The sequence below is a fragment of the Streptococcus cameli genome (assembly GCF_053207365.1).
In genome coordinates this window covers 1-44937 of the sequence record NZ_JBRUIM010000008.1, presented here as the reverse complement: position 1 = coordinate 44937, position 44937 = coordinate 1, and the positions used below count along the sequence as shown (strand labels likewise).

At 41.4% G+C, this 44937-nt stretch carries 53 protein-coding genes, 8 tRNA genes and 1 pseudogene; all 62 read right to left on the bottom strand.

Annotated features, from left to right (window positions below):
- Positions 1 to 324: 324 nt before the first annotated feature.
- The 62 genes and pseudogenes from rplQ to ACVR1I_RS10510 all read right to left on the bottom strand — a co-directional run bounded on the left by rplQ (position 325) and on the right by ACVR1I_RS10510 (position 44886).
- The gene (rplQ, locus tag ACVR1I_RS10815) at positions 325 to 711 is read right to left on the bottom strand and encodes a 50S ribosomal protein L17 (RefSeq protein ID WP_447444015.1); all 387 of its coding nucleotides are present in this window, start codon (positions 709 to 711) and stop codon (positions 325 to 327) included.
- Positions 712 to 725: 14 nt separating this feature from the next.
- Positions 726 to 1664 (bottom strand): DNA-directed RNA polymerase subunit alpha, encoded by a 939-nt coding sequence (locus ACVR1I_RS10810; RefSeq protein WP_447444014.1) that lies wholly within the window; start codon positions 1662 to 1664, stop codon positions 726 to 728.
- A gap of 44 nt (positions 1665 to 1708) precedes the next feature.
- On the bottom strand, positions 1709 to 2092 hold the full coding sequence (gene rpsK / locus ACVR1I_RS10805) for a 30S ribosomal protein S11 (protein WP_018166218.1): 384 nt from the start codon (positions 2090 to 2092) through the stop codon (positions 1709 to 1711).
- Between the two features lie 17 nt (positions 2093 to 2109).
- Entirely contained in the window at positions 2110 to 2475 is a 366-nt protein-coding gene (gene rpsM / locus ACVR1I_RS10800) for a 30S ribosomal protein S13 (RefSeq protein ID WP_018377722.1), read from the bottom strand.
- Between the two features lie 19 nt (positions 2476 to 2494).
- Positions 2495 to 2611 carry a 50S ribosomal protein L36 gene (gene rpmJ / locus ACVR1I_RS10795; RefSeq protein WP_000868345.1) on the bottom strand — a complete coding sequence of 39 codons (117 nt, stop codon included), beginning with the start codon at positions 2609 to 2611 and terminating at the stop codon, positions 2495 to 2497.
- A 24-nt stretch (positions 2612 to 2635) separates the two neighbouring features.
- On the bottom strand, positions 2636 to 2854 hold the full coding sequence (infA, locus tag ACVR1I_RS10790) for a translation initiation factor IF-1 (RefSeq protein WP_002936627.1): 219 nt from the start codon (positions 2852 to 2854) through the stop codon (positions 2636 to 2638).
- A gap of 120 nt (positions 2855 to 2974) precedes the next feature.
- A complete protein-coding gene (locus ACVR1I_RS10785) occupies positions 2975 to 3616 on the bottom strand; it encodes an adenylate kinase (protein WP_447444013.1) in 642 nt (213 codons plus the stop codon).
- Positions 3617 to 3740: 124 nt separating this feature from the next.
- A complete protein-coding gene (gene secY / locus ACVR1I_RS10780) occupies positions 3741 to 5051 on the bottom strand; it encodes a preprotein translocase subunit SecY (protein WP_447444012.1) in 1311 nt (436 codons plus the stop codon).
- 13 nt (positions 5052 to 5064) lie between these two features.
- The gene (gene rplO / locus ACVR1I_RS10775) at positions 5065 to 5505 is read right to left on the bottom strand and encodes a 50S ribosomal protein L15 (RefSeq protein ID WP_447444011.1); all 441 of its coding nucleotides are present in this window, start codon (positions 5503 to 5505) and stop codon (positions 5065 to 5067) included.
- A gap of 182 nt (positions 5506 to 5687) precedes the next feature.
- Positions 5688 to 5870 carry a 50S ribosomal protein L30 gene (gene rpmD, locus ACVR1I_RS10770; RefSeq protein ID WP_447444010.1) on the bottom strand — a complete coding sequence of 61 codons (183 nt, stop codon included), beginning with the start codon at positions 5868 to 5870 and terminating at the stop codon, positions 5688 to 5690.
- Between the two features lie 13 nt (positions 5871 to 5883).
- The gene (gene rpsE, locus ACVR1I_RS10765) at positions 5884 to 6378 is read right to left on the bottom strand and encodes a 30S ribosomal protein S5 (RefSeq protein ID WP_447444009.1); all 495 of its coding nucleotides are present in this window, start codon (positions 6376 to 6378) and stop codon (positions 5884 to 5886) included.
- Positions 6379 to 6395: 17 nt separating this feature from the next.
- Positions 6396 to 6752, bottom strand: a complete 357-nt coding sequence (gene rplR, locus ACVR1I_RS10760) for a 50S ribosomal protein L18 (RefSeq protein WP_447444017.1) — start codon at positions 6750 to 6752, stop codon at positions 6396 to 6398.
- A gap of 92 nt (positions 6753 to 6844) precedes the next feature.
- Positions 6845 to 7381 carry a 50S ribosomal protein L6 gene (rplF, locus tag ACVR1I_RS10755; protein ID WP_447444008.1) on the bottom strand — a complete coding sequence of 179 codons (537 nt, stop codon included), beginning with the start codon at positions 7379 to 7381 and terminating at the stop codon, positions 6845 to 6847.
- A 188-nt stretch (positions 7382 to 7569) separates the two neighbouring features.
- Complete coding sequence (gene rpsH / locus ACVR1I_RS10750) at positions 7570 to 7968, bottom strand: 30S ribosomal protein S8 (RefSeq protein WP_447444007.1); 399 nt, start codon at positions 7966 to 7968, stop codon at positions 7570 to 7572.
- A gap of 202 nt (positions 7969 to 8170) precedes the next feature.
- Positions 8171 to 8440, bottom strand: a complete 270-nt coding sequence (gene rpsN, locus ACVR1I_RS10745; protein ID WP_447444006.1) for a 30S ribosomal protein S14 — start codon at positions 8438 to 8440, stop codon at positions 8171 to 8173.
- A gap of 15 nt (positions 8441 to 8455) precedes the next feature.
- Positions 8456 to 8998, bottom strand: a complete 543-nt coding sequence (gene rplE / locus ACVR1I_RS10740) for a 50S ribosomal protein L5 (protein WP_447444005.1) — start codon at positions 8996 to 8998, stop codon at positions 8456 to 8458.
- Between the two features lie 23 nt (positions 8999 to 9021).
- Complete coding sequence (rplX, locus tag ACVR1I_RS10735) at positions 9022 to 9327, bottom strand: 50S ribosomal protein L24 (RefSeq protein WP_447444004.1); 306 nt, start codon at positions 9325 to 9327, stop codon at positions 9022 to 9024.
- Between the two features lie 72 nt (positions 9328 to 9399).
- A complete protein-coding gene (gene rplN, locus ACVR1I_RS10730; protein ID WP_018166206.1) occupies positions 9400 to 9768 on the bottom strand; it encodes a 50S ribosomal protein L14 in 369 nt (122 codons plus the stop codon).
- Between the two features lie 24 nt (positions 9769 to 9792).
- A complete protein-coding gene (gene rpsQ / locus ACVR1I_RS10725) occupies positions 9793 to 10053 on the bottom strand; it encodes a 30S ribosomal protein S17 (protein WP_380425323.1) in 261 nt (86 codons plus the stop codon).
- A 23-nt stretch (positions 10054 to 10076) separates the two neighbouring features.
- The gene (gene rpmC / locus ACVR1I_RS10720) at positions 10077 to 10283 is read right to left on the bottom strand and encodes a 50S ribosomal protein L29 (RefSeq protein WP_075099717.1); all 207 of its coding nucleotides are present in this window, start codon (positions 10281 to 10283) and stop codon (positions 10077 to 10079) included.
- 9 nt (positions 10284 to 10292) lie between these two features.
- The gene (gene rplP / locus ACVR1I_RS10715) at positions 10293 to 10706 is read right to left on the bottom strand and encodes a 50S ribosomal protein L16 (RefSeq protein ID WP_049617483.1); all 414 of its coding nucleotides are present in this window, start codon (positions 10704 to 10706) and stop codon (positions 10293 to 10295) included.
- A 3-nt stretch (positions 10707 to 10709) separates the two neighbouring features.
- The gene (gene rpsC, locus ACVR1I_RS10710) at positions 10710 to 11363 is read right to left on the bottom strand and encodes a 30S ribosomal protein S3 (RefSeq protein WP_447444003.1); all 654 of its coding nucleotides are present in this window, start codon (positions 11361 to 11363) and stop codon (positions 10710 to 10712) included.
- Positions 11364 to 11374: 11 nt separating this feature from the next.
- Positions 11375 to 11719 (bottom strand): 50S ribosomal protein L22, encoded by a 345-nt coding sequence (gene rplV / locus ACVR1I_RS10705; protein WP_447444002.1) that lies wholly within the window; start codon positions 11717 to 11719, stop codon positions 11375 to 11377.
- A gap of 15 nt (positions 11720 to 11734) precedes the next feature.
- Positions 11735 to 12016, bottom strand: coding sequence for a 30S ribosomal protein S19 (rpsS, locus tag ACVR1I_RS10700; protein ID WP_000533766.1), 282 nt, complete (start codon positions 12014 to 12016; stop codon positions 11735 to 11737).
- Between the two features lie 119 nt (positions 12017 to 12135).
- Positions 12136 to 12969 carry a 50S ribosomal protein L2 gene (gene rplB / locus ACVR1I_RS10695; protein ID WP_447444001.1) on the bottom strand — a complete coding sequence of 278 codons (834 nt, stop codon included), beginning with the start codon at positions 12967 to 12969 and terminating at the stop codon, positions 12136 to 12138.
- 17 nt (positions 12970 to 12986) lie between these two features.
- Positions 12987 to 13283, bottom strand: coding sequence for a 50S ribosomal protein L23 (locus tag ACVR1I_RS10690; RefSeq protein WP_447444000.1), 297 nt, complete (start codon positions 13281 to 13283; stop codon positions 12987 to 12989).
- The gene (gene rplD, locus ACVR1I_RS10685) at positions 13283 to 13906 is read right to left on the bottom strand and encodes a 50S ribosomal protein L4 (protein WP_447443999.1); all 624 of its coding nucleotides are present in this window, start codon (positions 13904 to 13906) and stop codon (positions 13283 to 13285) included. Before rplD ends, ACVR1I_RS10690 begins: the two co-directional genes overlap by 1 nt.
- Before the next feature lie 24 nt (positions 13907 to 13930).
- Positions 13931 to 14557, bottom strand: coding sequence for a 50S ribosomal protein L3 (gene rplC, locus ACVR1I_RS10680; protein WP_447443998.1), 627 nt, complete (start codon positions 14555 to 14557; stop codon positions 13931 to 13933).
- A gap of 72 nt (positions 14558 to 14629) precedes the next feature.
- Positions 14630 to 14938, bottom strand: a complete 309-nt coding sequence (gene rpsJ / locus ACVR1I_RS10675; RefSeq protein ID WP_447443997.1) for a 30S ribosomal protein S10 — start codon at positions 14936 to 14938, stop codon at positions 14630 to 14632.
- Positions 14939 to 15163: 225 nt separating this feature from the next.
- On the bottom strand, positions 15164 to 15718 hold the full coding sequence (locus ACVR1I_RS10670) for a nucleotidyltransferase family protein (protein ID WP_447444016.1): 555 nt from the start codon (positions 15716 to 15718) through the stop codon (positions 15164 to 15166).
- A gap of 78 nt (positions 15719 to 15796) precedes the next feature.
- Entirely contained in the window at positions 15797 to 16417 is a 621-nt protein-coding gene (locus ACVR1I_RS10665) for an HAD-IA family hydrolase (protein ID WP_447443996.1), read from the bottom strand.
- An 8-nt stretch (positions 16418 to 16425) separates the two neighbouring features.
- Positions 16426 to 17424, bottom strand: coding sequence for a Holliday junction branch migration DNA helicase RuvB (gene ruvB / locus ACVR1I_RS10660; protein WP_447443995.1), 999 nt, complete (start codon positions 17422 to 17424; stop codon positions 16426 to 16428).
- 252 nt (positions 17425 to 17676) lie between these two features.
- The gene (locus ACVR1I_RS10655) at positions 17677 to 18585 is read right to left on the bottom strand and encodes a helix-turn-helix domain-containing protein (protein ID WP_447443994.1); all 909 of its coding nucleotides are present in this window, start codon (positions 18583 to 18585) and stop codon (positions 17677 to 17679) included.
- Positions 18586 to 18719: 134 nt separating this feature from the next.
- Entirely contained in the window at positions 18720 to 20015 is a 1296-nt protein-coding gene (purB, locus tag ACVR1I_RS10650) for an adenylosuccinate lyase (RefSeq protein WP_447443993.1), read from the bottom strand.
- Positions 20016 to 20152: 137 nt separating this feature from the next.
- Positions 20153 to 21826, bottom strand: a complete 1674-nt coding sequence (locus ACVR1I_RS10645; RefSeq protein WP_447443992.1) for a DUF2971 domain-containing protein — start codon at positions 21824 to 21826, stop codon at positions 20153 to 20155.
- 194 nt (positions 21827 to 22020) lie between these two features.
- A complete protein-coding gene (locus ACVR1I_RS10640) occupies positions 22021 to 22968 on the bottom strand; it encodes a HEPN/Toprim-associated domain-containing protein (RefSeq protein WP_447443991.1) in 948 nt (315 codons plus the stop codon).
- A 21-nt stretch (positions 22969 to 22989) separates the two neighbouring features.
- Positions 22990 to 24155 (bottom strand): annotated as a pseudogene (locus ACVR1I_RS10635) (hypothetical protein).
- A gap of 66 nt (positions 24156 to 24221) precedes the next feature.
- Positions 24222 to 25304 carry a 5-(carboxyamino)imidazole ribonucleotide synthase gene (purK, locus tag ACVR1I_RS10630; RefSeq protein WP_447443990.1) on the bottom strand — a complete coding sequence of 361 codons (1083 nt, stop codon included), beginning with the start codon at positions 25302 to 25304 and terminating at the stop codon, positions 24222 to 24224.
- The gene (gene purE / locus ACVR1I_RS10625) at positions 25291 to 25779 is read right to left on the bottom strand and encodes a 5-(carboxyamino)imidazole ribonucleotide mutase (protein WP_447443989.1); all 489 of its coding nucleotides are present in this window, start codon (positions 25777 to 25779) and stop codon (positions 25291 to 25293) included. Before purE ends, purK begins: the two co-directional genes overlap by 14 nt.
- Positions 25780 to 25975: 196 nt before the next feature.
- Positions 25976 to 27238, bottom strand: coding sequence for a phosphoribosylamine--glycine ligase (gene purD, locus ACVR1I_RS10620; protein ID WP_447443988.1), 1263 nt, complete (start codon positions 27236 to 27238; stop codon positions 25976 to 25978).
- Between the two features lie 236 nt (positions 27239 to 27474).
- The gene (purH, locus tag ACVR1I_RS10615; protein ID WP_447443987.1) at positions 27475 to 29022 is read right to left on the bottom strand and encodes a bifunctional phosphoribosylaminoimidazolecarboxamide formyltransferase/IMP cyclohydrolase; all 1548 of its coding nucleotides are present in this window, start codon (positions 29020 to 29022) and stop codon (positions 27475 to 27477) included.
- 213 nt (positions 29023 to 29235) lie between these two features.
- A complete protein-coding gene (gene purN / locus ACVR1I_RS10610) occupies positions 29236 to 29784 on the bottom strand; it encodes a phosphoribosylglycinamide formyltransferase (RefSeq protein ID WP_447443986.1) in 549 nt (182 codons plus the stop codon).
- Positions 29781 to 30806 (bottom strand): phosphoribosylformylglycinamidine cyclo-ligase, encoded by a 1026-nt coding sequence (gene purM, locus ACVR1I_RS10605; protein WP_447443985.1) that lies wholly within the window; start codon positions 30804 to 30806, stop codon positions 29781 to 29783. Before purM ends, purN begins: the two co-directional genes overlap by 4 nt.
- A 41-nt stretch (positions 30807 to 30847) precedes the next feature.
- Positions 30848 to 32299 (bottom strand): amidophosphoribosyltransferase, encoded by a 1452-nt coding sequence (gene purF / locus ACVR1I_RS10600; RefSeq protein WP_307121317.1) that lies wholly within the window; start codon positions 32297 to 32299, stop codon positions 30848 to 30850.
- An 80-nt stretch (positions 32300 to 32379) separates the two neighbouring features.
- The gene (locus ACVR1I_RS10595; RefSeq protein ID WP_447443984.1) at positions 32380 to 36099 is read right to left on the bottom strand and encodes a phosphoribosylformylglycinamidine synthase; all 3720 of its coding nucleotides are present in this window, start codon (positions 36097 to 36099) and stop codon (positions 32380 to 32382) included.
- Between the two features lie 64 nt (positions 36100 to 36163).
- Complete coding sequence (purC, locus tag ACVR1I_RS10590; protein WP_447443983.1) at positions 36164 to 36883, bottom strand: phosphoribosylaminoimidazolesuccinocarboxamide synthase; 720 nt, start codon at positions 36881 to 36883, stop codon at positions 36164 to 36166.
- A 106-nt stretch (positions 36884 to 36989) separates the two neighbouring features.
- Complete coding sequence (locus ACVR1I_RS10585; RefSeq protein ID WP_447443982.1) at positions 36990 to 37229, bottom strand: acyl carrier protein; 240 nt, start codon at positions 37227 to 37229, stop codon at positions 36990 to 36992.
- Positions 37219 to 38229, bottom strand: a complete 1011-nt coding sequence (gene plsX, locus ACVR1I_RS10580; protein ID WP_447443981.1) for a phosphate acyltransferase PlsX — start codon at positions 38227 to 38229, stop codon at positions 37219 to 37221. Before plsX ends, ACVR1I_RS10585 begins: the two co-directional genes overlap by 11 nt.
- A 131-nt stretch (positions 38230 to 38360) precedes the next feature.
- A complete protein-coding gene (gene recO, locus ACVR1I_RS10575; protein ID WP_447443980.1) occupies positions 38361 to 39119 on the bottom strand; it encodes a DNA repair protein RecO in 759 nt (252 codons plus the stop codon).
- On the bottom strand, positions 39107 to 40279 hold the full coding sequence (locus ACVR1I_RS10570; RefSeq protein WP_447443979.1) for a pyridoxal phosphate-dependent aminotransferase: 1173 nt from the start codon (positions 40277 to 40279) through the stop codon (positions 39107 to 39109). The genes recO and ACVR1I_RS10570 overlap by 13 nt, the downstream gene beginning before the upstream one ends.
- Before the next feature lie 95 nt (positions 40280 to 40374).
- Positions 40375 to 41337, bottom strand: a complete 963-nt coding sequence (locus ACVR1I_RS10565; RefSeq protein ID WP_447443978.1) for a ribose-phosphate diphosphokinase — start codon at positions 41335 to 41337, stop codon at positions 40375 to 40377.
- Between the two features lie 110 nt (positions 41338 to 41447).
- A complete protein-coding gene (gene pcsB, locus ACVR1I_RS10560) occupies positions 41448 to 42674 on the bottom strand; it encodes a peptidoglycan hydrolase PcsB (protein WP_447443977.1) in 1227 nt (408 codons plus the stop codon).
- A gap of 88 nt (positions 42675 to 42762) precedes the next feature.
- Positions 42763 to 43278 carry a rod shape-determining protein MreD gene (gene mreD / locus ACVR1I_RS10555; protein ID WP_447443976.1) on the bottom strand — a complete coding sequence of 172 codons (516 nt, stop codon included), beginning with the start codon at positions 43276 to 43278 and terminating at the stop codon, positions 42763 to 42765.
- Positions 43278 to 44114 carry a rod shape-determining protein MreC gene (gene mreC / locus ACVR1I_RS10550; protein WP_447443975.1) on the bottom strand — a complete coding sequence of 279 codons (837 nt, stop codon included), beginning with the start codon at positions 44112 to 44114 and terminating at the stop codon, positions 43278 to 43280. Before mreC ends, mreD begins: the two co-directional genes overlap by 1 nt.
- Positions 44115 to 44178: 64 nt before the next feature.
- A tRNA-Ser gene (locus ACVR1I_RS10545) sits at positions 44179 to 44266 on the bottom strand.
- Positions 44267 to 44278: 12 nt separating this feature from the next.
- Positions 44279 to 44352: transfer RNA gene (locus tag ACVR1I_RS10540), tRNA-Ile, on the bottom strand.
- A gap of 25 nt (positions 44353 to 44377) precedes the next feature.
- Positions 44378 to 44450 (bottom strand) — tRNA-Phe (locus ACVR1I_RS10535).
- Between the two features lie 8 nt (positions 44451 to 44458).
- Positions 44459 to 44532, bottom strand: a tRNA-Met gene (locus ACVR1I_RS10530).
- A gap of 13 nt (positions 44533 to 44545) precedes the next feature.
- Positions 44546 to 44635: transfer RNA gene (locus ACVR1I_RS10525), tRNA-Ser, on the bottom strand.
- A 5-nt stretch (positions 44636 to 44640) separates the two neighbouring features.
- A tRNA-Ile gene (locus ACVR1I_RS10520) sits at positions 44641 to 44714 on the bottom strand.
- A gap of 19 nt (positions 44715 to 44733) precedes the next feature.
- Positions 44734 to 44807, bottom strand: a tRNA-Met gene (locus ACVR1I_RS10515).
- Between the two features lie 5 nt (positions 44808 to 44812).
- Positions 44813 to 44886: transfer RNA gene (locus ACVR1I_RS10510), tRNA-Pro, on the bottom strand.
- Positions 44887 to 44937: the final 51 nt, after the last annotated feature.

Genomic DNA, 44937 nt, shown 5'->3' with positions numbered 1-44937 from the left:
TCGACGTGTCTTGTGAACAATGCCAACTACCTTACCATAAACATCTAAAAATTCCATCCCTATACTCCTTTCTTGAATAAATAAAGTATAGTACCTTTAAAAAATTTCTTACAGGACATTTTTGACAGGAAAGAGGAAAGTCGAGTAATTAAAAACGCCTGCTTATGAAGTAATCTCACTAAATGTGAGGTCGCTTCATAAACAAGCGTTGCGTTTTTCAATATGATGAGTGTTACCGCCGAAAATGAATCGGCGGTAGACCAGAGCTAGACTAAGTTGCATTTTTTGCAACCATCATCGTAACACTCAACAAAATTGATGATCTTATACAAGTTCAATGATTGCCATTGGGGCAGCATCACCACGACGTGGTTCTGTTTTCAAGATACGAGTGTATCCACCGTTGCGCTCAGCATAACGAGGTGCAATTTCAGCGAATAATTTTTGAAGAGCAGTAGTTGATGTATATTTATCAGTTGCTTCATCATAGTTTTCTGATGCAATTTCGTTACGAACGTAGGCAGCTGCTTGACGACGAGCATGTAAGTCACCACGTTTACCAAGAGTAATCATTTTTTCAACTGTTTTGCGGATTTCTTTAGCACGAGCTTCAGTTGTTACGATTGATTCGTTGATCAAAAGGTCAGTAGTCAAATCACGTAACATTGCTTTACGTTGTGAGCTAGTGCGTCCTAGTTTACGGTAAGCCATTAGTTCCTCCTCTATTATTTATCTTTTTTTAATCCTAATCCAAGATCAGCCAATTTAACTTTGACTTCTTCCAAACTCTTACGACCAAGATTTCGTACTTTCATCATTTCTGGTTCAGTTTTTTCCGTCAAATCAAAGACTGTATTAATTCCTGCACGTTTCAAGCAGTTGTATGAACGAACAGATAAATCTAACTCTTCAATTGTACGATCTAGCATGCGGTCATCCGATGCTGTTTCAGCCTCTTTCATGACTTCTGCTGTTTTAGCAACATCCGTTAAGTCTGTAAACAAACCAAGGTGTTCCATTAAAATACGTGCAGACAATCCAAGAGCATCTTCTGGAATGATTGTACCATTTGTTTTGATTTCAAGTGTTAATTTGTCAAAACCATCATTGCTACCAACGCGAGCTGGTTCAACTTGATAATTGACTTTTGTAACTGGTGTGTAGATTGAATCTACTGCCAGAGTTCCCACCGGAGCCTCATCTTTTTTATTTCCTTCAGCCGGGACATATCCACGACCAGTATGAACGGTCATTGTCGCCTTAAGGCTTGCACCTTCGCTTATCGTAAAAAGATAGTGGTCAGGGTTTACGATTTCAATGTCACTATCTGTTAGAATGTCACCAGCAGTAATTTCTGCAGGTCCTGTAACATCAAGTTCAATTGTCTTTTCGTCTTCGACATAAGATTTTACAGCAATGCCTTTGATGTTCAAAATAATTTGCATCACATCTTCACGAACACCTGGAACTGTGTCGAATTCGTGGAGTACACCATCAATTTTAATTGATGTTACTGCAGCACCTGGAAGTGACGCAAGAAGTACACGACGAAGTGAGTTACCAAGAGTTGTACCGTATCCACGCTCTAGTGGTTCGATTACAAATCTGCCGTAATCTTTATTTTCATCAATTTTTGTTATAGTTGGTTTTTCAAACTCAATCATTTCTTACTCCCTCTTAAACGAAAAGCTGTGTATCGTTTGTATGATTATACACGGCGACGTTTTGGAGGACGAGCACCATTGTGTGGTACAGGAGTCACATCACGAATTGCAGTAACTTCAAGACCAGCGGCAGCAAGAGCACGAATAGCTGACTCACGACCTGAACCTGGGCCTTTTACTGTAACTTCAACTGTTTTAAGACCGTGTTCTTGTGCAGATTTAGCAGCAGCTTCTGAAGCCATTTGAGCAGCGAATGGTGTAGATTTACGAGAACCTTTAAAACCAAGAGCACCAGCAGATGACCAAGCAAGAGCGTTACCATGCACATCAGTAATCATAACAATAGTGTTATTAAATGTAGCGTGAATATGTGCAATACCAGATTCGATATTCTTTTTCACACGACGTTTACGTGTTGGTTTAGCCAATTTTTCTACCTCCTATTTTATTTTTTCTTACCAGCAATCGCAACAGCTTTACCTTTACGAGTGCGAGCGTTGTTTTTAGTATTTTGTCCACGGACAGGAAGTCCACGACGGTGACGAATTCCACGGTATGAACCGATTTCCATCAAGCGTTTAATATTCAAGTTTACTTCACGACGAAGGTCACCTTCAACTTTAATCGCATCAACTTCACGACGGATTGCATCTTCTTGATCAGATGTCAAATCTTTTACGCGAACATCTTCTGAAACACCTGCAGCTGCAAGAATTTTCTTAGAAGTCGCAAGACCGATACCGTATACGTAAGTCAATGAAATTACCACGCGCTTGTCATTTGGAATATCAACTCCAGCAATACGAGCCATTTTTTCTCCTTTCTATCTTTTAGCCTTGACGTTGTTTGTGTTTCGGATTTGTTGGACAAATCACCATAACACGACCGTTACGGCGAATAACTTTGCAGTATTCGCAAATAGGTTTGACCGATGGTCTTACTTTCATGTTTAATCCCTCCAAGTATTTCGACTATTTAAAGCGGTATGTGATACGCCCACGCGTCAAATCGTATGGACTAAGTTCAACCGTTACTCGGTCTCCGACAAGAATACGGATGTAGTTCTTACGGATTTTACCTGAAACAGTTGCCAAGACTTGGTGTCCATTTTCCAATTCAACTGTAAACATAGCATTTGGCATCGTATCAACTACTTTGCCTTCAATTTCAATCACATCTTCCTTTGCCATGCAAAAGTTTCTCCCTCTAAATTTCGATTTAATGCCCTCTGAAGACAGAGGTAACAATTATAAGTCAGACTAAGCTATTTTACCATTTTCACTTTAAAAAAGCAAGCCTAATCCCTTGTTTTATAAGATATTTGACAAAACTTGGTCAATATCTGAAAAAACAATTTCAATTTCTTGGTCGCCTTCAATATCATGGACCAATCCTTTTGCACGGTAGTGAGCAATAATTGGATCTCCTTGAGCAATGTTTACCTCTAAACGACGTTTAACCGATTCAGGCTTATCATCTTCACGTTGATAAAAATCATTTTCATTGTAACCTGCCGCGGGAGGATTAAAGACTTTATGGAAGGTTTCGCCTGTTTCTTTGTGGATGATACGACCACTTAAACGCTCTAACAGTTTTGATGGATCGATTTGAATATTAATGACACCTTCTAGTTGAATGCCTAAATCTTCTAAAGTTTCATCTAAAGCTGCCGCTTGTTCAATGGTACGTGGATAGCCATCTAATAAGAAACCTTTTTCTTTGATGTCCTCTTGCGCCAAGCGTTCTTTTACAATACCGTTTGTCACTTCATCAGGAACCAAATCACCTTTATCGATATAAGATTTAGCTAAAACTCCCATTTCTGTTTTATTGGCCATTGCCGCCCGAAACATATCTCCTGTCGAAATATGTGCGATACCATATTTTTCTACAATTTTTGCAGCTTGCGTTCCTTTACCAGCACCTGGTAGTCCCATTATCAACAGATTCATATTTTCTCCTTTACAGATGTTGACATTATAAAATATATAAAACTTCTTTTGCTTTTGTATAAATTTTCTGTTTTAACCAACTTATTAAAAACAAAATAGAAGGTTGACATAGTCAACCTGTATTCTATTCTGTTACTTCCATAAAACCAATATATTTACGTTTTAAAAGATATCCTTCTAATTGTTTGATTCCTTCAATGCTTGTCATAATCACAATAATGAGACTTGTCCCAAGAAATCCAATATTAGAAGATAAGCCAAGTGTGTTTTGCGCTACGATTGGTAGCAAAGCTACAAATCCAAGGAAAAGTGCACCAACAGTCGCCAATCGCATCAATAGTTTAGAGAAAAATTTCTCAGTACCATTTCCTGGGCGCACGCCGTGAATATAGGCACCACTCTTTTGAAGATTTTCAGCTGTTTTCTCAGGATTTACTTGAACAAAAGTGTAAAAGAATGTAAATACAACAATTAGCAAAGCATACACAACCATACCTTTTATCGTTGTGTAGTCAAAATATTCCTGCAAGGTGCTTAACCAAGTGTAGCTCTGATTTTGACTAGCTAAAAATTGAACAATAGATGTTGGTATTGCAGCGATAGAGCCTGCAAAAATAACTGGAATAACTCCTGCTGGATTCAATTTCAGTGGCAAATAAGAACTAGATGGTGCTCCCTGGGCACGTTTTGTATATTGGATAGGGATTTTGTATTCTGCTTGTTGAACATAAGTTGTAAAAAATACAATCGCCAAAACAGCTACTATCAAAGCAGAAACAAAGAAAATAGACTCTGTTAATCGACTTGCATCAATGTTTACAAAACGATCTTCATAAATTTCTGAAATAGTCGTTGGTAAGGAAGAAATGATTCCTGCAAAGATAATCATCGATGTTCCATTTCCATATCCCTTATCTGTGATTTGCTCACCGAGCCAGTTGACAATCATCGAACCAGTCGTTAAAATACCACCGATAATCAAATAAGTTTTCCAATTTAATTCCATCGTCGTCAATTGAGCACCCGACAGCGCATTTAAACTTGCGGTAATACCAATTGATTGAACAAATGCAAGTACCAAGGAGATATAGCGAGTCGCCTGATTTAATTTTCGACGACCAACTTCACCTTGTTTACCCCATTCTACAAAGGTAGATAAAATATCCATTTGCAATAATTGCACAATGATGGAAGCTGTAATATAAGGACTTACCCCCAATGCAAAGATCGAGAAGTTTCTAAGCGCATTTCCCGAAACCAAACTCATCATATTCAAAAAAGGAAGGTTTGAAATCGAATCTAAACTCTTAGCATTAATCCCTGGGACTGTAATATGTGTGCCAATTCGAAATACAAGAAGAATAAAAATTGTAAATAGAATTTTCTTACGAACATTCTTTACTCTTAGCGCATCTCTTAGTAATCTAAAAAACATAGGCAGTCACCTCTTAGATGACTTCTACTGAACCACCTTTTGAAGTGATTGCTTCTTCAGCTGATTTAGAGAATTTTGCTGCTTTCACAGTCAATTTCTTAGTCAATTCGCCATTACCAAGGATTTTAACACCTGATTTTTCAGCTTTGACAATACCAGCTTCGATCAATACAACTGGTGTTACTTCTGCACCATCTTCAAAGACGTTCAATTGATCAAGGTTCACAATTGCATATTCTTTCGCGTTGATGTTGGTAAATCCACGTTTTGGAAGACGACGGAACAATGGAGTTTGTCCACCTTCAAAACCAAGACGAACACCGCCGCCACTACGAGCTTTTTGTCCTTTTTGACCACGACCAGAAGTCTTACCGTTACCTGATGATGTACCACGACCTACACGGTTGCGTACTTTACGTGAACCTGTAGCAGGTTGTAATTCATGAAGTTTCATTATTTCTTTTCTCCTTAATGTAAATGCTAGCGCTTCTTAAAAAGTAAGGACTTATTCAAGAAACTCGCTTAAATGATTGACTTTAAGTCGCATGGTTTTCCACGCGACTCAAGTCTTTTTATTCATAAGTAAGATCGATTTTAATCAATCTCATTTATTCATCAACTTATTCAAAAATGTTTTTAGTTGATTTCTTCCACAGTTACCAAGTGCGATACAGCATTGACCATACCACGGATAGCTGCGTTATCTTCTTTAACGACTGAACTGTTCAATTTGCCAAGACCAAGCGCCACAACAGTTTTGCGTTGTGATGGAATACGGCCGATTGGAGACTTCGTCAAAGTAATTTTAATTTGAGCCATGAGTTCCCCTTTCTTATGCCAAATCTGAAACTGAGATGCCACGGAGTGCAGCAACTTCTTCAGCACGTTTTAACTGTTTCAAACCTTCAACAGTCGCACGAACGATGTTGATTGGAGTGTTTGATCCAAGTGATTTTGAAGTCACGTCAGCGATACCTGCCAATTCAATAACGGCACGAGTAGCACCACCGGCAGCAACCCCAGAACCTTCTGCAGCTGGTTTCAACAATACACGTGCTCCACCAAATTCAGAACGAACTTCGTGAGGAATTGTTGTACCAACCATAGGTACTTCGATCAAGTTTTTCTTAGCAGCATCCACTGCTTTACGGATTGCTTCTGGTACTTCTTGAGCTTTACCAGTACCGAAACCAACACGTCCGTTACGGTCACCAACAACCACAAGAGCTGCAAAACGAAGACGACGTCCACCTTTAACAACTTTTGTAACACGGTTGATGGCTACTACGCGTTCTTCAAATTCAACTGCGTTATCTTTAAATGCCATTTTTAAGTGTCCCCCTATTAGAATTTCAATCCGTTTTCACGAGCTGCGTCAGCCAAAGCTTTCACACGTCCGTGATAGAGATATCCACCGCGGTCAAAGACAACTTCAGTAATACCTTTAGCAACTGCACGTTCTGCAACGAGTTTACCAACAACAACGGCTTGTTCTGTTTTAGTTCCTTTTGAAACTTCTTTATCAAGAGTAGAAGCGCTTGCGAGCGTTACACCCGCTACGTCATCAATCACTTGAGCGTAGATGCCTGTATTAGAACGGAAAATGTTCAAACGTGGGCGAGCAGCAGTTCCAGAGATTTTACCGCGAACACGACGGTGGCGTTTTTGGCGGATTTTATTTTTATCTGGTTTTGAAATCACAATTTTCACCTCTTTTTTATTGATTCTGCCTATAAGAGACAGACTTTTGGGAAATAAGATTGAATGTGGAAAAAAACCACACCAACAATCGATTATTTACCAGTTTTACCTTCTTTAAGACGAACGTATTCACCAACATAGCGAATACCTTTGCCTTTGTATGGCTCTGGAGAGCGAAGGCTACGGATGTAAGCAGCTGTTTGACCAACAACTTCTTTATTGATACCAGACACATGAATAAGTGTTGGCGATGGAACTTCAAATGTAATTCCTTCTGGTGCAACCACTTCATCTGGATGTGATTTACCAACAGCAAGTGTCAATTTGTTTCCTGCTAATTGAGCACGGTAACCGACACCTTTCATTTCAAGTTCTTTTTTGAAGCCTTCAGAAACACCAACAACCATGTTGTTGAGGTTAGCACGGCTTGTACCGTGGATAGTCTTCATTTCTTTTGAGTCATTTGGACGATGAAGTGTAACTTCTGTTCCTTCAACACGAATTTCAATGTTAGTGTTGAATTCACGAGTCAATTCACCTTTAGGTCCTTTTACAGTAACAACACCATTGTTTTGAGAAATCTCAACACCTGCTGGCAAGTTGATTACTTTGTTACCAATACGTGACATATTATTTTTCTCCTGTTAAATTGTCAGGCCGTTAATCGACCAGTTTTCACGGGGCGATACTATTCAAATCAGCTAATTTGAACACGAGCTACGGCCTATGTGAAAAAGATAATTCTACTTAGAATGCAAGGATTCTTCGTTAGAATTTCTATTTTCACTTTGTCCGTTACTCCCTTTGTATCATGGTTTTACCAAACGTATGCTAACACCTCACCACCAACGTTCTTTTGACGAGCTTCTTTATCTGTCACAAGACCTTCTGATGTAGAGATGATGGCAATTCCAAGTCCATTAAGAACTTTAGGAATATCGTCGCGTTTTGAGTAAACACGAAGACCTGGTTTTGAGATACGTTTCAAGTTTGTGATAACGCGTTCTCCGTTTTGTCCATATTTCAAGAACACACGAATAACACCTTGTTTGTCATCTTCGATAAACTCAACGTTTTTTACAAAACCTTCGTTTTTAAGAATTGTAGCAATTCCTTTTTTGATGTTTGATGCAGGAACTTCAAGCACTTCGTGTTTTGCTTGGTTAGCATTACGAATGCGGGTTAAAAAGTCTGCAATTGGGTCAGTCATAACCATTTTGTTTTTCTCCTCTTACTGGCAGTATGCTGTGCACTTACCAGTTAATGAGCTCTTTCGAGCTGTTTCGATACAGATGTATCATGTTGTTTGAGCACGGACTAAAATCCTTGTGAAAATGATAGACTTTCTTGAAGTTTTCAAACTTCTACGTCAGTCCCCTATTTTATCACGGTTTTTCAACGTCCTTTGCATCATTATTTTACCAAGAAGCTTTTGTAACACCTGGGATTTGACCTTTGTGCGCCAACTCACGGAACGTGATACGGCTCAAGCCAAATTTGCCCATATATGCGTGTGGACGACCTGTCACACGGCAACGATTGTGAAGGCGAGTTGGAGATGCATTACGAGGTAATTTAGCTAAACCTTCATAATCACCAGCAGCTTTCAACGCAGCGCGTTTTTCAGCATAGCGATCAACAATCTTTTGACGTTTTGCTTCACGAGCAACCATAGATTTCTTTGCCATTATTTTTACCTCCTATTATTTTGCAAAAGGCATTCCAAGCCCAGCCAACAACGCACGTGATTCTTCATCAGTGTTTGCTGTTGTTACGATAACAATGTCAAGACCGCGAGTCTTATCAACATCATCAAAGTTAATTTCAGGGAAAATCAATTGCTCTTTCACACCAAGTGTGTAGTTACCACGTCCATCAAATGATTTTGTTGGAACACCGTGGAAGTCACGTACACGTGGAAGTGATACAGAAACCAATTTATCCAAGAATTCATACATACGTTCGCCACGCAAGGTTACTTTTGCACCGATAGCAACCCCTTCACGAAGACGGAAGCCGGCGATTGATTTCTTAGCTTTAGTGATAAGTGGTTTTTGTCCTGAGATCAGAGCCAATTCTTCGGCAGCTTTCTCAAGGTTTTTAGCGTTAGAAACAGCGTCACCAACACCCATGTTCAAAACGATCTTATCAACTTTTGGCACAGCCATAACTGATGAATAATTAAATTGCTCAGTCAAAGCAGGAACTACTTCATTAAGATATTTTTCTTTTAAACGATTTGCCATTATACTTCTCCTTTCCTTCGTGATTAATCAAGCACTTCGCCTGATTTTTTGTTGTAACGAACTTTTTTGCCGTCTACAAATTTGTAACCAACACGTCCTGCAACACCATTTTTGTCCAATACTTGTACGTTAGACACATGGATTGGTGCTTCTTTTTCAACGATCGCACCTTGAGGGTTTTCGTTATTTGGTTTTTGGTGTTTTTTCATCATGTTAACACCTTCAACAACAACTTTGTTGATTTTTGGAAGTGCTGTAAGAACAACAGCTTCAACGCCTTTGTTTTTACCAGCGATTACGCGAACTTTGTCGCCTTTTTTTACAAACATGGTTTTCTCCTATATATTTCTTACGCCCTGAGGGCACCCTAGGTTAGACCTAGGGGACTTAGTTTGTGATAATTAAAGTACTTCTGGTGCCAATGAAACGATTTTCATGAAACCGCCATCACGCAATTCACGTGCCACTGGGCCAAAGATACGAGTTCCGCGAGGGTTTTTGTCTTCACGGATGATAACTGCTGCATTTTCGTCAAACTTGATGTATGAACCATCTGCACGACGAGCACCTGTCTTAGTACGAACGATAACAGCTTTTACAACGTCACCTTTTTTAACCGCACCACCAGGAGTAGCTTGTTTTACTGATGCAACGATAACGTCACCAATGTTTGCAAATTTGCGTCCTGAACCACCCAAAACTTTGATGGTCAAGATTTCACGTGCGCCACTGTTGTCAGCAACTTTCAAACGAGTTTCTGTTTGAATCATATGAGTTTTCTCCTTTCAGTTTGATTAAATGATAACTGCTTCTTCCACAACTTCTACAAGACGGAAACGTTTTGTAGCTGAAAGTGGGCGAGTTTCCATGATACGAACGATATCGCCTTCTTTGGCTGTATTGTTTTCATCATGTGCTTTGTATTTTTTAGAGTAGTTAATACGTTTACCATAGACTGGGTGGTTACGTTTAGTTTCAACTACAACAGTGATGGTTTTGTCCATTTTGTCAGATACGACGCGTCCAACAAGAACTTTACGATTATTGCGTTCCATTGAAATTCTCCTTCCCTAGTCTATTATTTAACTTCTGATTGCACAGTTTTGATACGTGCAATTTGCTTTTTAACTTCGTTCAAACGAGCAGTTTGCTCAAGCTGACCTGCAGCTGCTTGGAAACGGAGATCGAAGAGTTCTTTCTTCAATTCGTTTTCGCGCTTTGCAAGTTCTTCTTGAGAAAGGCCACGAAGTTCTTTAACAAATTCTTTTACTTCATTAAGTTTCATGTCTTCTCCTTATTCTGCTTCACGTTTTACGAATTTAACTTTAACTGGTAATTTGTGGCCAGCAAGACGGAATGCTTCGCGAGCGATTTCTTCAGAAACACCTGCTACTTCAAACATCACTTTGCCACGTTTAACTGGAGCAACCCAACCTTCAGGTGCACCTTTACCAGAACCCATACGTACCCCGATAGCTTTTGCAGTATATGATTTGTGTGGGAAGATTTTGATCCAAACTTTACCACCACGTTTCATATAACGCGTCATCGCAATACGAGCAGCCTCGATTTGACGGTTTGTAATCCATGAGCTTGTTGTAGCTTGAAGGCCGTATTCACCAAATGCTACTTCTTTACCACCTTTTGCTTCACCGCGCATTTTTCCACGGAATTCACGACGGTGTTTAACACGTTTAGGTACTAACATTGGTTATTTACCTCCCTTTGTGTTTTTACGAGCTGGGAGAACTTCACCACGGTAGATCCAAACTTTAACGCCTAGTTTACCGTAAGTTGTAAGAGCTTCTTCCCAAGCATAGTCGATATCAGCACGAAGTGTGTGGAGTGGCACTGTTCCTTCAGAGTAACCTTCGCTACGGGCGATATCCGCACCGTTCAAACGACCAGAAACTTGTGTTTTGATACCTTTTGCACCAGCGCGCATAGCACGTTGGATAGCTTGTTTTTGTGCACGACGGAAAGCAACACGTTGCTCCAATTGACGAGCAATGCTTTCACCAACAAGATGCGCATCCAAGTCTGGAGACTTGATTTCGATGATGTTGATGTGAACTTGTTTGCCTGTCAATTTGTTTAATTGTGCACGAAGTGCGTCAACGTTGCTACCAGACTTACCAATAACCATACCTGGTTTTGCAGTGTGGATAGAAACGATAACTTTATTTACTGCACGTTCAATTTCAATCGTTGAAACTGACGCATCAGCCAACTCTTTGTTGATAAAGTTGCGGATTGAAAGATCTTCATGAAGGTAATCCGCGTATTCTTTTTCAGCATACCATTTAGCATCCCAGTCACGGATGATGCCGACACGCATACCAATTGGATGTACTTTTTGTCCCACGTTTTTACCTCCTATTTTTCTTCCACAACTACTGTGATGTGAGCTGTGCGTTTGTTGATTGGTGAAGCTGAACCTTTCGCACGTGGACGGAAACGTTTAAGAGTTGGTCCTTCGTTTGCGAAACATTCACTAACCACCAAGTTAGCTTTTTCTAAACCAAAGTTGTTTTCAGCATTTGCTACCGCTGAGTTCAATACGCCCTCAATGATACCTGCTGCTTTGTTTGGTGTGAATTTTAAAATTGCAATTGCGTCTGCTACGCTTTTACCACGGATGTTGTCCAAGATAAGACGTGATTTACGAGGTGAAACACGTACTGTGCGAGCAGTTGCTTTAGCTGAAGTAATTTCTGCCATTGTGTTCTCCTCCTATTATTTTCTACGAGTTTTCTTGTCGTCCGCAGCATGACCTTTGTAAGTACGAGTTGGTGCAAATTCACCAAGTTTGTGACCCACCATGTCTTCTTGGATGTAAACAGGTACATGTTTACGTCCGTCATATACTGCAATTGTATAACCGATGAAACTTGGGAAAATCGTTGAACGACGTGACCAAGTTTTAATTACTTTTTTCTTTTCGTCATTTGCTTGAGCTTCAACTTTTTTCATCAAATGCTCATCGACGAAAGGTCCTTTTTTAAGACTACGTCCCATTTTGTAGTTTTCTCCTTTAAATGTTGTACCACAACGGCTTGTCGGCTAAAAGCCGACTACCGAGCTGGCGGAAGTGTTTGGTGAGATTTACTCTCCCAATATTAGCTAGTAACTAAAAATTATTTTTGGTTACGACGACGAACGATTAGTTTGTCAGATTTCGCTTTTTTGTTACGAGTTTTAAGGCCAAGCGCAGGTTTACCCCATGGAGTAGATGGCGCTTTACGTCCAACTGGTGCTTTACCTTCACCACCACCGTGTGGGTGATCGTTAGGGTTCATTACAGAACCACGAACTGTTGGGCGGATACCTTTCCAACGGTTACGTCCTGCTTTACCAATGTTAACAAGTGATTGTTGCTCGTTACCAACGCTACCAACAGTAGCACGGCAAGTACCAAGAATCATACGAACTTCGCCAGATTGAAGACGAACAAGTACGTATTTACCTTCTTGACCCAATACTTGAGCAGAAGCACCTGCAGCGCGAACCAACTCACCACCGCGACCTGGTTTCAACTCGATATTGTGAATCACTGTACCAACTGGGATGTTTGCAAGCGGCAATGCGTTACCAACTTTAATATCCGCATCTGGACCAGAAACGATGCGTTGACCAACCTCAAGACCTTTTGGTGCAAGAATGTAAGCTTTCACACCGTCTGTATAATGTACAAGAGCGATGTTAGCTGTACGGTTTGGATCGTACTCAACTGTTTTAACAACCGCTTCAACACCATCTTTGTTCCGTTTGAAGTCAATCAAACGGTAATGACGTTTGTGTCCACCACCGTGGTGACGAACTGTGATACGACCGTTGTTGTTACGACCAGCAGTTTTCTTCAACGAAACAAGCAATGATTTCTCAGGTGTGCTTGTAGTGATTTCAGCGAAATCCAAAGAAGTCATGTTACGACGGCCATTTGTCGTTGGTTTATAAACTTTAATACCCACGTTATTTCCTCCTTAGATTATTCAGCTTCAGCTGCGAACAACTCGATTGCTTTTGAATCAGCTGTAAGAGTGATGATAGCTTTCTTAACTTTGTTTGTGCGACCTACATAACGACCAACGCGTTTTGTTTTAGGTTTTACATTGATTGTGTTAACATTTGCAACTTTAACACCTTCAAACGCAGCTTCAACAGCTTGTTTGATCAATAATTTGTGTGCACGAGTGTCCACTTCAAATACATATTTACCTGATTCAAGTAGGCCCATTGAGCTTTCTGTGATGACAGGTTTTTTGATAACATCATACAAATTCATTATGCAAGAACCTCCTCGATTTTAGAGATAGCTGCTTGAGTCACAAGAAGTTTGTCACTGTTTGCGATGTCAAGAACACTTGCAGTTGTTGCAGTTGCAACTTTCACGTTTGGAAGGTTGCGAGCTGAAAGAGCTGCGAATTCGTTGCCTTCTTCAAGAATAACAAGGACTTTTGAATCAATGCTCAATGCAGCAAGAACTTTAGCAAATTCAGCTGTTTTTGGAGCTGCAAATTCAAGAGAGTCAACAGCTACAAATTTGTTTTCAGCAACTTTTCCTGAGTAAACAGATTTAAGTGCCAAGCGACGAACTTTTTGTGGAAGTTTGTACGCGTATGAACGTGGAGTTGGTCCGAAGACTACACCACCACCACGCCATTGTGGTGAACGGATAGAACCTTGACGAGCACGTCCAGTTCCTTTTTGGCGCCATGGTTTACGACCACCACCACGAACTGCTGAGCGGTTTTTCACTGCATGAGTTCCTTGACGGAGGCTTGCGCGTTGGCTGATGATAACATCAAATACAACTGCTTCGTTTGGTTCGATACCAAAAACCGCATCGTTCAATGTTACTTCACCAGTTTGTTTACCAGTTTGGTCAAATAATGTTACGTTTGCCATTTCGACTGATTTCCCCTTTCCTTATTATTTACCAGCTTTAACAGCTGACTTGATGGTGATAAGAGATTTCTTAGCACCTGGCACGTTACCTTTAATAAGGATAACGTTCTTTTCTGGAACAACTTGTACAACTTCAAGGTTTTGAATTGTTACACGGTCACCACCCATACGTCCTGCAAGGTTTTTACCTTTAAATACGCGGTTAGGTGCAACAGGTCCCATTGAACCTGGACGACGGTGGTAACGAGAACCGTGAGCCATAGGACCACGAGATTGTCCGTGACGTTTGATAACACCTTGGAAACCTTTACCTTTTGAAGTACCAGTTACATCCACAACATCTCCAGCTGCAAATGTGTCAACAGTAATTTCTGCTCCAACTTCTAAGCCTTCAATGTTTTTAAATTCACGAATGAAGCGCTTAGGAGCAGTGTTAGCTTTCGCTACATGGCCTTTGGCAGGTTTGTTACTCAATACTTCGCGTTTATCATCAAAACCAACTTGAACTGCAGCGTAGCCATCAGTTTCAACGGTTTTCACTTGAAGGACAACGTTTGGAGTTGCTTCAATGACAGTTACAGGGATAAATTCACCAGAATCAGTGAAGATTTGAGTCATTCCCACTTTTTTCCCTAAGATTCCTTTTGTCATGAGAAAATTATTTCCTTTTCTTATTTTTTTAAAAAGTTTTTAACGAGCGTTTTTCATGCTCAGGTAATCAAATTAAAGTTTGATTTCTACGTTTACACCACTTGGGAGATCCAATTTCATCAAAGCGTCAACAGTTTTTTGAGTTGGGTTGATGATATCAATCAAACGTTTGTGTGTACGCATCTCAAATTGTTCGCGAGAGTCTTTGTATTTGTGAGTCGCACGAATAATTGTGTAAAGGTTACGTTCAGTTGGAAGCGGAACTGGTCCAGCAACTTCAGCACCTGTACGAGTCGCAGTTTCTACGATTTTTGCAGCAGCTGTATCAAGTGTACGGTGTTCGTACGCTTTCAAGCGGATGCGGATTTTTTTGTTTGCCATCTTTTTCTCCTTTTCGTCTATTTAAGATAATAGGCTAGCTCTTCAGGAAAACCAACACGTGTTGCGTGGCAATGCAACCGAGCGTGTCGCAACCTCCTGCGTCAAAGCTACAGCCGTAATTTTTACGGCACCAAAACAGTATAACAGATAATCCGCCCCAATGCAAGGAATATTGCTCTTTTTTTATTAAAAAATCTCTGCACTGACTGCAGAGATCTTCTTTGGTTACTTTATTCTTAATTGTGGCCACTTGCTAAACCAATCTTTCTTTGCAAGCCGCTCTTTGTAAACAGCCATTCGTTGGGGATCCTCTCGAAAATGTGGGGTTGGTTCAATCAGAAAGGAAGTTATACTCTCGATGCCATAAGGAAGAAAAAGTTCCATGTCGTTTTCCCCTGTATATCGAATACCAATAGCCGTGCAGGTCTCAGGATATTTGGACATGGCATCCCGGGCACTTTGGTAAGGCAAGGTGTTGGGACTATGAATATGCATATCCACTTGATTTTTTAATTCCCACTTGTACTGCGGATACCTTATTTTTAAGTTTTCTTCTATTTTGCTTGTCTCTTCCCAGCTAATCTTTTTATCATAGAAAATAAGATCAATATCTGTTTCCTTGTCAAAGGCTGGTTTGCCAGACAGGTGGTTCCAAAGAAAATTTCTGACAGTTCCCGCACATAACCAGGCGTCTTGCAACTGTAATTTTGCTAAAATCCTTAAAATACATTGAATGTCTGGATCAGACGCTAATAATTGCTTCATCTTTTCTTTCATAATTACTAGTTTATCACAATCATTAAAAAGCTTGTAAAAACAAGCTTTTCGTTGTATGAAATAGGTATGCTGACTAGGACACTATTTTTGCTCAAACAAAAACGGAATGTCTTGTAGACAGGTAATTTTTTCATTGCCTGCTACTCCATCTATTTTTAAATTAAGACTACGAATGCCCGCTGCCAAGGCCGTTTCAGCATCCAACAAGCGATCACCAATGTAGGTTGTGTTGACAGGATTTAAGTTGTACTTTTCAATCAAATATACCAGGGCTTCAGGATCTGGTTTTCGTTTGAAGCCATCTTCTCCTGTCACTACTTCTTTAAAATAATGGTCAATTTCAAACTGTTGCAACAACAGGTGAGCATTATTGCCCTTGTGGGTATAGATGAAATTTTCTATACCCTTTAATCGCGTCCACTCTAGCACTTCACGTGCTCCTACCATCAACTGGACCTTAGCATTCTTTTCCCGTAAGGAATTGGCACGAAAAGCAGACATTTCAGCCAGCGAAAGACCTTCTTTCTCGGCCACTTCTTTTAACAAGTCATGAACCGATTTGGCCAAAATATAGTCTTCGACTTTTTTGGCATCAAAGGAAAGTCCAAAATGCTGATAGGTTTCTTCAAGTCCTGCTAAAATGGCTGGATAAGAGTCTAATAAGGTGCCATCTAAATCCCAAATAAAGGTGATGTTCTCCATTTGTCTCCTTATTTTTGTGTATAGGGGTAGCCCAAATGCTGATAGGCTTTTTCTGTTGCTACACGACCAGTCCGCGTCCGCATGATAAATCCCTTTTGGATTAAGTAAGGTTCGTACATGTCTTCGACTGTATCCCTTTCTTCTGCAATGTTGACAGATAGGGTTCCCAGTCCAACTGGTCCACCGTTATAGACCTCAATCATAGTTTTTAATATCTTTTGGTCAACATAATCCAGGCCTTCCCGATCAACATCGAGCATACTTAGAGCCTTGTCTGTAATGGCATCATCAATCAATCCATCTCCCACAATCTGAGCAAAATCGCGCACGCGCTTCAACAGGCGATTGGCAATACGCGGCGTTCCACGAGAGCGTCTCGCCAACTCAATAGCTGCTTCATGGGTAATTTCCATTTCAAAAATATCAGCCGTCCGCTCAACAATTTCTGTCAAATCTTCCAGCTCATAGTATTCCATGTGCCCTGTAATCCCAAAACGAGCCCGCAAAGGATTGGACAACATTCCCGCACGCGTCGTGGCTCCAATTAAGGTAAAGGGAGGTAACTCCAAATGAACGGAGCGACTGGCTTCGCCCGCCCCAATCATGATATCAATGTAAAAATCTTCCATAGCAGAGTAGAGGATTTCCTCAACTGCCATCGGCATCCGGTGAATCTCATCGATAAAGAGAACGTCCCCTGGCTCCAAGTCATTTAAAATAGCCACCAAGTCACCAGCTTTCTCAATAACAGGACCGGATGTTTGCTTGATATTAACACCCAATTCATTGGCAATCACAAAAGCCATGGTTGTCTTTCCCAGACCAGGAGGTCCGAACAAGAGAGCGTGGTCTAAGGCCTCGTCCCGCATCTTAGCCGCCTCGATGAAAATTTTCAATTGGTCTTTAACCTTGTCTTGACCAATGTATTCGTTTAATTTCTGAGGACGGAGCGTCCGCTCAACCTGTTCCTCGTCCCCTATGATTTCATTGTCTAAAATTCTGTTCATGGGAATATTATACCAAAAAAGACAGGTGTTTTCCTGTCTTAAGATATCACAACTATGGTCGCCACCAAACAAATGGATGATCGTCATCTGAGCTTCGAAAAAGAATCAGCCCAATAAGTGCTGCTGCTAAGATAATTTGACGGTGTTTGAACAAAAAGAACTTTAATTTATTAAACATAAAGATATACCTCAATTTATTATTTACAATTGTAAGTATACTTTTGTTATTAATTCTTTAACATGCCAAAAATGTCACCTAGTATCTATGGCCCATTCTGCTACTAAGCGTTCTTCCAAATAACTATCTTTAGCAAATTTAGCTCCCATAACAGCAAAATTGTATTTTTCTTCAGCCAGTTCTCTATTTCTATCTAGATATAAATGACATTTCCATTCTAACATACACAAAATTGGCATACGCTGAAAATCTTGTGTCTCTTCCATTATCAGCCGCAAGTATTCATTTCCTCTCTGAACATGAGAAAATTCTTTTTTATAGCAAAAAATACTCGCACAAGCTATCAAACAATTAATCAAAACAAAAGATTCTTTCGGAGATAAATGATTTCTCTGTTGAAATAAATTTTCAAACATATCTAAAACCCACTCTTCATCATAATAGTCTTTGTCAAAATAAGAAACTAAAGAACATGTCGTATATAAATCAATGAAAACATAATCATTTAAACTATATACCTTCTTTTTCTTAACCTGGTCAAAATAATCACTCAGAATACCAGCGCCAAAATCAACATTCAAACTAACACTGACATCAAGTACAGCTTGCATAGAATCTATTAATAGTTGTTCTTCCTCAGGCAAAGAATCATAATAATCTTCAAAAATCTCATCAAAAAATGCTTCTCTTTTGTGAATTCGTTCCTCATCTTTATAAGTCGGTATTCTAAGAATTTTATATTTTAAATCTTTGTATCGATGTGGAAGATTGATATTTTCACCATCTGTTAAATAGCCAACAGAAACATCTAGATAATTAGCTATAAATGTAACTTTCCCAAGTGTAGGAGCGGATTGCCCTGCTTCAATCCGTGCTAATTGTCGAACGGATAGTTCCGTTTCGTCTCCACACATTTCTTCACGAGTAATTTTTTTAGATTCACGTAATGAACGAACCTTAGCACCAAATTCTTTATTGTCCATAAACTATCTCTCCAGATTTTTATCTCTCAAATATTATACCAAAAAAATAGTAGTTTTCATCTCTGTTTGCTTGAATTTTCTGATTTTTTTCATTTGTGTAAAAATCCTGCTACATAAGTAGCAGGATGCGCTTTTTACGATAAACCTAAACGTTCAAACACGTCGTCGACACGGCTAGCGTAGTAGCTTGGGTCAAAGAGTTCATCGATTTCTGCTTGGCTTAACTTGGCAGTGACTTTTTCATCAGCTTCCAAGAGCGGTTTGAAATCCACTTGGTTGTCCCAAGAATGAGCCGTCTTTGGCTGCACCAAGTCATAGGCTTCCTCCCGGGTCATGCCTTTTTCAATCAACTTGAGCATAACGCGTTGGCTGTAAATGAGGCCAAAGGTCGAGTTCATGTTGCGGATCATGTTTTCTGGGAAGACCGTCAAATTCTTGACGATATTGCCAAAGCGGTTGAGCATGTAGTTGATGAGGATGGTTGTATCCGGCGTGATAATGCGCTCAGCCGATGAGTGGGAAATGTCCCGCTCATGCCAGAGAGGCACATTTTCATAGGCGGTCACCATGTGACCACGGATCACGCGGGCCAGTCCCGTCATGTTTTCAGAACCAATCGGGTTACGTTTATGGGGCATGGCAGAGCTGCCTTTTTGGCCCTTGGCAAAGAATTCTTCGACTTCGCGTTGCTCTGATTTTTGAAGCCCACGAATCTCCGTCGCCATGCGCTCGATGGAAGTCGCGATGCTAGCCAGTACCGCAAAGTATTCGGCGTGGAGGTCACGAGGTAACACCTGCGTTGAAATTTCTTGCGGGCGGATGCCTAATTTACCACAGACATACTCCTCGACGAATGGAGGGATATTGGCAAAGTTCCCAACGGCTCCAGAAATTTTTCCAGCTTCAACCCCAGCAGCTGCACGCTCGAAACGCTCTTGATTACGCTTCATCTCGCTGTACCAGGTTGCCAGCTTGAGACCAAAAGTCGTAGGCTCCGCATGCACCCCGTGGGTCCGGCCCATCATGATGGTGTACTTGTGCTCACGCGCCTTGTCGGCCACAATCTGCGTAAAATTAGCCAAATCCTTGCGGATAATGTCGTTGGCCTGCTTGTAGAGGTAGCCATAAGCCGTGTCGACAACGTCGGTCGAGGTCAGGCCATAGTGGACCCACTTGCGCTCTTCACCAAGCGTCTCTGACACCGCGCGGGTAAAGGCCACCACGTCATGGCGGGTCTCCTCTTCAATCTCTAAAATCCGGTCAATGTCAAAGCCAGCCTTCTCACGAATGAGGGCCACATCTTCCTTGGGGATTTCCCCCAACTCAGCCCAGGCCTCGTCAGCGAGAATTTCCACCTCTAGCCAAGCCTTGTACTTATTTTCTTCACTCCAAATGGACGCCATCTCTGGGCGTGAATAACGTGATAGCATTTTATTAATTTATTAAGGGCCACTAGTTTTCATAAATCGCTAGTAAGTTTATTTCCTGAACACTGTATTTCCAATGTTTCAGTCCAACCAAATTAGAAATTCTAAAGCCCATTCCTTTCTAATGTCTATTTCTAAATTTATCTAAAATCAATTTCTGATTTTATTATTTTTAATCCTGGAGATAAATATAATAAATATGGAGCCAGATAGTCCCAATCACCTGTTTTCGGTCCAAATATTATCTCACTATACTTATCTGAAGATAAATTATCCAAATATGTATACAGAAATGGTAACGGACTCTTAGGATTATACATTGGTACTATATCAATACTCTCACCATGCTGACCTAAATCTAAGATTATCCTATATTCATTTTCATATGCATAATCTTTTTTCTTAAAAAGGTAATTAATCCCTTTTAACATTTGAATAATTTCATAATGATAATTTTGTGTTTCCTGGATTTTCTCGCTTAACTTTTCTAATAAATCTTCTATTTTAGATGATTTTGCTAAATCCAAGCCATCAGTTTTTATTTTTTTGCCCTCTAAATATAAGTAACACACTTTGTATATATCCGCTTTGGATTTAGTTATAACTTCATTAATGAAGTCTTTTGTGAAAGTAATAGATATTCCTTCTGAGTGATTCCCATATTGTTCCCACATTGGCAAACTATCTAAATTTGTTGTTGCACAAATCATATATATATCGGATTGTTCATAACAATTAGAATTTTGAGTTAGTTTTAAAAATTTATATAGAGCCCTACCTTCAAGAGGATCGTTTAGCTGATTAGCATTTGTTAATCTCAGATTGGAATTAATCGTTTTTTCCCCTTCTTCCATTTTTCCAGAATCTATCTCTAGTATTTTTTTGTAAATTTCTAAATTTGAAAAATGTCCTAATTTTAAGTGAGTAGTGTCAGCTTCCACTACAAGGAGTTCTTTTTTTATATTTTGAATAATCTGTTCAATTTCACTCAAATCCGTGTCAAGAAGCCGATCTATTTTGGATCTAAGAAAAATATTTTCTTTAAACTTATTCCTTATATGCTTCAAAATACTCTTAACATCATCATCCTTAAAACTTGAATTTTCCTGATAATAATTGATAAAACCTTCAAAAAATATGAAACTTTCTACCCTATGAAGGTACTCTTCTCCTTTATTCATTAAAAACTTACTAAATTCATCGTTTTCAATTTTTGAAACCTCTTCACTAAAATTAGATAGCAACATAACTCTATTAAAAGGTACTAATGTTTTAGATTCCAAATACTCAAACAAAGAATGGATTATCTTAGATTCATCTGAACTAAGAATTACTTCCTCATATTTTTGTACATTAGACAATAAACTTTTTTCACTTGGTTGAGTATTTAAAAAATTTCTCAATTTTTTATGTTGATTATCACTTTCAAAACAATCTTTTATGCGCTTCAGAATATCTCTATATTGTTCTTGGAATATATCATTCAATCTCTTATAATAGCTAAATGTCAGTCCTAATGACTTAAAATCCTGCTTTTTTATCTGCTTATTATTTGGAAAATTAGAAGAAAACTCTCTGTTTTTACTATTACTGAAAAATGATGTATTGAAAACTTTGGCCTTTCCTACAAATTTTACCCCACCTCTGTTATTAAAATAATAGCAATCATAGGTAAAATAATATCCCGAATCTGACCACCGCGTAGGAAAATAAGCTAGAGTGTCTCTTAATTTAATTTGTTTAGACTTCTTTAAAATAATCCCCAACTCTCTATCATAATTTACACCGTACTGATTAAATAATATTTGAACCATATTTTATTCTCCATGTCCCTCTGGCATTTTCAACATTAAAAATAATATTCTCTTTTATTTTTTTATTTATTTAATTCTCAAACCATTATACCTACTACTGTTATTACTCCTCCAACTAAACACAGCACTTGTTCTCTCCACCCCAAATATTCGCTATCCCAGGGCGTGAATAACGTGTTAGCATGAATTCTACTTTAGATTAAATTGATATTATTATGTTTAATTATATCAAGCATAGAATTAATTGATTCTTTTAAATCACTGTCATTGAAAGTATTGTTAACATTTTCAGGATGATGAATAATATTTCTAATAAAAGTCGGAGTGGTAAATTTTTTCGATGTTAAATTACCTGTTACTAAATTTTCTTGCTGATAATATCTATTTTGTGACAAACCTTTTTGTGATAACCAACTATCAAACGCTTGCAAGCCACCTCCAACATTATTCTGTTGAATAGCGTATCTATTTAATTTCCCATACAATTTATTATGTTCGATAATAAAATATTTATCATCAAAGTAATTGATATCTTCCTCAGAAGCCCAGCCAGAATCTACTATATCATAGCAAAACCATTTTAATTCTTTTGATAAATTTTTCGGATTTTCACACAGTAATCTTAAAATAATGCATCTATCAAGTTCACGAAAAAAATCTTCTAGACCATCAAAATAGGATTCCTTATCTTCTAAAGAGGCCACCATCTCTTCCTTTTTTACGGAATACTGAGAATTATGCTCAATTTTTTGAGCAAGCCATAAATTTAAATCAGCATCAGTAACATATCCTTCCGCTTCTTTAAGTAAAAACAAATCATCCACAGCATCTAAATCTATAGAAGCGATAAAATCAACAATCAATTGAGATATGTCTGGAAAATTATGTGTTCGATTCCAAACGTCAATTGCTTGACTAAGTTTACCATTAGTTTCAGAGAGAGAATAACCTAAATTATCTAATCGAAATTTTACATTAGCAATCTTATCGGACATTGCTAAAGAGGCTTCTAAATGATTGTAATTATCGGATTTTAATCCTAGACCATTGTCTCTAAATAACCATGAATAAGTTCGATAATAATCATTTTTTCCCCAATCAATAGTCAAGTTATGTGCACAAAGTTCAATATATGTTCCCAATTCAACCTCCTAATCATATCTTTAAATCAACTTTTTTAATATTGAACTACAGAATATGATAAATTTGGAAGGATATTTTATCCACCACGTGTCGTCAATATACTTATCAACTCTCTCTTCTTCACTAATAATAATCTGCTCAAATCTCTGATTTGCCATTATCTTATCCTCATATTTTTCTCCACCATAAAAAATACAATCTCTTAACTGTCGATAATCTATATCCTCTGATGACTTAATTATTGAGTATATATCTTTTGCTTTTGATTCACCCAATTTAATTTTCAAAGTAATAATTATTGTTCCAAGCGAGTAAGATGTAAGTACTAGAAAACGTATTACAGATAATTCTGAAGTCATGGAATTAAGTTCATAAGAAACCGACACTTCTCTAAATCTATTCATTAAGTCAAGAATAGTGGGATTCTCTCTTACAAAAGATAACATATCAGCAGAAATATTAGCATTCTTAAGTAAATCAATTGTTATTGGCTTAGATATAAAATCGTTTTGGATAGTATCTAACATATAATATTTTAAAACATACTCTAAAAGTAAAGGAACTAGTAAAGTAGTTAGAACACCAAATATACATGTGCTACTGGTTATTTTTCTTAATGAATGTAGTGGTAAAAATATTGTTAAAATGATGTAGGAAATCAAAACTACTAAAACATAAATCGCAAATGCTTTTATAGTAGAATATGAACCCACATAATCTATTGTAAAAAGTAGCACCACCCAAGGTAGAAGATAATAATAAAGTCCAGTTAAATAATTTCGAACAGCAAATAAGATTCCAAACATTGCTATGTAAAGCAAGCCATTTATCACTACCAAAGCAATAGATTGAACATTAAAAATTGAAGTCATTTCTGCTAAAAACAAAACAACTACAAAAAAACAATATTTGTTAAAGCATACACCGCACTGCCTAATTCACGGCGTTTTTTTAAATCATTTTTATATCCTTTTTCAATAACAAAAAAATAGCTTCTGTTTCGAATCTGTCTAAATAATTCATAGTTTGACTTTATCCAAAGAACTAAATTATTCTTCCAAAAGAACAGTAATCCCAAAATCATAACTACAGCTATGAACTTAGACAAAAAATCATTCTGTTTCAATAAGATTATCGTTAAGAAACCTATACCAACGGAGATTAACTGCTTAGTTTCTTTTTTCACATTCAACTGAGAAATACGTTTTGCTTTACTCGTTAACCATTTTACCAATTCAAATATTTTCACTTTTCAAAACTCCTCCACACTTTCCGCATCTTCCCCCAACACCGTCACATGTCCCATCTTGCGGTTGTGCTTTGCTTCTAGTTTACCATAAAGGTGGAGGTGGGCGCTAGGGTTTTTGGTACAAAAAGCTTGCGCTGCTGCCATGTCTTGTCCGAGAACGTTGAGCATGACGGCTGGGCGAAGGAGTTCAATCTCAGGAAGGGGCGCACCGAGCACTCCCAGGACATGGGTGTCAAACTGGGAGAAATTGCAGGCTTCAATGGAATAATGGCCTGAATTGTGAGGGCGAGGGGCGATTTCATTGACCACAATCTTGTCACCGGCCACAAAAAGTTCCACACAGAGTGTCCCAGCTAAGTGCAAGTGTTGGGCGATTTTTTTAGCCATTTCTTGGGCTTTTTGAGCCAAGGCATCTGAAATCCGGGCCGGGACAATGGTTTTCGAGAGAATGTTGTTTCGGTGTTGGTTTTCTTGGACGGGAAAGACAGTGAAATCTTTACCGTTTCCTGAAATCAGTACAGAAATCTCCAAATCAAAGGCAACAAATTCTTCCAGAACACAATTAGTGGTCTCTGCTAAGGCTTTGGCCTCTGGGAGGTCCTCTGCCCCTTTAAGGACAACCTGACCGTGGCCATCGTAACCACCGGTTGCCGTCTTTAGCACGTATTTTTTGCTAAAATCAAGACCGTCTAGGTCCTGAGCAGATGCAATCACCCGATAGGGAGCAACCGTGACTCCTGCTTGATTGGCGAGAAAGTCTTTTTCAAAAATACGGTTTTGCGAGATACGCAGGAGATCGGTCCCTTGCGGGAGCTGACCCTCTGAGACCACCGCGTCCAGACCATCCGCATCCACATTTTCAAATTCATAGGTGAGGACATCGCAGCGTTCCGCTAGCTGGCGAAGGGCAGTCACATCATCATAAGGCGCCACAATCATCTCTGCCACACGGGAAGCTGGGCAGTCTGCAGCTTGGTCTAGGGCAATCACCTTGTGGCCCATGTAGATGGCTGAAATGGCCATCATCTGGCCTAGTTGCCCACCGCCGATGATGCCGATGGTTTTGCTTGGGTTAGTTGAGGTCATCTGTCATAGCCTCCGCAATCTTTCCTTGCTGGACAGCAAAATCTGCCAACTGCTGAGCAATCTGTGCGTCTTCAATCGAGAGAATCCGGAGAGCCGTCAGGGCTGCATTGGTCGCTCCCGCCTCTCCAATCGCCATGGTCGCCACAGGCACACCACCTGGCATCTGGACGATGGAATAGAGTGAATCAAGGCCAGAAAGGGCGCGGGATTTGACAGGAACTCCGATAACCGGAAGGGTCGTCTTAGCGGCTACCATACCTGGCAAGTGGGCCGCTCCACCTGCACCTGCGATGATAACCTTGATGCCACGATCGCGAGCCTCTTCGGCATGCTGAAACATGAGGTCTGGAGTACGGTGGGCAGAGACAACTTTCTTTTCATAAGGGACACCGAAGTCATCGAGGACTTGGGCTGCTTTTTGCATGGTGGCCCAGTCGGAGCTGGAGCCCATGATAATGGAAATGATTGGGTTCATAGAAATTTTCCTTTTCTTTTTTTGCTAGTCCTCTTAAGCAGTGGCGGACACAAGCAACTCCCTTCGGGATTTCATTGCTAGGTTGCGAACCTAAGGTCTCTCAACCTCCGCCCATGCGAGAATACTTCTCGCATGGTTTCACTGCGGCGAGGACTAGCGAACTAACGAGGTTACGCCTCGTTTGCTGTCGCTACTATTACTGAATCGCCTTGCTACCAATATCCTTCCGATAAAAGAGGCCTTGGGTTTCTTGTTTGGCGAGTTCGGTATAGATGTTGTCCTGCGCAGCTGAGACGGTATCGGATGTGGTGACCAGCATATAGACACGTCCACCATTTGACAGTAGAGCTTTGCCATTTTCATCAAACTTAGCCCCTGAATAATAGGTGATGATGTCACCTTCGGTCTTAGCTGGCAGGTGCACACCTTTTTCGTAATCAAGGGGATAGCCATTTGAGGCGACAACCACTCCGAGGGTGACACCATTTTCCTGCCACTGGATGTCTGGGGTCTGTTTGTTTAAAATATCGGTGATGTTTTGGGCAAAATCTGACCTTAGGCGAGGTAGGATAATCTGGGTTTCAGGGTCGCCAAAGCGGGCGTTGAACTCAATAACTTTAGGACCATCAGCCGTCACAATCAAGCCACAGTAGAGAATGCCCAGGTACGGACGTCCTTCTGCGATCATGCCTTTGAGAACAGGCTCAACGATGGTCGCAACAACTGTATCCACAAGGTTTTGTGGCAGATGAGGGACGGGAGCGTAGGCACCCATACCACCTGTATTCGGTCCCTTATCACCGTCGTAGGCACGCTTGTGGTCCTGGGCTGTCGGCATGATGTCGTATTGGTCGCCATTGGCAAAGGCAAAAAGGGAGAACTCTTCACCATCTAGGAACTCTTCGATAACCACACGAGCACCGGCATCTCCAAAGCGGTTGTCGAGAAGCATCTCACGAGCTGCCTCCACGGCTTCTTCGACCGTTTCAGCAACAACCACGCCCTTACCAAGCGCTAGGCCATCGGCCTTGACAACAATGGGAGCCCCTTGTTCTTCGATGTAGGCTTTAGCCTCCTCAAAGTCGGCAAATGTGCCAAAGGCTGCTGTTGGAATGCCGTATTTGACCATGATTTGCTTGGCAAAATCCTTGGACCACTCAAGCTCCGCGGCCAATTTACTTGGCCCAAAAGCCTTGAGACCAGCCTGGTTAAACTCATCAACGATCCCAGCTGCTAGGGCATCATCTGGTCCTACAAAGGTCCATGCAATCTGATGTTCTTTTGCAAAGGTGATCAGAGCAGAATGTTCGGAAATCCCAATATCTACCAGATCCAAGCCATCCAGGGTCATACCATCATTTCCTGGGGCTACAAAGACCTGTTCAACCTCTTTTGATTCTAACAACTTTTTAGCAATCGCATGTTCACGACCACCCGAACCAACAACCAATAATTTCATCAGAAACTCCTCATTGTTTACTAGTGACAAGAACAATTATTGTTCTTTTTACGAATTATATAAAACCATTATATCACAATCGTTCGATTTTACGGGTTGTTTTATGGAAAAGCCAGCAAACGTTCGGAAAAATAAGGGGAATTTCTTGCTTTTATAGAATGTGTTTATCCGTTTTCCCGATTACAAGACAGAAAAATCAAACACGGTAAAAGCCATCCATTCGGATGGCGCTTTTTTTAATGTCTAAAGTGTCTCACACCGGTGAAGACCATGGTAATGCCGTGCTTGTTAGCCGCATCAATCGAGTCTTGGTCACGGACAGAGCCACCAGGCTGGATAATGGCCTTGATTCCTGCTGCTGCGATTTCTTCAATGTTGTCCGCAAATGGGAAGAAGGCATCAGAAGCAAGGACTGCGCCGTCCAGACGGTCTTTGGCTTGCTCGACGGCGATACGGACAGAAGCGACACGGTTGGTCTGACCAGGCCCAACACCAAGGGTTTGGTGGTCGTTGGAAATCAAGATACCATTTGACTTGACGTACTTGATGGCTTTCCAGGCAAACTCAAGAGCAACGCGTTCTTGCTCATCCGGCTGACGCTCTGTTACCACCTGCCAGTCCGCTGGGACTTCTTTGACCACGTCTTGGTTTTGCACCAACATCCCACCGACGACACCTGTATACTCGGCTTCTTTCTCGCTGGCGTCTTGGGCATCAAATGGCAATTCTAAGAGACGCAAGTTTTTCTTTTTATTGGTCAAAATAGCTAGCGCTTCTTCTGAATAAGACGGGGCAATGATGATTTCAAGGAAAATCGGGTGCATCTTTTCAGCCGTCGCAGCATCCACCTCACGGTTTAAGACGACAATCCCACCGAAAATGGAAACCGGATCAGCATCGTAGGCATAGTCCCAAGCTTGCTCAACGGTGTCTGCTTGACCGATTCCGCATGGGTTCATGTGCTTGAGGGCCACCACTGTCGGACGGTCCTTGAAGTCACGGATAATGCGAATCGCCGCATCTGCGTCACGGATATTGTTGAAAGACAACTCCTTTCCGTTTAATTGCTTTGCAGAGGCAATCGAGTAATCCGTCGGAATAGCATTTTGGTAAAAATCCGCATCCTGTTGAGGGTTTTCACCGTAACGCATGGACTGATTCAAGTCGTAGGTCAAGGTCAATTTCTCTGGCTTGGTTTCACCGACCTGCTCTGTAAAGTAGGCAGCAATCAAGGCATCGTAGGCTGCGGTATGGCGGAAGACTTTGGCTGCCAAGCGTTGACGGGTCTCATAGGCCGTCTCGCCAGTTGCTTTTAGCTCATCCAGCACCACCGCATAGTCAGCTGGGTCAACCACTACTGTGACACTGGCGTGGTTTTTAGCCGCAGAGCGAAGCATGGACGGTCCACCGATGTCAATGTTTTCCACTGCCAAATCATAAGTCACATCCGAACGCAAAATGGTTTCCTTAAAAGGATAAAGATTGACCACGACTAGGTCAATCAAGCCAATCTCATGGCCTTTGGCCGCATCCAAATGGCTATCCAAATCTCGACGAGCCAAAAGGCCACCGTGGATTTTAGGATGAAGGGTCTTGACACGACCATCCATCATTTCTGGAAAGCCAGTCACATCATCGATAGCGATTGTCGTAACCCCTGCATTATCAAGGGCTACCTTGGTTCCACCGGTCGAGATAATCTCCCAACCCAGTTGTGTCAATTCTTGGGCAAGTTCTACAATTCCTGCCTTGTCTGATACACTAATCAGTGCGCGTTTTGTCATGATTTCTATTTCCTATCTATATCGTTTCTTATTGCTGTTACAATACCGTTAGCCATGAGTGCTGCAAACACTGCTTGCCAAAAGTTCAGTTTCTTAAAAATGACGAACACAATCCAAAAGACAACTACGAAAACCATGATTGTCAGCAACATATTTATTACTGTTTTTTCATTTTGTTCTCTAAAATAGTTGTTTTCATCCTAAAGTCACTCGCTAAAAACGCTTCACTAATTCCGCAATTACTTCTGGATACAGTTGGTATTCCGCCTGGTGAATTCGCTCTTCAAAGGTTTCAATGGTGTCTTCTAAGAGTCGTGGCACCCTGACCTGGGTAATGATTTGTCCTGTATCCACCCCTGAATCCACCCAATGAACAGTAACTCCAGACTCTTTAACGCCGGCCTTCCAAGCATCTTCAATGCCGTGGGCACCGGGAAACTCTGGAAGATAGGCTGGGTGGATGTTGATGATTTTTCCTTCATAGGCAGCTAACAAGGTCGGACCGATAATCTTCATGTAGCCTGCCAAAATCACCAAATCAATCTGGTGTTGGTCCAGCAGTTGGACCAGGGTTTCTTCATAAGCCTCTTTATTGTCAAACTCCTTGAGCGCAAAGCTATAATGCGTCACACCCAGCTTCTTGGCACGCTCTAGCACATAGGCCTCAGACTTATCCGAAAAGAGAAATTCCACTGGGAATTGTTCAGCGATGACTTGAAAATTCGAGCCAGATCCACTGGCAAAAACAGCAAGCTTGGTCATCGAATCACCACACTAGCCTCTTCTTTGGCAATGATGCGGCCGATTTCATAAACCTCTTCATCCACCAAGTCTTTAACAGCTGCGACCTTATCTGGATGGACCGCCAAGACCAAGCCAATCCCCATGTTGAAGATTTCAAACATTTCTTCGTGCTTGATCTTGCCGTATGTTTCAAGGGCTTTGAAGATTGGTAAAACTGGAATCTGTTTTTCATCGATTTCAGCAGCCAAATTCTCACCAAACATCCGCGGCACATTTTCAATAAAGCCACCACCTGTAATATGGGCAATCCCGTTGACCAGCCCTGCTTTTACGAGCGGAAGGACCTGTTTGACATAAATACGGGTTGGCTCCAAGAGAACGTCTTTAAGGGCTCTGCCTTCTAGCTCTGGTAACAGAGCGTCGCCATCCATGTCCGCAAAGACCTTACGCACCAAGGAATAGCCGTTGGAGTGGATACCGCTGGAAGCTAGACCGAGCAAGACATCGCCTTCTGCGACCTTACTGCCATCGATGAGTTGGGATTTTTCAGCAATACCAACCGCAAAGCCTGCCAAATCGTAATCGTCTTCACCGTACATGCCCGGCATCTCAGCTGTTTCACCGCCGATGAGGCCACAACCGGCTTGCACACAACCTTCTGCCACGCCAGCGACGACTTGCTCGAGCTTGGCCGGTTCATTTTTTCCGGTGGCGATGTAATCGAGGAAGTAAAGGGGCTCAGCACCCGCAGCGATGATGTCGTTGACACACATGGCCACACAATCCTGGCCAATAGTATCGTGCTTGTCATACTGAATCGCCAACATGAGCTTGGTGCCGACACCATCCGTCCCTGAAACCAGGACAGGCTCTTTGACATCCAACTGGGTCAAATCAAACATGCCACCAAAGCCACCGAGTGCCCCCATGACACCCAATCGTTCTGTTCGGGCAACGTGTTTTTTAATCCGTTCAACGACTTCATAACCCGCTTCAACATCCACACCCGATTGGGCATAGGCATTTTTCTTTTCAGACATAAGGTTTCCTTTCTTTGAAACACCACAAGATAGAGATACGATTATTTGACATTTTGAATGTAAAAACTGGTTTTTTCATTTAAACTACGGAGGTATTCTTCTTCGTAATCATAGAGTGGGGTTGGGTAGTTGCCATCAAAATAAGCGACACACAAGCCCCCATTCGGTGCATCTGTTTCTAAGCCGATGGCCTCAATCATCCCATCCAAGGACAGGTAGGTCAGGCTGTCCGCTCCAATAATCTCGCAGACCTCCTCCACGCTATGGTTGGCTGAAATCAACTCGCGACGGGTTTGAATATCAATCCCGTAGAAGCAAGGGTACTTGAGTTCGGGGCTCCCAATCGCCACATGGACCTCAGCCGCACCCGCTTCGCGCAACAACTGAACAATCCGACGTGAGGTTGTCCCACGGACAATCGAGTCATCAATCATGACCACGCGCTTGCCTTTCACGACACCTGATACGGCAGACAGTTTCATACGGACCCCTTGCTCGCGCAATTCTTGGGTTGGTTGAATAAAGGTCCGTTGGGTATACTGGTTTTTAACCAGACCCATTTCATTTGGCAAGCCCGATTCTTCGGCGAAGCCCATGGCTGCGCTAAGAGAGGAATTTGGCACACCGACCACAATATCGGCTTCATGTTGAAATTCCTGCGCCAGCTTTTTCCCCATATTCTTCCGAGCCGTATGGACATTGACCCCAGCAATGGTCGAATCCGGACGAGCAAAATACACATATTCCATGGAACAAATCGCCAACTGGGTATCGGTCGTGTAGGTGTCTTCTTGAATCCCCGCATCATCGATGATCAGGACTTCCCCAGGGCGAATATCTCGTATCCACTCCGCACCAATCACCTCAAAGGCACAGGTTTCAGAAGCCACTACAATGGCACCATTCTTCATCTTCCCGAGCGACAGGGGTCGGAAACCATTGGGGTCAAGAGCCGCAATCAATTTGTCTTCCACCATCAAAAGGTAAGCAAAACCGCCTTTAACCGTTGAGAGGGCTTCCTTGACCTTGCCCATGAAACTCGGATTGTGGCTCCGGCGAATCAAGTGCATCAAAATTTCTGTGTCTGATGAGGCGTTAAAAATGGCACCTTGTTTTTCCAACTCATTACGCAAAGAGATGGCATTAGTCAAATTCCCATTGTGGCAAAGACCAAACTGCCCATCATTAAATTTATAGAGGAAGGGCTGGATATTGCGAATATCCGAAGATCCTGCGGTCGCATAGCGGACATGGCCAATAGCTGCCGAACCCGTCAATTTTTCCAAATCCTTAGGATTTTTAAAGACCTCAGAGAGCAAGCCCATGTCACGGTGTCCCTTGAGGGTTCCTTGGTCGTTAGAGACGATGCCTGCCCCTTCTTGGCCTCGATGTTGCAAACTATGGAGCCCAAAATAAGTCAGTTGAGCAGCCTGGGGATGTCCCCAAACGCCAAAGACGCCACACTCTTCATTTAGCGATTTTACTTCGTACATTGTTATTACCTTTAGTTTTGATAACTTCCTTATCAGATGGGGAAAAGGAGGGTCACCATCTGGCCCACCTTAATCCCTATTTATTTCCCTGTAAAATAACGGACCGCACTGTCAAACAAAGCTTGGTCTTTTAGACCAGGGACATTTTGGAAGAGCCCCTCTTCCCAGCGTTCGCTGTGACCCATTTTCCCGATGATTTGACCGTTTCGGCTAGTAATCCCTTCAATGGCATAGAAAGAACCATTTGGATTGTAACGGCTATCCATACTTGGATTTCCTTCAAAGTCGACATACTGACTCCAAATTTGACCATGGTCACGCAGCTCTGCAAACTCTTCAGCCGTCACGACAAACTTCCCTTCCCCGTGGGAGACTGGAATCGTATGGACATCGCCTAATGTGACACCAGCTAACCAAGGTGAATTGGTATTGGCAATACGGGTCTCAACCATCTTGGCAACGTGCTGGTTGGCATCATTGTAAAAGAGGGTTGGACTGGTTTCAGAAGCTGTCTCAAAGTTCCCATACGGCAAGAGACCAGATTTGACTAGGGCCTGGAAGCCATTACAGATACCAATGATGAGTCCGCCACGCGCGATGAAGGCATCAATGGCTGTACGCACGTGTTCATTCAATAAGATATTGACGATAAATTTGGCAGAACCATCTGGCTCATCTGCCGCAGAGAAGCCACCTGCAAAGAAGAGGATTTGACTCTCACCGATTTTTGCGACCATCTCCTCAATCGACTGTTGAATGGCTTTGGCATCCAAGGTTCGAAACGGTAGCAAGTCTACACGAGCGCCAGCTTGTTCAAAAGCCTTAGCAGAATCATACTCTGAGTTAGTTCCAGGAAAGACCGGAATATAAACGAGCGGTTGATCGACAGTTTCTTTAGCTGTCTTCACCACATCCGTCACCACTTGAGGAACAGCGGCCAAAGTTGTTTCCTGGTCAAAGGTTGTTGGATAAACTGTTTCTAACGTCCCTTCATAGGCAGACAAGAGCTTGTCACCAGCAAGGCTCACACCGTTAACGGATAAAGTAAATTCCGCCACTGTTTGACCGATGCTTTCAAGGCCGTCAATAACATCCGGAGACGTGAATACAAATCCACCCAATTGCCCTGTCAAACTGGACGGCAGGTCAGCAAGCGACACCTCAGCCCCGATGCGGTTTCCAAATGTGGCCAAGGCAAGGCTTTCTAGGACACCACCATATTTCACAGCAGAAGCAGACGTCACTCTATACTTGTCTTGAATGGCCGCAAATTGCTCAAAGTTGGCTTTGATGCCGTCAAAAGCAATATTTTCTGATAAAGCATAGCCTGGGATGTAGTAAATCGTTTCACCAGCAGCTTTAAATTCTGGCGAGAGCACCTTGTCAACAGATGCTGTGGTCACCCCAAAAGCCACAAGTGTTGGTGGAACTGTTAACTCTTCAAAGGTCCCTGACATGGAATCCTTCCCGCCGATAGATGGCAAGCCCAACTGGATTTGGGCTTCAACAGAACCCAACAAGGCCGCCACAGGCTGACCAAAACGCTCTGCCTGCTTGTCCATACGTTGGAAGTATTCTTGGTAAGAAAAACGGGCTTGTTTCCACTGGCTCCCAGCGGCTACCAAGCGGCTCGTTGCTTCAATCACAGCATAGGCTGCACCGTGATATGGAGACCATTCCGCCAAATACGGATGGTAGCCTTGGGCAATGGCTGATGCTGTTTGCGTTGTTCCGTGTTGAACAGGTAATTTTTGAACAGATGCTTCTGTTGGGGTCACCTGGTAACGCCCACCTAATGGGTGATTGACGGTAGAGCGACCGACAGAGGAATCAAAGATCGTCTGCAAGCCTTTTTGACTGGTATGGTTGAGGTCAGAAAGGACAGCGATTGTATCAGCTTCAAGGGTTTCTGCTGTCGTCACGCGTGCCTCAGGAATCTCACCTTCATGGTCCACTACCTTGGCGTCTACGACCACGCGCACGCCATTGTTGTCTAAAAAGGCCCGTTCAATATCAACGATTGTCCGACCTTTCCAGGTCATGACCAAACGAGGGTCCTCCGTAACGGTCGCCACTTCAACCGCTTGGATATTTTCCTTGGTTGCTGCTGCAATAAAGGCTGCCGCATCTTCCGGACGGACCACAACAGCCATCCGTTCCTGGCTTTCTGAAATAGCAATTTCTGTTCCATTTAAGCCTTGGTATTTGAGAGGGACCTTATCTAAGTCAATAGTCAACCCGTTAGCCAACTCACCGATGGCCACACAGACCCCACCTGCACCAAAGTCATTGGATTTCTTGATCAGACGGGTCACTTCACCATCTCTAAAGAGACGCTGAATCTTCCGCTCTTCAATGGCATTCCCTTTTTGGACCTCAGCACCAGCTGTCTCAACCGACTCAGTTGTCTGGACCTTAGACGATCCCGTTGCCCCACCGATACCGTCACGACCGGTTTTCCCACCAAGAAGAATGACCACATCTCCCGCCGCTGGTTGTTCACGAACCACATTTTCTTTTGGAGCAGCACCGACAACCGCTCCTAACTCCATGCGTTTGGCTACAAAGCCAGGGTGGAAGTATTCTTTAACATAGGTCGTCGCAAGACCGATTTGGTTCCCATATGAAGAGTAACCATGAGCGGCTGTCTTGGAAATCACCTGCTGTGGCAATTTACCTGCACGCGTTTCTGAAATCGGCTGGGTAATGTCACCCGCTCCTGAAATCCGCATGGCTTGATAGACATAGGAACGCCCTGATAAAGGATCCCGAATGGCTCCACCGATACAGGTTGCCGCGCCACCAAATGGTTCGATTTCCGTTGGGTGATTGTGGGTCTCGTTCTTAAACATGAGAAGCCATGGTTCTTTGACGCTATCAACATCGACTTCAATTTCCACTGAACAGGCATTGATCTCATCCGACACTTCCATGTCGTCCAAACGACCGTTAGCCTGCTCATAACGCCCAAAAATCGTCGCCATATCCATGAGGGTTTGAGGCTTCTCACTCCGCCCCAATTCCTCCCGCATGGCCAAGTATTTGTCATAAGTTGCCTGCAGTTGGGCCTCAAATTTAGAGGCCGAAAAATCAACCTGACGCAACTCTGTTTCAAAGGTTGTATGACGGCAGTGATCCGACCAGTAAGTATCCAACACCTTTAATTCCGTCTCTGTTGGAAAGCGCCCAATCGATTGGAAATAGTCCTTGATAAAGAGCAAATCGGCAACTTCCATAGCCAAGCCATGCTTGGCCTTGTAGTCAGCAAACTCCGCCTCTCCAAAATGTCCAAAAATGTCCAAAACAGGAATATCTTCAGAAGACTGACTAAACTGTTCTTCCTGTAAACCCTTTTCAATAGCCTTAAAACGTGAGTCAACAGGATTGAGCAAGTACTTTTTAATAGCTTCCAATTCCGACTGGTCAAGGTCTTTATTTAAAAGGTAAAGTTGGGCTGCTCTGACAGTCACATCTTGGTTTGCTCCTAAGAGGAATAAAGCCTCTTGTGCAGATGCTGCCCGCTGGTCAAATTGACCTGGCAAGGCCTCAATCGCAAAATAAGCATGGTCAGCCAAGGCAACTTCCTTTTCAGTCAAGACAGTATCTGTCACTGGCTCTGAAAAGATGTGTTTTTCGGCAGCTACAAACAAAGCCTCTTCCAATCCAAAGACATCATAGACCTGGACCAAGCGTAAACTCTCTAAACTAGTCAACTGCAGGTTTTCACGCAATTCCTTGACCAAGGCCTCTGACTTGACCTGAAACGCTTCTTTTTTCTCAACAAAAATCCGTTTGTTCATGATTTTACTACCCCTTCGGCAAAAATGTGATGGACACCATCAGTCTCCACTCTTTTAGACGAATTTATTCCTTTCCCTCTTTCAATGCATTCAATCGATCCAAAACAACTTGGTAAACAGCAGTCACCGATCCAAGATTACGACGAAAAACATCCTTATCCATATGGTTGCCCTCTGCATCCCAGAGGCGACAAGTATCTGGAGATACTTCGTCTGCCAAAATAATCTGACCAGCTGACGTACGACCAAATTCCAACTTATAATCAATCAGGGTCAAGTCAACTTTCGCAAACAGATCCTTGAGAACCTCGTTTATGCGACGGGCTTCTTCTTTTAGATAAACCAACTCCTCAGCAGTAGCAACCTTTAAGAACAATGCGTGTTCGTCATTGATGAATGGGTCGTCTAAGTCGTCATTTTTATAGTAAAATTCCACAATCGGCTCAGGCAAGAGTTGACCTTCCTCAATCCCAAATCGCTTGGAGAATGAACCTGCTGTGTAATTCCGTAACACCACTTCCAAGGGAATAATGTCCACCTTGAAATTACTTTGTTCGGTTTCTGACAATTCTTCAACAAAATGCGTCTGAATACCAGCTGCCTCTAACTGCCTAAAAATAAGAGACGAAATCTGATTATTGAGCCGCCCCTTCCCTTGAACCTCTTCTTTACGCGCCCCATTTAACATGGTCGCCTGGTCCTTGTATTGGGCAATAATCACATTCTCGTCTGCTGTACTGTATAAATTTTTGGCCTTCCCCGAATAAATTAACTTCTTGGTCATTTTATCGTTCGCCTTTCTTGGTTTTATAATTGGATTATAGCACAAGAATCTAAAAAACAAAACAATAAACAGAAGATAATACAAAATAAACAAAAAACGTCCGCAATTAGCGAACGTTAGTTTTTATATGTTTTATCATGTCCGACAAAGTATGAAAGTCTTCAATAGCCTGATCCGGGATTTCGATACCAAACTCATCTTCTACAGCAATCACAAATTCCATTACTTCAACAGAATCAGCCGCTAAGCCATCTTGAATAGATAATTCGGGTGTAACAACAAAATCAGAACCTTTTTGTTCATGAATAATACTTTGTATTTTTTCAAAAATCATCTCACTTGTCATCTTTTGTCTCCTTTACTGAGAATTGCTGAACAGATTTGCTAACAACATCTGACTCCAACATCGTACGGATTTGACGAATAGTCGCGAAGATGCTCTTAGCATCACTAGAACCATGTGCTTTCACAACAGGTGCTTTCAGTCCAAACAATACGGCACCACCCGCATCGGAATAGTCCAATGTCTTTTTCATCGAGCGAAGACTATCTTTCATGAAAAGATACCCAATCTTCGCTTTCAAACCACCGTTTTCGATAGAGGATTTTAATTGGCCCATAATGGATTTTGCCGTACCCTCAATGGTTTTCAAGACGGCGTTTCCCGTGAAACCATCCGCAACTACTACATCAGCAACCCCATTTAAAAGCTCACGCGCTTCGACATTCCCAATAAAATGAATGGAGGCATCATTAGATAACAATCCGTACACTTCTTTACGAAGTGTATCTCCCTTGGTGTCTTCCGTCCCGTTGTTCAAGAGGCCAACACGAGGATTTGCAATCCCACGCACATGCTCTGCATAGAAAGAGCCTAGAACAGCATACTGGTACAAATGCTGGGCTGTGTTTTCTGCATTGGCACCTAGATCCAGCATATCAAATCCTTGGCCTGTAACCGTCGGCAAGGTAGACAAGAGTCCTGGTCGCTCAATTCCTTTGATACGCCCCACTACAAATAGTCCTGCCGCCAAGAGAGCTCCAGTGTTTCCTGCAGATAAAACGGCATCCGCCTCCCCATCTTTTACAGCTTTTGCTGCCAAGACCATGGAAGCCTTTTTCTTCTGGCGAATAGCCTTTGCTGGCTCATCATCAGAGTTAATCTTTTCATCTGTATGCACAATTCGAACACGTTCCGTAGCCGTTAAATGCTCTTGTATCTTTTTCTCATCTCCGTATAAGACAATCTCAATATCCTTAAAATTCGCAATCGCTTGGTTAACACCCTCAACGATTTCTTTTGGAGCGTAATCTCCACCCATTGCATCAATGGCGATTTTCTTCATTTTTTGACTCCTTCATCACAAATACTGGCCTTATTATAGCATATTTTCAACTCTTTTTCATTTTTTGATAAGGCCCACTTGTGACAACTGACTGTCTTTTGGAGCAAAAAAGACCGCTAATAGCAGTCTTTCTATTTTTTCATGATGTCTCCCCATTTATCCAGATCATCAATAAACTTTTTACTTTTCAAATGAATACCAACATACTCATCATACAATTGATCAATAAAGAGACGGATTTTTTGCTTCATCTCCGACTTAATGGAAATAGTCTCCAAATCCGTAAAGGAAATCGATTGAAACTGGTCCAGCAAGTATAAGACATTTGGATCGACATGACTTCTTCGTTCATCCTCATGCAGATGCTGTGGGCACAAGACACCTGAAAACCGATACGAATAATCAAAGGGCAAGCCTACCCGGTGACAAACTGCACACTCGTGAAAATTCAACGAAACCCCAAAACGTGACAAGAGTTGAATTTCAAAAATATTGGTCAAGACGGCTGCATCCAGACCTGATTCCATCAGTTCCAAGGTTTTTTCCAAAAAGGCAAATAAGGCCGCATCCTGAATGCCGTCATTCATACAAGCATCAGCTAAAGAAACAATGTACGAAGCATAGGCTAGTTGAAAAATATCCTGGTGAATTTGTTGAAAAGTCTTAATTTGGTGCGCATCATCAATATAGCTTAGACCATCCTCATTGATTTTCACAATAAAATCTGCAAAAGAGAGGGGTTGAATTCCCGCAATGAGTTTGGATTTGCTGGCATGTTTCACGAAAAACATTCGCTTCCCTGCTTGTTCCGTAAAAATCTTGACCAGCTTGTCGTCTTCTCGGAAATTGCGGTTGTACAAGACCAAGCCTCTGGTTTCTATCCGTTGCATTCTTCCAAATATTCCTTCAACCGTTCCATCGCTTCCCGAATGGTTTCCATACTGGCCGCATAAGAGAGGCGGACATAACCTTCACCAAATTTTCCAAAGGCAGCTCCTGGAATAAAGGCCACAGCTTTTTTACGGGCAAAATCCTGTAAGAAAGCCATTGAATCTTGGTTGTAACCTGCTGGAATTTTAGCAAAAATATAGAAAGCTCCATCTGGTTTGATGATGTCAAAGCCCAAGTCAGACATTTTTTCAATGATATAATCTCTGCGAACCTTATATTCATCCCGCATTGGAAGAGCATCGTCTTTACCATTTTTCAAGGCCTCAATCGCCCCAAACTGCATTGGAGTGGCAGAAGCTGTTACCAAATACTGGTGGCTCTTGATCACCTGAGCAATAATTTCTGGCGAGGACAAGATAAAACCAATCCGCCAACCCGTCATCGCATGGGATTTAGACAAACCTTGTACCAAAATCGTTTGTTCTGGCAGGTACTCGGCAATCGATACATGGGGTTCACCAGTATAGTTTAACTCTGCATACACTTCATCTGACAAGACAAAGATGGGATATTTCTCAATAACCGCCGCCAAGGCCTTAATTTGCTCTCTAGAATAGGTCACACCCGTTGGATTGGTAGGGTAATTCAAAATCACAGCTTTAAGCTTATCGCCTTGCTCTTGTATAGCCTTTTCCAACATCTCAGGCGTTAGGACAAATTGATTTTCAGTCGTATCAATTTCGACAATATCTGCCCCCATCATGTTCACAATCGGCTCATACCCTGGATAAGCAGGAGCAGGTAGCAGAACCGTATCTCCGGCTTCTAAGATTGCAACTAGAGAAGCAGAGAGAGCCTCAGTTGCCCCAATACTCACCAAAACTTGGTCACTCTTGTAGGAAAGATTGTATTTTTCAGCCATAAACTCAGCAACAGCTTCCCGCAATTCTAAAAGACCGGCCATACCAGTATAATGACTCTCATTGGCATCAATCGCTGCTTTTGCAGCTTCTTTTACATGGTCCGGTGTTGTAAAATCTGGCTCCCCCAAGGTTAATTTTAAAACCCCTGGAATATCTGAAATGGATTGATCAAATTTCCGAATCATCGAAACCTCAATCCGATCCAGTTGTTTATTAAAACGATCTGTTAATATCATACACTATCCTCACAATCACTTTTTACTATTATAATACAATTTGAACAAAAAGAAAATCCATAGGGAAAACCCATGAATTTTCAATTAACTTCTTATTAACGATGGCTTTCAAACAATGGAGATAAAGGACGTTTTTCATGAATACGAATAATCGCCTCTGCCAACAATTCTGCCGTTGAAATCGTCTCAATTTTATCAATCAAGCGATCCTCAGGGATTTGAATCGTATCCAAAACAACCAATTTCTCAATTGCTGATTTTTCAATATTGTCCATAGCTGGACCTGACAAAACAGGGTGCGTACAAGACGCATATACGGCAACAGCACCTGCTTCTGCGAGAGCGTCTGCAGCATGACAAATCGTTCCTGCTGTATCAATCATGTCATCAATCAAGATACAGGTCTTGCCTTCAATATTACCGATAATATTCATCACCTCAGAAGTGTTCATCTTATCAACACTTCGACGTTTATCAATAATCGCAATCGGCGTTTTCAAAAATTGCGCCAGTTTACGGGCACGGGTTACACCACCATGATCTGGAGAAACAACTACATGGCCATCTCCAACCATTCCACGACGCTCAAAATAATCTGCAATCAATGGTGCTCCCATCAAATGATCTACTGGAATGTCAAAGAAACCTTGAATTTGAGATGCATGCAAGTCAATGGTTAACAAACGATCCACACCAGCTGTCTCCAACATATTGGCAACTAGTTTGGAAGTAATCGGTTCACGAGCACGAGCTTTTCGATCTTGTCGTGCATAACCATAATAAGGAATAACTACATTTACTGACCCAGCTGATGCCCTCTTTAAAGCATCCACCATAATCAAAATTTCCATTAAATTATCATTAACCGGTGAACTCGTCGATTGAAGGATATATACGTGACTGCCACGAATAGACTCCTCAATATTGACCTGAATCTCACCATCTGAAAATTGACGAACTGTTGACTTCCCTAATGAAAGCCCAATATGTTTTGCAACTTTTTCAGCCAACTCCTGATTCGACGAAAGTGCAAACAATTTTAAGTCAGAAAACGCCATGCCAACCTCCTATTTCTTCTTCCTTTCTATTTTAACGTTTTTTATTCTATTTTTCAAACAAAATTAAAAGAAATAAAAAGATTGAGAATCTCCCAATCTTTTTGATTTTATTAATTTGGATAGATGTATCCTGAAACTCCATCAGCTGCTGGATTAAACCAACCACGGAAATCTCCTAAATATTGATTACCAGCATAGTTTGACTCAACAACCTTGATTTGAGAACCGTTGACAGCTGTAACAACTGCAACATGACCATAATAACCTGAAGTCCAAACTGCTACTGCACCAACTTGTGGAGTAGAACCTGTACGGTAACCAGCTGCACGAGCTGAATACAACCACTGATTAGCATTACCCCAATAATTATGAACCCAAGGCGCTGCTTCTTTTACTCCCCAAGTACATTGTCCTACTGGATATGTATTGCTTCCACTCGAATATCTTGGAGTAGGAGTTGGAGTATTTGTAGATACTTGAGTTACTGGTGCAGACTGCACTGGTGTAGTTTGAGTAGGAGTGACTGCTGGAGTAGAAGTACTAGTACTAGCACCTGCTGTAGAAGCCTGAACTGGTGTTACAGACTGCTGCTGTTGTTGTCTGAGTGCTGCTTGTTGAGCTTGGTAAGCTGCTTGTTGAGCTGCCGCTGCTTGAGCCGCTGCTTGAGCTGCCGCTTTCTGCTCAAGCAATGCTGCTTTTTGATCTTCAGCAGTTGCTTTTTCAGCCGCCAAATTCAATTGAGCAACTTTAAGTGCTGCTTCTTGTGCTTTTAGTTCCTCAGCATCATCTGCCAATGTTTTCCAGTTAGCTTCAACAATATTAATGGCTTCTTGATTAGCTTTTTGCTTTTCTGCAATCGCTTCTTTATCAGCTTTTTGTTGTTCCAACATGCGATTATTTGCTGAAACAATTTCACGCATCGCACTCACACGAGAAACGGCGTCCACAACTGACTTAGAATCTAAAATTGTGTTGATATAGCTTGATGCAGAAGCATCCGTTTGAGCACTACGAGCTTGTTCTTTTAGTGCTGCATCACGTGAAACAATATCAGCTGATAATTGTTGAATTTCTTCAGCCAATTTTCTTGATTCAGCTTCTAAACGTTCATTTTCTGCATTTAATTTTTCTTGTTCTGCACGAATAGCATCTACTCTGCCTTGAATCGCGTCAACTTCCGCTTGAGCTGCTGCTTGTTGGGCTGAAATACTATTGATTTTATTTTCTTGTGCTGCGATTTGGGCATCAGTATCATCAGCTTGTACCAAAGCAACTGTTCCAAAATTTGTCAAAGTGATTGTGCTTACTAACAATGCTGCTAAAACTTTTTTCTTCATAGATAGGTATAACTCCTCTATTCTTTCTAATCGACTATATCATTTTAACAAAAAAAACGCGATAGTATGTTACGCGTTTGTTACAATTTTATGTCTTATTTGTTATTTTCAACCATCTAAAAAATAAAGGTTGTATCAATAACAAAATAAGTGAATTAAAGACAAGACTAGGCATCAAATCATAGAAAACAAATAAGAACATAGACAGATTTGTTAATTGAAAAAGCCGTGCGAATAAAAAACTTAAAAATTCAAAGAAAAATATAATAATAACCAGTAACATGAAGTTTGTAACTTGTTTAAGTGGTATGTTTTGATAAACATAATGAATAAAATAGATCACTAAAGGAAATAAAGTCACTGCAATTCCAACAATTCCAAAATAATACAAATCATAGAACAAACCTACAAATGTAAAGGCAATCATATTATAAACCCATGGCAATGATTTTGAGCAAAAGAAACCAAAGATAAGGATTAAATAACTCGATATAAACATAGAACGGGGAGATAAATTTGTTAAAACCGTCGTCAATTGACTATCTATAAAAAATAAAGCAAATAATACAATTGGAGTTAAAAAGACTAAATACTTACTTTTCATTATTCTTCACCAACCACTGTTACAGAATAAATATTTGAAAAATCAGCTAGCGGTTCAATAAATAGCTCTCGATTCAAGCTACTACTATTTGTGCGGATAGAAACTACCTTTCCGATAGGAATATTAGAGGGGATATCACCAGCTAAGTCACTAGTCACAATCAATGTTCCATCAGGAATTTTTTTCTCACTATTTAACTGAGTAACAATCAAAGAGTGAGAATCATTGTCATACCCAGATAAAATTCCATAAATCGTCTCATCTTCAATTGATAATTTAACAGCTAGTTTTGTAAAATTATTGGAATTCGTTAATAACTTTACAGTTGTAGTATGAGCAGTCACAGAATCAACTAAACCAATGAGACCACCATTGGAAACAACTAACATATTAGGGACAATTAAATTAGTAGATCCTATATCTAAAATAACTTCTTGGTCCCAAGCATTTGGTGTTCTAGAAAAAACCAAAGCCGGAATAAACTGTTTTTCAGAATATAATTCTTTCAAAGACAAATCATTTCTTAAGCTAGCATTTTCAGATTTTAATGAATCATTCTCAGAAATAACTGATTCAAGTTGGGTAATCGTCTTTTTCAATTGTTTATTTTCATCAAAAGCAACTAATAATTCAGCAATAGAATCCTTTTTACTAGAAAGGAAAGAAACAGGCTTTGCAAACAAGGGATTTAGAAAGGAAGTCGATTCTTTCAACAAACTAGAAACCCCACTAAAATTTACTAAGCTAGAATTAGAAGATAAAAATAACAAAGAGAAAGAAAGAACTAAAAGAACAGCAAAAGAAATAATCAATCTAGAAAATTTATAACGTTTCATACACTACCCTAACCATTTAGATACAATAAAACGAGAATATCTAAAAGATAGTCTCGTTAACAAACGGAGAATAAGGGATTCGAACCCTTGCGCCAGTTACCCGACCTAACGATTTAGCAAACCGTCCTCTTCAGCCTCTTGAGTAATTCTCCAATATTTAATAATGGGCACGAGTGGAATCGAACCACCGACCTCACGCTTATCAGGCGTGCGCTCTAACCATCTGAGCTACGCGCCCAAAAATAATAGTAAAACTATTTCTATGGCGCGAGACGGAATCGAACCGCCGACACATGGAGCTTCAATCCATTGCTCTACCAACTGAGCTACCGAGCCAAAATCTATTGCGGGAGCAGGATTTGAACCTACGACCTTCGGGTTATGAGCCCGACGAGCTACCTAGCTGCTCCATCCCGCGTTAACAATATGAAAGGAGGATGTGGGATTCGAACCCACGCACGCTTTTACACGCCTGACGGTTTTCAAGACCGTTCCCTTCAGCCGGACTTGGGTAATCCTCCGTAAATGGACCTTGTAGGACTTGAACCTACGACCACTCGGTTATGAGCCGAGAGCTCTAACCAGCTGAGCTAAAGGTCCAGCACCTAAAGTACAAAAATAGCGGCGAAGGGGATCGAACCCCCGACCTCCCGGGTATGAACCGGACGCTCTAGCCAGCTGAGCTACACCGCCATTAATCGGGAAGACAGGATTCGAACCTGCGACCCCTTGGTCCCAAACCAAGTGCTCTACCAAGCTGAGCTACTTCCCGTGTATTCATTAAAAATAAATCTCCCCTAATGTCAAACACTAAGCGAGCTAT

Excerpts from the sequence above, each read along its gene's own strand:
- ACVR1I_RS10585 (WP_447443982.1), bottom strand. The coding sequence starts at position 37,229 with ATGACAAGTGAGATGATTTTTGAAAAAATACAAAGTATTATTCATGAA.
- purB (WP_447443993.1), bottom strand. The coding sequence starts at position 20,015 with ATGCTATCACGTTATTCACGCCCAGAGATGGCGTCCATTTGGAGTGAA.
- rplP (WP_049617483.1), bottom strand. The coding sequence starts at position 10,706 with ATGTTAGTACCTAAACGTGTTAAACACCGTCGTGAATTCCGTGGAAAA.
- purD (WP_447443988.1), bottom strand. The coding sequence starts at position 27,238 with ATGAAATTATTGGTTGTTGGTTCGGGTGGTCGTGAACATGCGATTGCT.
- rplC (WP_447443998.1), bottom strand. The coding sequence starts at position 14,557 with ATGACAAAAGGAATCTTAGGGAAAAAAGTGGGAATGACTCAAATCTTC.
- rplD (WP_447443999.1), bottom strand. The coding sequence starts at position 13,906 with ATGGCAAACGTAACATTATTTGACCAAACTGGTAAACAAACTGGTGAA.
- pcsB (WP_447443977.1), bottom strand. The coding sequence starts at position 42,674 with ATGAAGAAAAAAGTTTTAGCAGCATTGTTAGTAAGCACAATCACTTTG.
- rplX (WP_447444004.1), bottom strand. The coding sequence starts at position 9,327 with ATGTTTGTAAAAAAAGGCGACAAAGTTCGCGTAATCGCTGGTAAAAAC.
- rplV (WP_447444002.1), bottom strand. The coding sequence starts at position 11,719 with ATGGCAGAAATTACTTCAGCTAAAGCAACTGCTCGCACAGTACGTGTT.
- rpsQ (WP_380425323.1), bottom strand. The coding sequence starts at position 10,053 with ATGGAACGCAATAATCGTAAAGTTCTTGTTGGACGCGTCGTATCTGAC.
- rplE (WP_447444005.1), bottom strand. The coding sequence starts at position 8,998 with ATGGCAAATCGTTTAAAAGAAAAATATCTTAATGAAGTAGTTCCTGCT.
- purF (WP_307121317.1), bottom strand. The coding sequence starts at position 32,299 with ATGTACGAAGTAAAATCGCTAAATGAAGAGTGTGGCGTCTTTGGCGTT.
- rplN (WP_018166206.1), bottom strand. The coding sequence starts at position 9,768 with ATGATTCAAACAGAAACTCGTTTGAAAGTTGCTGACAACAGTGGCGCA.
- ACVR1I_RS10690 (WP_447444000.1), bottom strand. The coding sequence starts at position 13,283 with ATGAATTTGTATGATGTTATCAAAAAACCTGTCATCACAGAAAGCTCA.
- purM (WP_447443985.1), bottom strand. The coding sequence starts at position 30,806 with ATGTCTGAAAAGAAAAATGCCTATGCCCAATCGGGTGTGGATGTTGAA.
- rpmD (WP_447444010.1), bottom strand. The coding sequence starts at position 5,870 with ATGGCTCAAATTAAAATTACTTTGACGAAGTCTCCAATCGGCCGTATT.
- purK (WP_447443990.1), bottom strand. The coding sequence starts at position 25,304 with ATGACCTCAACTAACCCAAGCAAAACCATCGGCATCATCGGCGGTGGG.
- ruvB (WP_447443995.1), bottom strand. The coding sequence starts at position 17,424 with ATGAACAGAATTTTAGACAATGAAATCATAGGGGACGAGGAACAGGTT.
- purC (WP_447443983.1), bottom strand. The coding sequence starts at position 36,883 with ATGACCAAGAAGTTAATTTATTCGGGGAAGGCCAAAAATTTATACAGT.
- rpsE (WP_447444009.1), bottom strand. The coding sequence starts at position 6,378 with ATGGCATTTAAAGATAACGCAGTTGAATTTGAAGAACGCGTAGTAGCC.
- mreD (WP_447443976.1), bottom strand. The coding sequence starts at position 43,278 with ATGAAAAGTAAGTATTTAGTCTTTTTAACTCCAATTGTATTATTTGCT.
- mreC (WP_447443975.1), bottom strand. The coding sequence starts at position 44,114 with ATGAAACGTTATAAATTTTCTAGATTGATTATTTCTTTTGCTGTTCTT.
- recO (WP_447443980.1), bottom strand. The coding sequence starts at position 39,119 with ATGCAACGGATAGAAACCAGAGGCTTGGTCTTGTACAACCGCAATTTC.
- ACVR1I_RS10810 (WP_447444014.1), bottom strand. The coding sequence starts at position 1,664 with ATGATTGAGTTTGAAAAACCAACTATAACAAAAATTGATGAAAATAAA.
- rplF (WP_447444008.1), bottom strand. The coding sequence starts at position 7,381 with ATGTCACGTATTGGTAACAAAGTAATCAACTTGCCAGCAGGTGTTGAG.
- purE (WP_447443989.1), bottom strand. The coding sequence starts at position 25,779 with ATGAACCCAATCATTTCCATTATCATGGGCTCCAGCTCCGACTGGGCC.
- secY (WP_447444012.1), bottom strand. The coding sequence starts at position 5,051 with ATGTTTTTTAGATTACTAAGAGATGCGCTAAGAGTAAAGAATGTTCGT.
- rpmC (WP_075099717.1), bottom strand. The coding sequence starts at position 10,283 with ATGAAACTTAATGAAGTAAAAGAATTTGTTAAAGAACTTCGTGGCCTT.
- ACVR1I_RS10655 (WP_447443994.1), bottom strand. The coding sequence starts at position 18,585 with ATGGACAATAAAGAATTTGGTGCTAAGGTTCGTTCATTACGTGAATCT.
- rpsM (WP_018377722.1), bottom strand. The coding sequence starts at position 2,475 with ATGGCTCGTATTGCTGGAGTTGATATTCCAAATGACAAGCGCGTGGTA.
- rplQ (WP_447444015.1), bottom strand. The coding sequence starts at position 711 with ATGGCTTACCGTAAACTAGGACGCACTAGCTCACAACGTAAAGCAATG.
- purN (WP_447443986.1), bottom strand. The coding sequence starts at position 29,784 with ATGACCAAGCTTGCTGTTTTTGCCAGTGGATCTGGCTCGAATTTTCAA.
- infA (WP_002936627.1), bottom strand. The coding sequence starts at position 2,854 with ATGGCAAAGGAAGATGTGATTGAAATTGAAGGCAAAGTAGTTGATACG.
- rpsH (WP_447444007.1), bottom strand. The coding sequence starts at position 7,968 with ATGGTTATGACTGACCCAATTGCAGACTTTTTAACCCGCATTCGTAAT.
- rpsS (WP_000533766.1), bottom strand. The coding sequence starts at position 12,016 with ATGGGACGTAGTCTTAAAAAAGGACCTTTCGTCGATGAGCATTTGATG.
- rpsN (WP_447444006.1), bottom strand. The coding sequence starts at position 8,440 with ATGGCAAAGAAATCTATGGTTGCTCGTGAAGCAAAACGTCAAAAGATT.
- purH (WP_447443987.1), bottom strand. The coding sequence starts at position 29,022 with ATGACAAAACGCGCACTGATTAGTGTATCAGACAAGGCAGGAATTGTA.
- ACVR1I_RS10565 (WP_447443978.1), bottom strand. The coding sequence starts at position 41,337 with ATGGCGTTTTCTGACTTAAAATTGTTTGCACTTTCGTCGAATCAGGAG.
- ACVR1I_RS10785 (WP_447444013.1), bottom strand. The coding sequence starts at position 3,616 with ATGAATCTGTTGATAATGGGACTACCAGGTGCTGGTAAAGGAACGCAA.
- rpsJ (WP_447443997.1), bottom strand. The coding sequence starts at position 14,938 with ATGGCAAACAAAAAAATCCGCATCCGCTTGAAAGCGTACGAACACCGT.
- plsX (WP_447443981.1), bottom strand. The coding sequence starts at position 38,229 with ATGAAGAAAATCGCCATTGATGCAATGGGTGGAGATTACGCTCCAAAA.
- rplO (WP_447444011.1), bottom strand. The coding sequence starts at position 5,505 with ATGAAACTTCATGAATTACAACCTGCTACAGGTTCACGTAAAGTACGC.
- ACVR1I_RS10645 (WP_447443992.1), bottom strand. The coding sequence starts at position 21,826 with ATGGTTCAAATATTATTTAATCAGTACGGTGTAAATTATGATAGAGAG.
- rpmJ (WP_000868345.1), bottom strand. The coding sequence starts at position 2,611 with ATGAAAGTAAGACCATCGGTCAAACCTATTTGCGAATACTGCAAAGTT.
- ACVR1I_RS10665 (WP_447443996.1), bottom strand. The coding sequence starts at position 16,417 with ATGGAGAACATCACCTTTATTTGGGATTTAGATGGCACCTTATTAGAC.
- ACVR1I_RS10595 (WP_447443984.1), bottom strand. The coding sequence starts at position 36,099 with ATGAACAAACGGATTTTTGTTGAGAAAAAAGAAGCGTTTCAGGTCAAG.
- ACVR1I_RS10570 (WP_447443979.1), bottom strand. The coding sequence starts at position 40,279 with ATGATATTAACAGATCGTTTTAATAAACAACTGGATCGGATTGAGGTT.